This window comes from Paenibacillus marchantiae, from assembly GCF_028771845.1.
Classification (GTDB): Bacteria; Bacillota; Bacilli; order Paenibacillales; family Paenibacillaceae; genus Paenibacillus; species Paenibacillus marchantiae.
The window spans coordinates 6,917,516-6,975,186 of sequence record NZ_CP118270.1 but is presented as its reverse complement, the minus strand read 5'-3'; the positions used below and the strand labels follow the sequence as shown (position 1 = coordinate 6,975,186).

The 57,671-nt window shown below is 47.0% G+C and carries 47 protein-coding genes (2 of these 47 running past the window's edge); 31 read left to right on the top strand and 16 right to left on the bottom strand.

The genetic code is table 11. From position 1 onward, the window contains the following. Nucleotides 1–245, top strand: partial view of a methionine ABC transporter permease gene (locus PTQ21_RS31330; protein ID WP_072735491.1) — the 3' portion only. It extends 415 nt beyond the left edge of the window; the window shows 245 of its 660 coding nt (coding positions 416–660); its start codon lies beyond the left edge, outside the window; the stop codon is at nucleotides 243–245. 79 nt (nucleotides 246–324) lie between these two features. Next, nucleotides 325–1,161, top strand: a complete 837-nt coding sequence (locus PTQ21_RS31325) for a MetQ/NlpA family ABC transporter substrate-binding protein (protein WP_072735490.1) — start codon at nucleotides 325–327, stop codon at nucleotides 1,159–1,161. Between the two features lie 185 nt (nucleotides 1,162–1,346). Here the strand turns inward: PTQ21_RS31325 and PTQ21_RS31320 are convergent, their stop codons facing one another. Continuing rightward, nucleotides 1,347–2,345, bottom strand: a complete 999-nt coding sequence (locus PTQ21_RS31320) for a DUF2167 domain-containing protein (protein WP_274568440.1) — start codon at nucleotides 2,343–2,345, stop codon at nucleotides 1,347–1,349. A gap of 324 nt (nucleotides 2,346–2,669) precedes the next feature. On the opposite strand from PTQ21_RS31320, the gene PTQ21_RS31315 reads away from it, so the two are divergent. After that, nucleotides 2,670–3,449, top strand: a complete 780-nt coding sequence (locus PTQ21_RS31315) for an SDR family oxidoreductase (RefSeq protein WP_269054107.1) — start codon at nucleotides 2,670–2,672, stop codon at nucleotides 3,447–3,449. A 68-nt stretch (nucleotides 3,450–3,517) separates the two neighbouring features. Here the strand turns inward: PTQ21_RS31315 and PTQ21_RS31310 are convergent, their stop codons facing one another. After that, on the bottom strand, nucleotides 3,518–3,763 hold the full coding sequence (locus tag PTQ21_RS31310; RefSeq protein WP_024632664.1) for a NifU family protein: 246 nt from the start codon (nucleotides 3,761–3,763) through the stop codon (nucleotides 3,518–3,520). Between the two features lie 80 nt (nucleotides 3,764–3,843). Here PTQ21_RS31310 and PTQ21_RS31305 point away from each other — a divergent pair, with 80 nt between their 5' ends. Then, nucleotides 3,844–4,098, top strand: a complete 255-nt coding sequence (locus PTQ21_RS31305) for a YuzB family protein (protein ID WP_063566116.1) — start codon at nucleotides 3,844–3,846, stop codon at nucleotides 4,096–4,098. On the opposite strand, the gene PTQ21_RS31300 is transcribed toward PTQ21_RS31305, so the two are convergent. Then, on the bottom strand, nucleotides 4,095–5,156 hold the full coding sequence (locus tag PTQ21_RS31300) for an NAD(P)/FAD-dependent oxidoreductase (protein WP_063566178.1): 1,062 nt from the start codon (nucleotides 5,154–5,156) through the stop codon (nucleotides 4,095–4,097). The genes PTQ21_RS31305 and PTQ21_RS31300 overlap by 4 nt on opposite strands. A gap of 221 nt (nucleotides 5,157–5,377) precedes the next feature. Then, the gene (mqnE, locus tag PTQ21_RS31295) at nucleotides 5,378–6,484 is read right to left on the bottom strand and encodes an aminofutalosine synthase MqnE (RefSeq protein ID WP_072735487.1); all 1,107 of its coding nucleotides are present in this window, start codon (nucleotides 6,482–6,484) and stop codon (nucleotides 5,378–5,380) included. A gap of 628 nt (nucleotides 6,485–7,112) precedes the next feature. Here mqnE and PTQ21_RS31290 point away from each other — a divergent pair. Together PTQ21_RS31290 and PTQ21_RS31285 are read left to right on the top strand one after the other, a co-directional pair. Next, nucleotides 7,113–7,469 carry a HesB/IscA family protein gene (locus PTQ21_RS31290; RefSeq protein WP_063566114.1) on the top strand — a complete coding sequence of 119 codons (357 nt, stop codon included), beginning with the start codon at nucleotides 7,113–7,115 and terminating at the stop codon, nucleotides 7,467–7,469. Between the two features lie 218 nt (nucleotides 7,470–7,687). Next, nucleotides 7,688–8,329, top strand: coding sequence for an NAD(P)-dependent oxidoreductase (locus PTQ21_RS31285; RefSeq protein ID WP_090954683.1), 642 nt, complete (start codon nucleotides 7,688–7,690; stop codon nucleotides 8,327–8,329). 96 nt (nucleotides 8,330–8,425) lie between these two features. Here PTQ21_RS31285 and PTQ21_RS31280 read toward each other — a convergent pair whose 3' ends face one another. The 3 genes from PTQ21_RS31280 to PTQ21_RS31270 all read right to left on the bottom strand — a co-directional run bounded on the left by PTQ21_RS31280 (nucleotide 8,426) and on the right by PTQ21_RS31270 (nucleotide 11,047). Then, nucleotides 8,426–8,935: a hypothetical protein gene (locus PTQ21_RS31280; RefSeq protein WP_064635715.1), complete on the bottom strand. Its 510-nt coding sequence runs from the start codon at nucleotides 8,933–8,935 to the stop codon at nucleotides 8,426–8,428. Nucleotides 8,936–9,422: 487 nt separating this feature from the next. Continuing rightward, nucleotides 9,423–10,403, bottom strand: coding sequence for a glycoside hydrolase family 53 protein (locus tag PTQ21_RS31275; protein ID WP_274570594.1), 981 nt, complete (start codon nucleotides 10,401–10,403; stop codon nucleotides 9,423–9,425). A 416-nt stretch (nucleotides 10,404–10,819) separates the two neighbouring features. Further along, entirely contained in the window at nucleotides 10,820–11,047 is a 228-nt protein-coding gene (locus PTQ21_RS31270; protein ID WP_072735535.1) for a hypothetical protein, read from the bottom strand. 247 nt (nucleotides 11,048–11,294) lie between these two features. Between PTQ21_RS31270 and ppk1 the strand changes: the two genes are divergently transcribed. Continuing rightward, a complete protein-coding gene (ppk1, locus tag PTQ21_RS31265; protein WP_063566111.1) occupies nucleotides 11,295–13,376 on the top strand; it encodes a polyphosphate kinase 1 in 2,082 nt (693 codons plus the stop codon). Here ppk1 and PTQ21_RS31260 read toward each other — a convergent pair. Together PTQ21_RS31260 and PTQ21_RS31255 are read right to left on the bottom strand one after the other, a co-directional pair. Then, nucleotides 13,336–14,862, bottom strand: coding sequence for a Ppx/GppA phosphatase family protein (locus PTQ21_RS31260; protein ID WP_274568436.1), 1,527 nt, complete (start codon nucleotides 14,860–14,862; stop codon nucleotides 13,336–13,338). The two genes, ppk1 and PTQ21_RS31260, sit on opposite strands and share 41 nt — an antisense overlap. 26 nt (nucleotides 14,863–14,888) lie before the next feature. Next, nucleotides 14,889–15,143, bottom strand: coding sequence for a hypothetical protein (locus tag PTQ21_RS31255; protein WP_063566109.1), 255 nt, complete (start codon nucleotides 15,141–15,143; stop codon nucleotides 14,889–14,891). A 236-nt stretch (nucleotides 15,144–15,379) separates the two neighbouring features. Here PTQ21_RS31255 and PTQ21_RS31250 point away from each other — a divergent pair, with 236 nt between their 5' ends. Together PTQ21_RS31250 and sda are read left to right on the top strand one after the other, a co-directional pair. Further along, complete coding sequence (locus tag PTQ21_RS31250; protein WP_063566108.1) at nucleotides 15,380–16,039, top strand: YheC/YheD family protein; 660 nt, start codon at nucleotides 15,380–15,382, stop codon at nucleotides 16,037–16,039. Between the two features lie 355 nt (nucleotides 16,040–16,394). Then, entirely contained in the window at nucleotides 16,395–16,538 is a 144-nt protein-coding gene (gene sda / locus PTQ21_RS31245) for a sporulation histidine kinase inhibitor Sda (RefSeq protein WP_024632651.1), read from the top strand. 21 nt (nucleotides 16,539–16,559) lie between these two features. Here the strand turns inward: sda and PTQ21_RS31240 are convergent, their stop codons facing one another. Next, complete coding sequence (locus PTQ21_RS31240) at nucleotides 16,560–16,811, bottom strand: hypothetical protein (protein ID WP_072735483.1); 252 nt, start codon at nucleotides 16,809–16,811, stop codon at nucleotides 16,560–16,562. An 84-nt stretch (nucleotides 16,812–16,895) separates the two neighbouring features. Then, nucleotides 16,896–17,870, bottom strand: coding sequence for an NAD(P)/FAD-dependent oxidoreductase (locus tag PTQ21_RS31235; RefSeq protein WP_211754064.1), 975 nt, complete (start codon nucleotides 17,868–17,870; stop codon nucleotides 16,896–16,898). A gap of 534 nt (nucleotides 17,871–18,404) precedes the next feature. Between PTQ21_RS31235 and PTQ21_RS31230 the strand changes: the two genes are divergently transcribed. Both PTQ21_RS31230 and PTQ21_RS31225 read left to right on the top strand, forming a co-directional pair. Further along, entirely contained in the window at nucleotides 18,405–19,598 is a 1,194-nt protein-coding gene (locus PTQ21_RS31230; protein ID WP_024632649.1) for an NAD(P)/FAD-dependent oxidoreductase, read from the top strand. Beyond that, the gene (locus tag PTQ21_RS31225; protein ID WP_072735482.1) at nucleotides 19,595–19,849 is read left to right on the top strand and encodes a hypothetical protein; all 255 of its coding nucleotides are present in this window, start codon (nucleotides 19,595–19,597) and stop codon (nucleotides 19,847–19,849) included. The genes PTQ21_RS31230 and PTQ21_RS31225 overlap by 4 nt, the downstream gene beginning before the upstream one ends. Nucleotides 19,850–19,982: 133 nt before the next feature. Here PTQ21_RS31225 and hemQ read toward each other — a convergent pair whose 3' ends face one another. After that, the gene (gene hemQ, locus PTQ21_RS31220) at nucleotides 19,983–20,729 is read right to left on the bottom strand and encodes a hydrogen peroxide-dependent heme synthase (RefSeq protein WP_063566107.1); all 747 of its coding nucleotides are present in this window, start codon (nucleotides 20,727–20,729) and stop codon (nucleotides 19,983–19,985) included. A 229-nt stretch (nucleotides 20,730–20,958) separates the two neighbouring features. On the opposite strand from hemQ, the gene PTQ21_RS31215 reads away from it, so the two are divergent. The 5 genes from PTQ21_RS31215 (at nucleotide 20,959) to PTQ21_RS31195 (ending at nucleotide 25,472) form a co-directional block, all read left to right on the top strand. Continuing rightward, the gene (locus PTQ21_RS31215) at nucleotides 20,959–21,252 is read left to right on the top strand and encodes a YuiB family protein (protein ID WP_053783239.1); all 294 of its coding nucleotides are present in this window, start codon (nucleotides 20,959–20,961) and stop codon (nucleotides 21,250–21,252) included. Between the two features lie 355 nt (nucleotides 21,253–21,607). Then, nucleotides 21,608–23,143: a replication initiation and membrane attachment family protein gene (locus PTQ21_RS31210; protein WP_063566106.1), complete on the top strand. Its 1,536-nt coding sequence runs from the start codon at nucleotides 21,608–21,610 to the stop codon at nucleotides 23,141–23,143. Between the two features lie 86 nt (nucleotides 23,144–23,229). Continuing rightward, nucleotides 23,230–24,201, top strand: a complete 972-nt coding sequence (locus PTQ21_RS31205; RefSeq protein WP_274568433.1) for a helix-turn-helix transcriptional regulator — start codon at nucleotides 23,230–23,232, stop codon at nucleotides 24,199–24,201. Between the two features lie 95 nt (nucleotides 24,202–24,296). Beyond that, a complete protein-coding gene (locus tag PTQ21_RS31200) occupies nucleotides 24,297–24,815 on the top strand; it encodes a DinB family protein (protein ID WP_274568431.1) in 519 nt (172 codons plus the stop codon). Continuing rightward, a complete protein-coding gene (locus PTQ21_RS31195; protein WP_274568430.1) occupies nucleotides 24,816–25,472 on the top strand; it encodes a hypothetical protein in 657 nt (218 codons plus the stop codon). It begins immediately after the preceding gene. Nucleotides 25,473–25,560: 88 nt separating this feature from the next. Here the strand turns inward: PTQ21_RS31195 and PTQ21_RS31190 are convergent, their stop codons facing one another. Further along, nucleotides 25,561–28,317, bottom strand: coding sequence for an endo-beta-N-acetylglucosaminidase (locus PTQ21_RS31190; RefSeq protein ID WP_274568429.1), 2,757 nt, complete (start codon nucleotides 28,315–28,317; stop codon nucleotides 25,561–25,563). Between the two features lie 211 nt (nucleotides 28,318–28,528). Here PTQ21_RS31190 and PTQ21_RS31185 point away from each other — a divergent pair, with 211 nt between their 5' ends. The 11 genes from PTQ21_RS31185 to dnaI all read left to right on the top strand — a co-directional run bounded on the left by PTQ21_RS31185 (nucleotide 28,529) and on the right by dnaI (nucleotide 49,811). After that, entirely contained in the window at nucleotides 28,529–30,358 is a 1,830-nt protein-coding gene (locus PTQ21_RS31185; protein ID WP_063566101.1) for a sensor histidine kinase, read from the top strand. Between the two features lies 1 nt (nucleotide 30,359). Beyond that, a complete protein-coding gene (locus tag PTQ21_RS31180) occupies nucleotides 30,360–31,874 on the top strand; it encodes a response regulator transcription factor (RefSeq protein WP_274568428.1) in 1,515 nt (504 codons plus the stop codon). Between the two features lie 282 nt (nucleotides 31,875–32,156). Further along, entirely contained in the window at nucleotides 32,157–33,629 is a 1,473-nt protein-coding gene (locus PTQ21_RS31175) for an ABC transporter substrate-binding protein (RefSeq protein ID WP_063566099.1), read from the top strand. Between the two features lie 75 nt (nucleotides 33,630–33,704). Beyond that, nucleotides 33,705–34,634 (top strand): ABC transporter permease, encoded by a 930-nt coding sequence (locus PTQ21_RS31170; RefSeq protein ID WP_063566098.1) that lies wholly within the window; start codon nucleotides 33,705–33,707, stop codon nucleotides 34,632–34,634. An 84-nt stretch (nucleotides 34,635–34,718) separates the two neighbouring features. After that, nucleotides 34,719–35,573, top strand: coding sequence for a carbohydrate ABC transporter permease (locus PTQ21_RS31165; protein WP_205525065.1), 855 nt, complete (start codon nucleotides 34,719–34,721; stop codon nucleotides 35,571–35,573). Between the two features lie 33 nt (nucleotides 35,574–35,606). Continuing rightward, complete coding sequence (locus PTQ21_RS31160) at nucleotides 35,607–37,955, top strand: glycoside hydrolase family 3 N-terminal domain-containing protein (RefSeq protein WP_269054099.1); 2,349 nt, start codon at nucleotides 35,607–35,609, stop codon at nucleotides 37,953–37,955. 4 nt (nucleotides 37,956–37,959) lie between these two features. Next, nucleotides 37,960–41,067: an alpha-mannosidase gene (locus PTQ21_RS31155; RefSeq protein ID WP_274568426.1), complete on the top strand. Its 3,108-nt coding sequence runs from the start codon at nucleotides 37,960–37,962 to the stop codon at nucleotides 41,065–41,067. Nucleotides 41,068–41,358: 291 nt separating this feature from the next. After that, a complete protein-coding gene (locus PTQ21_RS31150; protein ID WP_063566095.1) occupies nucleotides 41,359–42,678 on the top strand; it encodes a glycoside hydrolase family 125 protein in 1,320 nt (439 codons plus the stop codon). After that, nucleotides 42,675–45,848, top strand: coding sequence for a beta-galactosidase (locus PTQ21_RS31145; protein WP_063566094.1), 3,174 nt, complete (start codon nucleotides 42,675–42,677; stop codon nucleotides 45,846–45,848). The genes PTQ21_RS31150 and PTQ21_RS31145 overlap by 4 nt, the downstream gene beginning before the upstream one ends. Nucleotides 45,849–45,852: 4 nt before the next feature. Then, entirely contained in the window at nucleotides 45,853–48,630 is a 2,778-nt protein-coding gene (locus tag PTQ21_RS31140; RefSeq protein WP_274568421.1) for an alpha-mannosidase, read from the top strand. Between the two features lie 230 nt (nucleotides 48,631–48,860). Then, the gene (gene dnaI / locus PTQ21_RS31135; RefSeq protein WP_053783224.1) at nucleotides 48,861–49,811 is read left to right on the top strand and encodes a primosomal protein DnaI; all 951 of its coding nucleotides are present in this window, start codon (nucleotides 48,861–48,863) and stop codon (nucleotides 49,809–49,811) included. 116 nt (nucleotides 49,812–49,927) lie between these two features. Here dnaI and PTQ21_RS31130 read toward each other — a convergent pair whose 3' ends face one another. Continuing rightward, nucleotides 49,928–50,083, bottom strand: a complete 156-nt coding sequence (locus tag PTQ21_RS31130; RefSeq protein WP_090810527.1) for a YqzM family protein — start codon at nucleotides 50,081–50,083, stop codon at nucleotides 49,928–49,930. A 263-nt stretch (nucleotides 50,084–50,346) separates the two neighbouring features. Between PTQ21_RS31130 and trxA the strand changes: the two genes are divergently transcribed. Further along, on the top strand, nucleotides 50,347–50,664 hold the full coding sequence (gene trxA / locus PTQ21_RS31125) for a thioredoxin (RefSeq protein ID WP_036605788.1): 318 nt from the start codon (nucleotides 50,347–50,349) through the stop codon (nucleotides 50,662–50,664). A 350-nt stretch (nucleotides 50,665–51,014) separates the two neighbouring features. Further along, a complete protein-coding gene (uvrC, locus tag PTQ21_RS31120; RefSeq protein ID WP_274568418.1) occupies nucleotides 51,015–53,105 on the top strand; it encodes an excinuclease ABC subunit UvrC in 2,091 nt (696 codons plus the stop codon). Here uvrC and PTQ21_RS31115 read toward each other — a convergent pair. Further along, nucleotides 53,074–54,771, bottom strand: coding sequence for a CPBP family intramembrane glutamic endopeptidase (locus PTQ21_RS31115; protein ID WP_274568417.1), 1,698 nt, complete (start codon nucleotides 54,769–54,771; stop codon nucleotides 53,074–53,076). The two genes, uvrC and PTQ21_RS31115, sit on opposite strands and share 32 nt — an antisense overlap. A gap of 475 nt (nucleotides 54,772–55,246) precedes the next feature. Between PTQ21_RS31115 and PTQ21_RS31110 the strand changes: the two genes are divergently transcribed. Both PTQ21_RS31110 and PTQ21_RS31105 read left to right on the top strand, forming a co-directional pair. Further along, a complete protein-coding gene (locus PTQ21_RS31110; protein WP_063566174.1) occupies nucleotides 55,247–56,581 on the top strand; it encodes a TrkH family potassium uptake protein in 1,335 nt (444 codons plus the stop codon). A 17-nt stretch (nucleotides 56,582–56,598) separates the two neighbouring features. Beyond that, nucleotides 56,599–57,270, top strand: coding sequence for a potassium channel family protein (locus PTQ21_RS31105; protein WP_274568415.1), 672 nt, complete (start codon nucleotides 56,599–56,601; stop codon nucleotides 57,268–57,270). Between the two features lie 55 nt (nucleotides 57,271–57,325). On the opposite strand, the gene PTQ21_RS31100 is transcribed toward PTQ21_RS31105, so the two are convergent. Continuing rightward, nucleotides 57,326–57,671, bottom strand: the 3' end of a protein-coding gene (locus PTQ21_RS31100; protein WP_274568413.1) for a LysR family transcriptional regulator. 578 nt of this gene lie beyond the right edge of the window; only the last 346 of its 924 coding nucleotides appear in the window; its start codon lies beyond the right edge, outside the window; the stop codon is at nucleotides 57,326–57,328.

Below are 57,671 nucleotides of genomic sequence, written 5' to 3'. Positions count from 1 at the left end.
TGCTTCTGCCAGAGGCATTGCCGGGTCTGATAGCTGGTATCACCATTACAATCGTTACCTTAGTTTCCTACACGGCGATGGCGGGGATGGTTGGTGGTGGAGGTCTGGGAACATTGGCAATCAACTACGGATACTTCCGTTATCAGAATGAAATTATGATTATATCCGTTGTATTTATGATCATTTTGGTGCAAGTGCTTCAGATGGCTGGCGATCGTTTGGTTAAATGGTTCACCAGGAAATAACACATATATAGCATTTACCTGATTCGGTATCGATTTGGGGCAAAATGCAAAAAAATTTATTGGAGAAGGGGTTTTACACATGAAAAAATGGTCTTTTGCTCTACTTAGTATTATGCTGATTGCGGTTCTAGCGGCTTGCGGAAACAACAAGGATTCCGACAGCGGCGCTGATAATGCTGGAGGCGCACCGCGCACCGTAGAATTGAAAGTGGGAGCATCCCCTACACCACATGCAGAAATTTTGGAAAGCATCAAGCCTGAACTCGAAGCTGAAGGCATTCGCTTGCAAATCGTGACTTTCAATGACTATGTTCAACCGAACCAACAGCTTGAAGATAAACAACTGGATGCGAACTTTTTCCAACACCAACCTTACCTGGATACAGAGAACAAAGAACGTGGTTTCCATCTCGTTGCTGTAACACCTGTGCATGTTGAGCCATTTGCTGGCTATTCCAAAAAAATCAAATCATTGGATGAGTTGAAAGACGGCGCAAAAGTAGCCATTCCTAATGACCCATCCAACGGCGGTCGTGGACTGTTGTTGCTTGCAAAAGAAGGACTTATCACGCTGAAAGACAACACAAATATCACTTCTACGATTCAGGATATTACAGCCAATCCGAAAAATCTGAATATCATCGAGCTGGATGCAGCCATGATGCCTCGTCAACTGGATGAAGCAGATCTGGTATTCATCAACGCCAACTACGCGCTGGAAGCCAATCTGAACCCAGAGAAGGATGCGCTGTTGATCGAGGACCTGCAAGGTAACCCTTATGCAAACATTCTCGTATCCCGTGAAGATAACAAAGATGCAGATGCCATCCAAAAACTGGCTGCAGCCCTGCATTCCGAAGAGGTTAAAACATTCATCAAAGATCGTTATCAAGGTGCTGTAGAACCGGCGTTTTAAGCTGAACGATTAAGCTGAAAATATATTGTATACTCGGCTCCACTTGTTATGGAACTACTAAAGAAAGCCCTGCATTCTCTTTATGGAGAATGCAGGGCTTTCTGTTTTGTACATCATGTTAAAGAGAACGTTTTGAGGTAAGAGCACTTCGATGTAGGAATACTATAAGTGCTTTACTTATAAGCTTAACGTTTATTCGGATCAGTATCTGAATGTCCATCTGTCTGTTGGCTATCAGAGCCTGCGGACTCCTGTCCAGCAGCATGCTGTTGGTAAGCTTCCTCTGCAGGAGATAGCGAATTCTGATCTCCTGGGTCAGCATCTTTTTTGCGGCCGGTCAGCTTGCGACGAATCCATCCGAAAGCACCAACAATAGCGGCCACGATGACAAACCATCCTTTCTTAAGTAAAAGCAATAATCCAACTTTCTTAGCTACAGCTACACCAGCACCACCGAGAATCAGACTGGTCAGGCCAAGTTCTGATTTTTTGTCTACGGATGCATCAAACTCTTCATAGGTATTTCCTTTGATCACGTTGAGCTGGTTAAGCACGGAGCTTTCAAACTGTTTGCGATTTTCTTCAAAATTGGCACTATCCGTAACGAGGATAACACCGATGTATCCTTCGCGGGTGAGTACGTTCACATTATAATTGACGAGTTTTTCCCGCTCTGCATCCTCAAGACCAAGAGAATAGATCAATTGATGTTTGCTGCTGTCATAGGTGGGCTCAATTTCCCATCCGGTGATAAACAGTTGGTTTTCGGGGGTTGTTTTCTCATTTTGATCTTCTGTACCTCTTTTGTAGCTATCGAGCAGTTCATCGGCATCCAGATCGTCTTTCTCACTATCATCGACACGACCGGTATCGTTATATTCAAAGATCACATACCAGTTGGAGTTTTCGCCGGCGCCATAGATACTTCCAATTTCCGTTCCATTGGGGAAGGAGTCCGTGTCTTCCAAAAACCTTTGGGTGTTAGCTGCATCGAGATAGGAGAGATTTTCAGCTACGTTTAATGTTGCTTTGTTATCAAGTACTACGTTTGAAGGCCCATCAATCCATTGATAATCTTCGGTGGAGCTATTGCTTTCACTTTCTGCAGATGCTGTGGTCGAGAATGGAGCTTGAAATGAGGCGATAAGCAAAATTGCGAGTAGAGAGGCTAACCATCTTTTCATTTACGCTGTATTCCTTTCGAAGGTGTCATGCAATGTTGTCATTTACATGAACATATGTATTGTGTCGTTATATTCATAAGAAAATAAGGACTTATCGACATTAACACAGGCATCCAGACCAGACAAGGTAATTCTGGAGATAAAGGGTTAATTTTCCTACAAAAGACCTAATTCATTTTATTTCAGTGGTTTGAAAGATAAGTATTTAGTCCTTAATTTACACTTTTTTGCAAATGGTACAGATTGGTGGGAAACGCGAGTTGTGGGGGGATGATAAATCTTTTATACTGGATGAGTGACTGCTCTTTGAAGAGGGGGATGAACGTGAAGGGAAAGATTGCCCTCATAACGGGAAGTGCCAAAGGTCTTGGTAAAATGACGGCCCTCAGTCTGGCGGATCAGGGTTGCCATATTGCTCTGAATTACGTACATAGCCGTACGGAGGCTGAGGCGTTAAAGACTCAGATTGTAGCCAAGGGTGTGCGGTGTATTGCCGTCCAGGCCGATATTTCCAAGACAGAAGAGATCACTATGCTCGTTGCTCAGGTCGAAGAGAAACTGGGCAGCATTGATATTCTCGTGAACAACGCGGGTCCTTTTGTCCGTGAACGTCGACTGTTTGCCGAGTATTCCGAAGATGAGGTTCAGATGCTTGTGCAAGGAAATCTGCTTGGGCCGATGCTGCTGGATCAGCGTGTATTGCCGGAGATGCGGCGCAAGCAGTGGGGACGAATTATACATTTTGGCTTCAGTCATGCAGGAGAAGCGAGGTCATGGCCTCATCGGGCGGTTTATGCTGCTGCGAAGGTAGGTCTGGTTTCATTTACAAAGACACTTGCTGTGGAGGAAGCTCCCTACGGCATTACGGTTAATATGGTCTGTCCAGGTGATATTCGCGGTGCCAACAAAGAGAAAACGATTGATGAGATGGCAGGTATAACCGACGAGGAAACGCCGAGAGGACGTCCTGGAAGCGGTGAAGATATTGCACGGGTGATTACCTATCTGTGTCTGGATCATTCCGATTTTATAACAGGTAACATTATGGATGTATCTGGAGGACTTGACCCGATTCGTCCTAACATACAGCGTGAGGATGCATAGCACAAAAAAAGAGCCCTCCGCTTCATGTGAAGCGAAAGGCTCTTGAGGTTTATTTCGTGAAGGATTGATTAGAATACTTGTACGACTTCTTCGACACCCTCAACTTCTTCGAGAAGGGCGCGTTCAATCCCGGCTTTTAAGGTAATGGTGGAGCTTGGGCAGCTGCCGCAGGCACCGACCAGTTTCAGCTTAATAATGCCGTCCTCCACGTCGACCAGTTCCACGTCACCGCCATCGCGTTGCAGGAACGGACGAAGTTTGTCAAGCACTTCAGATACCTCATCATACATGGTGCTTTGTGCGTTTTCGCTCATTTTTTTCAACTCCTTTCCTCACTATAGTATATTACAATTGGCCACAAATTAAAATGGTCAAACAAAGCAGGTGAACCTACATGAGACCGATTATTGAATTTTGTGCCAATAATATGCATTTTGGCACAGATGAAGTCATGGATCAACTGGAAGAAAATCCAGACTATGATGTGATAGAATACGGCTGCCTCAGCAACTGCGGCCAATGTTACATGACTCCATTTGCACTGGTGAATGGCGAGCTTGTCATCACCGACAAAGTGGAGGATTTATATAACGCTATATTGGCCAAAATTGCCGAAGCCGATGCCTGGGATGAGCTGGATCTCGATTAACCGAGATGACGCTTGGACATCCAGAGCACGCCGCTTTTTAGAATACGTGGCACACGTCCCATCATGGACGTTTTGCCCATCAGCCCAAATCCAGCCTTCTTGCCGAGTGCACCGAGTGTGCCACGAAGCTTGAGTGGCTGCGGATTGGGCTTTTCGCCTTTCCAGAGGGCATGCTGAATATGGGCGATTTGTTCACCCTGTACTTCGGCAGCCTGACCGCTTGGTGCATAAGGCACGCTGGCACAGTCACCTACTACATAAACATCGGTATATTCTGGAATTTGATAATATTCGTTCAGTACGACACGACCTTGTGGATCCTTGGTCACATCGAGATCCTGTACGACTTTTACGGGCTGAATGCCGGCAGTCCAGACTACCGCATCCGTCAGAATTTCTTCATCCCGGTTGAAAATGGCGTTCGGTTCAAGTCGAGAAATGGCAATATGCCCACGTGTCTCGACCTGATGCTCACCAAACCATTCATGAACATAAGCGGACAAGCGCTGCGGAAAAGCGGATAATACACGTTCACCACGGTCCAGGATGCTGATGTTCAGATCCGGTCTGCTCTCACGAAGCTCGGCAGCGATTTCGACGCCGCTCAATCCACCGCCGACGATATGCACGTTACCATAAGCTTTGACTTCGTTAAGACGAAGGTAGGTTTCCCGTGTTTTGCTAAAGCTTTGAATCGTACAGCTATATTCCTCGGCTCCCGGCGTATTGTGGAATCGGTCTGTACATCCAAGTCCAATCACGAGCTTGTCATACTCCAAAGGGTCCTGTCCTTCAAATTCAATCTGACGCTGTTCCAAGTCAATCGAAGTTACTTCTCCGTAACGATAAGTGACTTTGTCGCTGACTGGAAATTGGATACGCAGGTCATAATCGGATACGGTCCCTGCTGCGAGTGCGTAATATTCAGTTTTTAATCCTTGGAAGGGACTGCGGTCCACCAACACGATTTGTGTATCTGACGGGATCTTGCCTTCCAGAAGTTCCTTGATAATCGTGAGGCCACCGTAGCCGCCTCCGAGAATGACGAAATTTTTCATGACTCGGCTTCCTTTCTGCATCAGTCCCGTGTGAACGGGGCTGTAACCTGTGGAGCAGCTATGCAATAACATAGCTGCTCCTGTTTTTTTAATCTGGATTTGAAATGATTGAAAATGGGAATTTAAAATTACAGATATGTTTCAGTAATCCGCACCACTCCATGCCAAACGCTCCCGAGTTGAATGAAAGTCGCTTATGGGAATGATGCTCATACTACATGCTATTCGTACACTTGAATTTCATTGTAGAACGTATCACGTTCAACCGGAATGCGTCCAGCACCCTTAATTAACCATATAAGCTCTTTGCGGGTGAGGCCTTCAGGCGTTAGTGCGCCTGCTGCATGACTAATCCGTTCGCGAACGATAGTTCCGTGTGCATCCGAAGCACCGAATCCAAGGGCGACTTGAGTCAGCTGTGGACCGATGTTGATGAAGTATGCTTTGATATGATCGATGTTATCCAGCATCAGACGGCTGATCGCAATCGTTTTGAGATCTTCGTATGCGGAGTTACGACGCATGATGCTGGCGTTTTTGCTTTTCGGCTGCATGGAGAGCGGGATAAATACCATGAATCCGTTGGTCTCATCTTGCAGTTCACGAATTTGTACCATATGGTTCACGCGATCCTCATAAGACTCAATGGATCCATAAAGCATCGTTGTATGGGTACGCATGCCCAAATGATGAGCAGTACGGTGCACTTCCAGATAACGGTCAACGTTCGCTTTGTCTACACGCATTTTTTTGCGGTATTCATCGGACAGAATCTCAGCGCCGCCACCAGTCAGTGATTTCAGACCTGCTTTTTGCAGTTCTTGTAGTACTTCCTTGATGCTCAGTCCGCTGATGCGAGTGAAGAAATCAATCTCGGCAGCCGTGTAGGCTTTCAGCGTAACATCCGGATATTTCTCGTTTAAAGCACGCAAGGAATCGACATAATATTGAAAAGGAACATGGTTGTTATGTCCGCCTACAATATGGAACTCGCGTACACCTGGGTGAATATGCTGTTCTACGTAATCGATCATTTCTTGACCGGACAACGTGTAAGAGCCATCTTCGCCCTGATCTTTGCGGAAGTTACAGAAAGCACAGTGGGCTTCGCATACGTTGGTAAAATAAAGGCTCATGTTTTCAATAAAATAAACTTTCTTGCCATTCTTACGCAGGTTGGCCTCATTGGCCAGTTGGCCCAAAGTCAGCAGATCATCCGTTTCATACAGATAAACGCCGTCTTCTACGGTCAGCCTTACGCCGTTCTGCACTTTCTCAACGATTTCAGCCATTCTTTTGTCTGTGAACGGTGTTACCAATGTAGACATTTTGTATCCTCCTATTCTTAACCGGAATCGAGTTGTGTGTAGGACTTACTTACAGAACTACATAGAAAAGATGCGGTCATCTGCCGCTTCTTATATGGACTAACTCTTATTTACCCGGTGCAGCCTATGCTGCGTACGTAAAGCTGATTTTTCATCAAAATGAGTCTTGTGACTCTATATGCATTGGGGACTGCGTACAGTCTCGAAATGTGAAAAAAATTACAACTCTATATATGACCATCGCCTGAATAAGTCATGACAAAATATCGACATTTCAAAGCGATCACCTACTCATTATAAACCTCGTGTCCCGGGGGTTCAATACACTGGGAAGAAAAAGGAGTTAAGGGGGAACGCGGAAACAGGCAAAGATGACTTGAGCCCCTTGACGGGGTGGAGTATAATTTAAAGAAGAGTTAACGAAAGGTTGTTCAAAAAGTACGCTTTTGATTACGAAGGATGCCTAGCGGCATCTCAGCGTCGAATATGGGATTCAGCCGAAATGTCCGTTGCTCACGTAGTTTTGCCTACGCTCCGCTACTCCATTTCTATCTTCATCCCATCTTCTTGGTACTGAAAAGCGCCCTTTTTGAACATGATTTTATATGAAAAAGGAGAGTGACCTGGCATGATTAGCATCAGCGAAACGGCTGCAGACAGATTGAAAGAAATGCTTGAGCAGCAAGAGACACCTGGTATGTTCTTGCGTCTTGGCGTAGCACCGGGCGGTTGTACCGGATTTTCGTACGCCATGGGCTTTGACGATAAAGAGTCCGATGAGGACCTCTATATGGATATTCAGAACATGAAGGTTGTTGTAGAGAAGGAAAACCTGAAATATTTGAATGGACTGGAAATTGATTTTGAAGAATCCGGCATGTCCGGTGGTTTCACCATTCACAACCCGAACGCAGTGGCAACATGCGGCTGTGGCTCATCCTTCCGGACGAGAGAAGAAGCAGGCGTACCGGATAAAGATTGTTAATATTTGTGAATTGCGGCCTCTATAGCGGATTAGTCTTGTACTAATCACGTTATGGAGGTCTTTTTTTTGCGTGGTGGCTTGGTATGTATTTTGGTTGTTCATATTAAGAGGGCACCTGGACGCTTTTTTATAGAGAGGTGAAGTTGACAAGTTATGTTGTAACTAATATAGTTACATTATGAAATTTAACAGAGCCTAATCACAAAGGAGAGATTATGATGAAGATTGGAATCATTGGCGCGACAGGCAAAGCAGGGAATTTGATTTTGAAAGAAGCGTTGGATAGAGGGCATGAAGTGACAGCGATCGTTCGTAATGCATCCAAAGTGGAAGATAAAAGTCTGAACGTACTTGAAAAAGATGTATTCGACCTCACGGCAGAGGATGCCAAATCATTCGACGTGATCGTCAATGCATTCGGTGCGCCAGCCGGGAAAGAGAATCTGCATGTGGAAGCAGGACAAGCCCTGATTAACGTTCTGAAAGAGGCGCCGAATACTCGTCTGATCGTTGTTGGTGGTGCAGGCAGTCTGTTCACAGATGAAACTCAAACCTTGCGTGTTGTAGACTCCCCTGGATTCCCTGATGCATACAAAGCAACAGCGACCAACCAGGGTAAAAACTTGCAGGATCTGCAAGCTTCTTCAGGTATCCAATGGACGTTCCTGAGCCCGGCGGGATTCTTTAATCCAGAGGGTGTACGAACAGGCAAGTACGAGTCTGGTAAAGATCTGATTCTGGTGAACAGCGAAGGAAACAGTTACATCAGCTATGCTGATTATGCCATCGCTTTGGTCGATGAGATCGAAAACCCGCAGCATAAGAACGAACGCTTTACGGTTGTAGGCGAAGCGAAGTAATTGAATTGAAGTTGAAGATGAAAAATGGACGCCAATCATTATACTGATTAGCGTCCATTTTTTTCGTATGAAGTTGAAGCTCTAAAATCCTCGATGCTAGGAAGGTGTAACGTCATCTGTATTTGGATTTTCTATCAATTCTACGGACTCTGCCGACTCCATACTTTCAACACCATCTACAACCTCAACGAGTCCTACAGCCAATGTAGTGACTGCCGCAGCGGCAATTAGATTCTTAGCCCCGAGCTTGACTCTCTCCATGTCCTCGTCTTTCATGCCGACAACAACATCTTTGCCACCGTTATACACATACTTAGCTGATACCACTACACCTTTAGCTGTATTGGAAACAGCTCCTCCAATATCGGCAAGTCCGGCGTCTAACGTTGTGTTGTCTTTTCTGATCACACCACTCGCCATATCATATGTACCGCTGGCAAGTTGTCCTACGGTTTTCCCTGTATTAATCGTAGCTTTTTCTACGCCATTACCAATTTCTTTAATGAATGGACTGCCTGTAAGTTCTCCAGCCACTCGGACAGTGCCGCCGAGTACTTTTCCGGTAACTTCTCCAGCAAACTGACCCAGTTCTTTTAAAAATCCCATATATTCCCCACCTTTGAAATAAGGTTGCACATGTGCTGTCTGAATTCTATATCTTATATTATATAAGTATATGAGCGATAAGACTATTTACGTTCAGATTCATCAAGCGTTCCTAATTAACATGAAACCAATTCAACGAATTCGATCTAACTGAGTTGAAGAAGCAAACCACCTAGCCTAGCTTAAAGCATCCAACCCAAACAACTCACTACAACTCTCAAAAAAAGGCGCTACTCCCCAACGGAAGCAGCGCCTTTTCTTTTTACTACCCCAAATTCCTACTAAACACATTTTAGAAGTGTCTCATAAGCAGCGAGCGTAGTGGAGGGACGGAATCGATTCTGAAGAAGCGGTAGCGTTCGCCTTTATCCCCGGATTTTGTCCTATGAAATAGGACATTCAAAAAAATCCGGGGATAACAGCGATCAGAAGAACGATCCGTACCCGTAACGGCCACCTACTGCTCACCAGTCACTTATTCCCGTGTTTAGTCGATAAATCCTTCCAACATTACGGTCGGCAAGCCGTTAGACTGCCATGCACCTTTGCTGTAACCACCGTTGTAGCCCGGCGTTGCTTCAGGCTCCCAATAGAATACGCCTTTACCTTTGCTGTTTGGCAGGTTGCGGAATTGCGTTTTCATCGCTGCGACAAAACTTTTACCGGCTGCTGGTTGCGTATTATCCATCCCGATTTCCGATACGATAATCTCCTTACCATACCGGTTGATCAGATCCTTGGCATTGTTCACAGCATTGGTAACAGCCGTGTTCCAGCCGGAAGCGGAAGGATAGAGGGACATGGCAATCATGTCAAAGTTGGCACCATTATCGATCAGACCACCGATATTCCATACATAGAGGGCATTATCATCTCCGCTCGCCAAATGAACAATTGTTTTGGTGCTGGTGCTGATGGATTTTACGGCATTATGGCCCGTATTCACCAGCCACGCATAATTTTTCATGTTGGTGGATGCTTTTCCATCTTCCCATAACATACCGTTGCTTGTTTCGTTACCGATTTGTACCCAGTCCGGGGTTACGCCTTTGCTCTGCATGGCCGTCATAACTTCACGCGTGTGATTCCATACAGCATCCATCAGCTGCTGGAACGTGTAGTTTTTCCAGGCTGCAGGTTTCGTTTGTTGACCCGGATCAGCCCAGGAATCACTGTAATGCAGCGTCAGCATGACACTCATGCCTGCATTTTTGGCACGCAGGGCCAGCGCAGCTGCACGATCTTTGTTCATGTAACCGTTACCATAATCGTTCGAAGGATTAACAAAGACACGAATACGAACGGAGTTGATCTGGTAATCATTTTTCAAAATATCAATAATATCACGCTGTACGCCGTTTTTGTCTTTCCATTTGTAGCCTTGCGCTTCCATCCCGGGCACCCAACTGATGTCGGCTCCTTTGGCGAAGCTCGGTGCTGCACTGGCATGCTGGCCTGCGGGCAGCATAATGGAGGTGAATAACAAAACAAAGACCAGAGCGATGGATGTTTTGAAACCCCTTACATTTTTGAACATTACAATATGCCTCCTCGAATATGGGTTGAGTTGCAACCTAATTATAGCGAGCATTGTTTACTCAGCTACAGGGTCCATTTCCAATATTTTGGTTGTTTTTTCAACCTCTCCCCAAAAAAGACAAAACAAAAAGCCGTCCGAAGACGGCTTTTCTACCCGTGGCGCTTTTTGAAACCTTGATCCGTATCCCGCGCCTCCACCAGAATCAGTTAATTTGAGCTAGTGGATTGGGTAAGGGACACGTTCAACATGTGATTAGATATGTTGACGCACCTCCTTTCCTTGTGCCAAGAGTATACATCACTCTTTTACGGAAAGCTAGTCTTTTTTTCATATTTACGAAAAATTTATTTTTCGGTTTGGAACATCGTGATATCCCGATCATAATGACTCTTTGTACCGTTATCGTTGCGAATTCTCACGCTGTCTTCGCTGATCTGCTCTACGATGCCGCGACCTACTTCACAATATACGCCAGCTGGATCTTCCTGCCATGCGGTTACCGTGCATTGGGATAGTGCAGCCGTGAAAAACTCTATATTTTTTTGTAACGTTCTAGGTTTATTCGATTTCATTATATACTCCTTTAACAAAAACAATTTTAGAATGTGGACAGCAACCGGACATTTTACACTGTAAATCACTTTACTCTGTCTCCTGCTCTTTGTAAAGGGATGGAAAAAGTTATCGTCATGAGGTATCATTTACATAAATTTTACATAGCGTTTACACTACGCTGACGCTTGTAGCCAATCACGAATAGTACAATTAGTTCATAACATCTAACCAAGAATAGATATGTAACAAATTCGGAGGCCATACATGCATAGAGATGTCAAAACAGGTAACTACGTTAACCGTGATTTAAGTTGGGTAGAATTCAATCGCCGTGTGCTCCAGGAGGCACAAGATCCAACAACACCTCTGCTGGAACGCATGAGGTTTCTTGGTATTGTCGCCAGTAATCTGGACGAGTTCGTAAGTGTAAGGGTAGCGGAGACGAAAGAGAAGATCAAGGCTGGATTTACGCAAAAGGATTTTACGGGCTACACCCCTGCCGGATTGTACCGTAGATTGATTAAACGAACGGGGACCATGGTCGCCGAGCAATATAAAACCTATCGGGAGCTCATTCGTCTTCTCGCCAAGAAAGGCGTGAATTTCCAGGAATATACCGATCTGAATATGACCCAACAGCGAGCAATGGACCAGTATTTTCATGAGATCATTTTCCCGGTTTTAACACCGATGGCTATCGATTCGAGCCGGCCATTCCCACTGGTACACAATAAATCTGTATATCTGTCCGTGATGCTGCAGAAGGAAGAAGAGCAGGAGGGCGAGCCATTTTTGGCTATCGTTCAGGTGCCTTCCAATCTGCCGCGCGTAGTTCAGGCGCCTTTAAGGGCGAATAGTAAAAAGAAAACGTTCATTCTGATTGAAGATCTCATCAAACATCATATTCATACCTTATTCAGCGGATATGTGCCGCTGGCTGTACAGGAATTCAGAGTGACCCGCAATGCGGATCTTTCTATTAATGAAGAAGAAGCTGAGGATTTGCTTGAGGCGATTGAGAAGGAGCTGCGACGCAGACGCCGGGGAGCACCGGTAAGACTGGAAATTTGTAAGGATTTTCGCCCGGATGCGTTGCTAGAGTTGCAGGAAGAGTTCGATATTCAAGACCCTATGTATGAGATCGATGGACCATTGGATTTGAGCTTTCTGGCCGGGTTTGTAGATAGTCTGGAAGGCTTCTCTCATTTGAAATATAGTCCGGTGCAGCCTGTGTATCCTCTGGAGTTCCTTCCTCGGGAAAGTCACTTTGAACTGCTGCGTAAACGGGACGTGCTCGTGCATCATCCATACGAATCGTTTGAACCGGTAACGGACTTTATTGTGGAAGCTTCGGAAGATCCGCGTGTGATGGCGATCAAAATGACGTTATATCGGGTGAATGGGGATTCCCGTCTCATCCCCGCACTGGCTCATGCAGCCGAGAGCGGCAAACAGGTGACGGTTGTTGTTGAATTAAAAGCCAGATTTGATGAAGAACGGAATATTGCATGGGCCCGCACGCTGGAGAAGTCAGGTTGTCATGTCGTATATGGATTGGTCGGATTAAAGACTCATGCCAAGATTATTCTCGTCGTACGCAGGGAACAGAGTGGTCTGAGAAGGTACGTGCATGTTGGAACAGGTAACTATAATGAAAGTACGGCCAAAATATACACCGATGTAGGACTGTTTACCTCCAATCCCATCATTGGTGAGGATGCATCGGAATTGTTTAATGAGATTACCGGATATTCAGGACCCAAAGCGTTGCAAGCATTCCGCGTCGCCCCTGACGGCATGAAGGATGAACTGTTCGCGCTCATTCGTCGGGAAAGGGAGCATGCCTTCAAGGGAAGACCATCCAGGATTATTGCCAAAATCAATTCCTTATCCCATCAGGATATCATTGATGAATTGTATCTGGCATCTCAAGCTGGAGTACAGATCGATCTAATCGTGCGCGGTGTATGCTGCTTGCGTCCCGGGGTAGAAGGACTTAGCGAGAATATTCGGGTAATCAGCATCGTGGACCGGTTTCTGGAACACTCCAGACTGTTTTATTTTGAAAATAGCGGGAACCCGGATGTGTATCTATCCAGCGCAGACTGGATGACCCGTAATTTGAAGCGGAGAATAGAACTGATGTGTCCCGTGTTTGATCCGGAGTTGAAGAAGATGCTGGTCGATATATTGAATCTGTCGCTCATGGATAATGTGAAGGCAAGAGAGCTTATGCCTGGCGGCAATTATGTTTTTGTACAAAATGAAAAGCCCCCGCTGAGAAGTCAGACGGAGGCGATGGGCATTATTCCCTGGAAGCCTGCTGAATGGAGTGCGTTAACGTAACTCCCCAAGCTTCCTGTAAATCCTTGACGGCATCGTCAAGGCCACTGAGTTCCAGTAACGGCTCTGCTGTACAGATGAATTGCATCTGCAGGGAGTCGTTTTCTTTTGCCGCCTTTATGGCGGTTATACTTTCAGATCGATTAATCGCTTCAGTCACGCGCAGCAGAGAGCCCAAACGATGGGCATGCCGTTCGTCCGAATCCTTGAGAATGTCCTTGTGCTTATGCAGCAGCTGGGGCGTTCTTTTTTTGGGATGATAATCGGCTGCAACAGCACTCAGGATGGTCTCCCGGTGAGATAGTCCGTAGATGCTTGCATTCATGATCCAATAAGCCGAGTGCTGGGGATACCGGAAGTAGTTAATCTGTTTTCCAGCCATGTGCAGCATGGAGACCGTATACAGAATTCGGGCATCCGCTGGATCGGGAGCATTACCTTGTAGGGCAGTATACAGAGTAAGCGCATCATGGTGAATCCGATTCAGACGTTTCTCCGGAATGGGTGGACCAAAATGAATGAAGTTGCGAATGCTGTCCCGCAGCGCATCTGGCACGACTGACTTACCTTCAGCAAGGAGATCCCTTAGCAAACCATCGCGTAATCCCGCTCCGCTCACGACATAACGATCCCCTTGGATGATTCGGAAGACCGTCCGCAATATGAGTACACCTGGAACAATAATGTCGGCACGATCCTTGGCAAGTCCGGGTACTTTCTTGCGTTGTGCCGAGGTTAGATGTGGCAAAGAACGAGCGATATTTTCCATCTCTTCTGCACCGATTTCATAATGATGCGTAACCGGTAGTGAGTATTGTGTTCTCTTCTGCTCGATTTTGGCCAGTGTACGCATGGTGCCACCAAGTCCAATAAGAGGTAGTCCGGGATGTTGTCTGATCCAATCCTGACCGCTCAATGCCTGTATAACTTCATTACATAGCGCAGCTGCATTTTCCTCAGTCCACTGATCTTCTCCACCATAACGGGCATGTGAGTTAACCGCACCAATAGGCAGAGAGATGCTGTGCAGTCTTTTTCGATCACGGAATACAGTGATCTCGGTACTGCCACCGCCAATATCCACGACATAACCATCTGCCAGATCAATCGATTGAGTGACTCCAAGGAAACCGTAATAGGCTTCCTGATCGCCGGATACACATTCGATGGTAAGTCCCGTCTCGGCTTCCAACCAACCTATAATTTCTGGGGCATTGCCTGCATTTCGAATCGCAGCCGTGGCTGCAGCGCGGATAAGCTTGGTTTGATATGCTTCGCAAGTAGCCCTGAATTGTCGCAAAATCGTAATGGCCTTGTCCAGTGAATGTCGCAGGATGGTTCCGTCTTGTTCAACTACATTGCTTAGACGAGCGGCATATTTGTCTTCATGAATGATGCGATAGGCTCCATCCTGGTCGAGTTCATAAATAACCAGACGAATGGAATTGGAGCCGATATCGATGATTCCGAGTATTTGATTATGTGTCATAAGCATCTCCTTCTACAGAGGTTAATCTACCCGACTTTCAGCAAGGCAGCCATGGCTTCCGGTGAACCCGGAGGCGTCGAGGAGAAGGGCGTGGTCAGCATGACCACAATGATGAAGACGATAAAGCAGGCAAACAGAATACAACTTACAGCAAAACCGCGATTGCTTTTCTTCATAAACAGTCGAATACCTGTAACGAATAGAAGTACCGTAATGGCTACCAGAACGATAGAAATTGCAAAATAGGCTACGCCATACAGTGATTTAAAAAATGATTCCATGTCTTCTGAACGCTCCTTAGATCCTCATATTTAAGCCTCTCCAAACCATTCCTTAGTAGCATACGATAGATTGATGCGTTTGAAAAGCAAACCAGGCGCCTGTTCCGGCCTTGAACCAAGCTGATGGACTATATCAACGGAAAAGGGGCCCCAGCCTTGGACAGACATCCAAGAAAGCACGGCTTCTGTTGAGTATGTATAAGGAAGGACTATTGTTCACGAAAGGAGATCAACCCATGTCGAGACAGCTTGCAAGCAAATGGCTGAAGACAGCGGCGCTGTTAAAATATCCGGTAGCTGCTGTCCACATTCCACAGACGAAGGCGTTCAACTCGGGGAATCTGCTAAACATGCTTAGTCATTATGGAATGGTGTATATCAAACCTGTTGTCGGTGGTGGAGGTTACGGTGTCATTAGAGTATCAGGAAGCGGAGGAGCCTATCGTTACACTCATATGAAGATAACCCGTTCATTTACTCAGTTTGATCAGATGTACCGCTCCCTAATCCGTGTAAAAGCCAGACGGAGATACCTTATTCAACAAGGCATTCATCTCGCAACCATTCAAGGCAGACCAATCGATTACAGAGTCAAAGTTGTCAAGACGGAAAGAGGCTGGGTATTCCGTTCTATGGTGGGACGGCTCGCTCGTCCGGGACTTGTCGTGACCAATCTTAGCAAAGGAGGGACGATGCTGTCCGGTAGGAGAGCGCTCGCTCTGTCCTTACCTCATATTTCCGGTAAACATAAACGTCGCGAGATGCGTTCACTGACACTCACCTGTACACATATCATGGAAAGTCAGTTCCCAGGTGTGGGGCAGCTCGGCTTCGATTATGGACTGGATCATTCAGGCAAGATATGGATTTTGGAAGTGAACACCAGACCGCAATGAAAATGGTTAAAAAAGCTAAAAAAATCCAAAGAAAATCCGATAGTAATATAGTAGGAAACTAGATGGAAAACGTTTGAAATTTAACAATTAAGGGTAATTTACTCGCATCAACTCTTGAAACTATGAATTTATTCTAAAAAAAATGCTCTGATAATCGTTCTGTTCGGTAAGCTACGATCCTGTGTATAAATACTGTCCACACTATCCACGTTGATCAATCAACATTTTTACCATTTATCAACAAACTATACACAGGATTTCCACATAACGTTGTGGATAACAAGAACGCTTGTTCTCTTTATAAATCTCTGATATGATAGTTTTGAGGAAAAAAAAGGAAAGGTTGTGGCGGGAAATGGCTATGTTATCCGATGAGATGTTGTTGGATTCCTACCATAAGGCGATTGAGTTGGATCTCGAACGAGATTTCATCGCACTGCTGTTGGCAGAAATCCATAAGCGCAAACTGGGTACCGACGTATCTGCCATTCTTCACTAGAGATCCTCATTGCAGGCAATGCTACAGGTTTCCGGACATGTCCCATAGATTGACAGGCCATAGCGTGCTTGTCTGACAATGGTGACAGTACATCATATGATTGCAAACGTTTTCGGCTTCGTCTGCCGTGTCAGAGGAAGTGTGAATGACGTAGGGGCTGTATGGTCCGGTGTAATCGTCCAATTTGCCGCATTCTGACAGTCCCTGAAGGCAGTGGGGACAAGCCTGCTCCGGTACAACCAGACCGTTACACAGCGGGCATATATAAGACAAGGGTATCCCTCCTGATGTTCAATTCATTCAGGAGTAAGATACCCTTTTTTGTGTCTTTTATGTTCTATATGATTCCATAAGGAATTAGCGCTTCATGTTACTGCTGTGTCCCGGGGACAACTTAGCGTCTGGGTCGAAGTAAACCTTGGCATTGTTCACTGCGGTTGGTGCTTCACCGAATCCGACAGCAATCAGCTTCAGCTTGCCTGGATAAGTTGTAATATCTCCGGCAGCATAGATACCCGGAATCGAAGTTTCCATGCGGGAATCGACCACGATGGAATTGCTATCAATTTCGATGCCCCATTCTGCAATAGGTCCCAGGGAAGAGACAAAGCCAAAATTGACGATTACATCATCGACTTCAATTTCCTGTGTTTCCTTGGTTTTAACGTGAGCCAAAGTAACTTTGGTAATGCTGTCCTCACCATGAAGCTCCGTAATTTCGGTAGGTGTAACGATGTTCACCTTGGAATTCATCAGGTTTTCGACACTGTGCTCATGCGCGCGGAATTTGTCGCGGCGATGAATCAGGGTTACTTGCTCAGCGATTGGCTCAAGCATAAGCGCCCAGTCTACAGCGGAGTCACCGCCACCGCTGATCAGTACTTTTTTGCCTGCAAAGGCATTCAGGTCACTGATAAAGTAGTGCAGATTGGTTTTTTCGAATTTGGCCGCACCCTCAAGCTCCAGACGACGGGGTTCGAATGCACCCACACCAGCAGTGATAATTACGGCTTTGGCGTGATATTCATTCACATCGGTTTTTACGACGAAGTGACGTTCTTCTAATTTCTCTACGGATACAACCTTTTCCTCAAGACGGATGTTCGGGTTAAAATGGCTCATTTGCTCCACCAGATTATTCACGAGTTCCTGAGCGGTAACTTTCGGGAACCCGGCTACATCATAGATGAATTTTTCGGGATAGAGGGCGGCAAGTTGTCCACCAAGTTGTGGCATACTTTCAACCAGAGTAACAGATGCCTGACGCATCCCTCCGTAAAACGCGGCGAACAGACCCGCAGGGCCGCCACCAATAATAAGTAAATCGGTCATGTCATGACCGGCAGTTTGTGCAGTCAAGAATCAACAACACCTTTCTTATTTTAATAGGTAGTTAACAGAAATAATAAAGCCGGGTACGTATGGTAACCAGCGTTTGTTGCTGAACTGTCTTTCTCATTATAAACGGTGTAAACTGGGTTGCAAAGTTGGCAGTTTGATGAATCTGGGAACAATAGATGAAGATCAGGTGAGAATAGGATGAAATTGGAAATGAAAGGTTATGAAAAATAACAAAAAAAACCTTGATCTTTGCCAGAAATACAGATATCCTTGACCTGTACTATGTGTTTTTTTGTCTAATTTAGCCCCAATTTGTAATGTGAAGACAATACCCGCGTTTTGTTGAATCTTGTGTATAATTTCACAATTTTAATCGATAACTTGCATGCAAAAAGTTCAAATAAATTCGCGAAGTTAACATTTGTCGTCATAATGGATAAGACCTCATCAATATGGGTAAGTAAGAGCCTTTTTACAACAAAACAATCGAATGGCTGATGCAACGAAACCGGAAGGGGTATAGACATGAGCAGTATTCCCAAAATCGTCATCCTCGGCGCGGGCTATGGCGGGATTCTGACAGCCCAGCGGCTGCAGAAGGAATTGAACTATAACGAGGCCGATGTCACATTGGTGAACCGGCATGATTATCATTATATCACTACACATCTACATATGCCGGCAGCCGGCACAGATACCATTGAACATGCAAGGGTCCCGATTTCGAAGCTGATTGACGAGTTCAAGATTGATCTGGTCAAATCCTCGGTGAAAGAGATCCGCCTGCAGGATCGGAAGATTATTCTGGAGGATGGCACGTTATCCTATGATTATCTGATTATTGGATTGGGTGGGGAACCGGAGACCTTCGGTATTCCAGGCATGCTCGATCATGCCATGACAATTCGCAGCATTAACTCGGTCAGAATGATTCGCGAGCATATCGAATATCAGTTTGCTATGTACAAAAACGATAATAAACGTAACCGCATTCGTTTTGTTGTGGGTGGGGCTGGCTTCAGTGGTGTCGAATTCGTGGCTGAACTTGCGGATCGCATTCCTCAGCTTTGCAAGGAGTTCGACGTGAATCCCAAAAATGTGCACATCTATAATGTGGAAGCAGCGCCTTCAGCTCTGCCGGGCTTTGATCCAGAATTGGTTGAGCATGCAATGAACGTGTTGAAGAAAAAAGGTGTTACTTTTAAAATCGGTGTTCCGATCAAACAATGTCTGCCAGACGGAGTCATTGTGGGTGAAGGAGAAAAACTCGATGCAGCAACGGTCGTATGGACCGGCGGTATTCGTGGGAATGCTCTGCTTGAGCAGGCAGGTCTTGAAGTGATGCGCGGACGGGTGAAGGTCGATGAATTCCTTCGTGCCCCAGGGCATGAGCACGTCTATGTCATCGGTGACAATTCCCTCGTGTTCAACAACGAAGGGCGCCCATATCCACCAACAGCTCAGATTGCGATGCAGCAAGGTGTTAACTGTGCCAAAAACGTTGTCGCTGCCATCCGCAAAAAGCAGCCTCAACCTTTTGTGTTTACAAGTAAAGGTACGGTTGCGTCACTGGGGAAAGGTGAAGCTATCGCCGTCGTAGGCGGTAAGAAATACAAGGGATGGAAGGCGGCTCAGCTGAAAAAGCTGGTGGATCTCCGGTACTTGTTTATCATCGGTGGCATTCCTTTGGTTCTGAAGAAAGGGCGGTTTTTTGGATGAGACATTGCAGTGTTCAGGTCAGAGGATTACTCACACGCGAAGAACTGGATCGTTACAACGCCCTGATGCAGGTTGGCGGTTATCTGGAGGAACAGGATCAGTATGATCTAGCTTATATCGTTCAGAAGGAAGTTGATATTCTCATTTTGCCTGCCATTGAGCGGCTTAAGGAGAAGGGACGTGACCGTGACCGGGCAACGGCTGAGTTTTTGGAATCTCTGAAAGCGATTGATGAAGAGGATCAGGATTAAGCATTCACGTTATCCCAAAGATCATGAGTCATCCATTTATTATTGAACATTTCATATTCATTTGAAAAAGTAAAAGCACCGCTGATCCTATCCTTAATGGAGGTGTCGCGGTGCTTTTTGTAATTTATCCGATTTACAGCTTGAGCATCTCTTCCAATGTTCCTTCGTTCAGCAGGCTTCCTACATAGAAAGAGCCGAATTCGCCATAACGGGCACTGACTTCATCAAAACGCATCTCGTAAACGAGCTTCTTGAACTGAAGTGCATCATCCGCAAACAAGGTAACGCCCCATTCCCAGTCGTCGAAACCAACGGAACCGGTAATGATTTGTTTCACTTTGCCAGCGTAACTGCGACCAATCATGCCGTGGCTGCGCATCATCGTACGACGCTCGTCCATCGACAGCATGTACCAGTTGTCGTTCAGCTCGCGTTTTTTGTTCATCGGGTAGAAGCAGATGTATTGCCGCTGTGGCAGGACCGGTTTGAGACGGGCGATAATTTCCGGGTTCTGCATAGGGTCTTCGCCCTCTTTGCCAAGATAATTGCTCAGTTCCACTACACTGACATAAGAATATGATTTGGTGGTGTACTGGGCAAACATCGTTTTGTTAAACGCGTTCTCAACGGCTTTCAAATCTTCGAGCGTTTCACGCAAGTGCATCATGACAAGGTCAGCCTTCTGTCCTACAACGGTATAAACGACAGTGCTTCCTTTGGATGAATCCTCTACTGCTTTCCATTCCTTCCAGAATGCCTGAAGCTCGTCCAGTGCTACGGCGCGTTCCTCATCATCGGCTGCTTTCCAGGCGGCCCAGTTAATCGAGCGGAAGTCGTGCAGGGCGTACCAGCCCTCCAGTGTTGATGCGGCTTCGTTCATTGAATTGATTCCTCCTGCAGGTTATATTTCCAAATCCCGGTAGGGACGGTTGAGTACTTTATCGTCTTCATTGTATCCCAACAGGAAGCAGAAGGGCAAATGAAGAGAAGGTGAATATAGGGAAATTTGTCCAGAAAGTTCGTTGCTTCGCCACATTTTTTGCGGTACACTATCTACTATCCGTAGTAAGAGAAACCGAGTCAGTGAAAGAAGAGGTGAACGTCACCCGATGCAGTTTATACCTGTGCTGGTATTAATGGTGTTATTTTTCGTTATGATGTTTGGTATCGGTTTCATTCTGAATATGCTGATGAAGACAACCTGGTTTCCTTCCTATCTGTTCATTATTGTCATTCTGCCTGTCGTCGTGTATTCCTTATGGGATCATACGGCATCGTTGATGTCGCATTTGGGTTCTTTCCATATTGTAGACTATATGACGGGCGTAGCTGGACTTGCTGGAGCGGTCATCAGTGGCTGGGCCATTCGCAAACTTCGTCTGGGTGGGTACAAAATGTTTTAATCGGCTAGCCAATTTGGCAGCAAACGCTGGACTGCATTTTCCGTAAAGGTCTTGCCTTTGTCGTAAACGCTTACGAGTGCAAAGGGAAGGCTTTTTGGCATGCATCAAAAAATTGTGCATGATAATGCGGACATGTCTCATATATATCTGGATAACATTTCTCCATATGTTTACTTGTGTTCTAAGGCTGTAGCTTTTATAGTAATCTAGCAACTCTGCGAAAACGTGAATGCTGTCGACCTAGGACGAAACGGAGCGAGAACAGGTCCGTTTTTTACCTGTTTTTGAGCATTTGAGGATCGGACATTTATGATAGAATAGATAAACATACTTTTGGGGAGAAGGAGATCAAGCTATGCGCATGAAGAATTTGCACCATTATACTGAACATCATCGCTACTGCGTATACAGGGAGTTTGGACTTAGTGCCCTGGATGACCGCATGCTCACCGGAGCGTATCAGCCAATGGTAGGTGCCTTTGCGATAGGCTTGTATCGACTGCTATTTCAGCATCTTCCCGGTGAACAGGTCGGTTACTCGCCGCTTGAACAGCAACGGAGGCTGTTCATGACGTTGGGACTCGAGCCCAGCGAGAAAGGGCGCAAGTATTTGGTGGAGCAGGCATCCAAGCTTGAAGCCGTTGGTTTGCTTCAGACTTCTCGGCTGTATATTCCGGAAAATGACGACTACATTTATGAATATGAGCTGCAACCTCCGCTCTCTCCGGCAGAATTTTTCCGTACACAGCATTTGACACTGTTGCTTCGTGACAAAATCGGCAAGTTCGCCGTACTCTCACTACGTTCCGGTTTTTCGGCGATAGAGAGCGGTGACGCGCCTTACCCAGCAGCGAATAAAGAGAATATTTCCGTTCCTTTTTACGATATATTTGAATTGAATACCCATGTCATTGATTATGAACTGGAACAAGCGTTGTCGGAAGTTTCGACTTCGGCCCAGCGCAGCGGGATAAGTGGTGCGGCCGAAGAGAACAGCCTGAATTATGCCGACATTATATTGCGTTTTCCGCGTGAGTCGGTCAATCGCCGTCATGTGGAGCAATTGCGGTTCGATCACGAACAGCTCGGCATTGTGAATTATGTGGTGAACAAGTTCAATCTCAGCGTACAGGATGTATGTCGTTTGTTGGATGAAGATGATATCTTTAACCCACAGGGGCAGCTGGTGCTGGATGATCTTCAACACAAGGCAAGCCTGCAGTTCAGACAGACCAAGAAGCGACATGAGCAGCAGACGGTGCAGGCAGCGAAGGTTGTTGCTCTCAGACAGCATATGGAGGAGCCTGAGCATAAAGAGGATTCCGGTGAACCGCCTGTCGAACATGTGGTACAGATGGAATACTACGTCGAAGTGCCTCCGCAATTTTCGACCAAGTGTGATATTCATCAATACAATATGATGCTGCGTAATGAGCCTTACACACGATTGCTTCAGACGTTCTTCCCTGGTGCCGTACCGGACAACCTGGTGGACATTTTTGAGAAGATCGACCTCAGTTACAAGTTGCCTGGTGAAGTGATCAATGTGCTGATTCATTATTTGATGGCATTGCTTGTATCCGGCGGTGAGCAAAGAATTAACCGTAACTTTGTTGAGGCTATTGCCTCCAACATGCTGCTCAAGCAGGTGAATTCCTATGAGAAGGCGGTACAATACATTCGTGACCAAGCTAAGGTCAAAGGCAAACAGGCTGCTGGTGCAGCTGGAACCCGTTCCCGTACATACGGCAAAGGAACCAAAGCCAAACCCGAAATTCCGATTGTACAAGACATAGGCGCCGACGGCGATGCCGTATCCGAAGAAGAGTTCGAAGAGATGATGAGGTTTGCCCAGCAGATGCAGGCAAGCAAACAAAAGGGAACTTCATAATTTTCATAATATACATCCAAAAGGCGAGTCACCTAAATTAAAGGAGACTCGCCTTTTATTCTTTCAAGAAAAGAGGGGGACTCCCGATGGCGAAATGGGATAACATGCTGTCCATGCTTTGGATGCTGCGATCCGGAAGAAAGTTCACCGCCGCTCAGATCGCAGACAATTTGGAGATTAGCGTCCGCACCGTGTACCGATATATCGACGCATTATGCGCAAGTGGCGTGCCGGTCGTTGCGGAATCGGGCCATGATGGCGGTGTTCATATTCTGGAGAGTTTTAAGGAAACGCCATTGTTCTTCAACTCTGTAGAGTTGAAGGCACTTGTGGATGCGTTTAAATTTGCCCAAGGTGCTGGTTATCCGTATGTGCAGGAGCTGGAGTATGCGTTGAAGAAGGTGGAGAACGGACTGCACGAGGAGCAGCGCCACGATCTGTCTCGCCAGCAGAGCAGCTTGGACGTCGTTTCTTCAGCGCGTGCACCTTCTGTAGTTCCGTTGTTGCGGGACTTGGAACAAGCGACGAAAGACGGGCGAACGGTCCGTATGGTCTATCGCAAAGCGAATGCGGAGCAGGCTGACGAACGTGAAGTCGATCCATATGGGCTAGCGTATGACCGAAATGAATGGTACATTGTCGCGTTCTGCCATCGGTCGCAGGCGATGCGGACGTTTCGCGTCGAACGAATCGAACAGCTGGAGTCAACCGAAGCGAGGTTTGACAAGCTGGAGTCTTTCTCTGCGTCCGCGTTTTTCTGTGAGCAGTCCAACCAGAGACGGGAGGCAGATGGGCCGTTAACCGTTATCCGTATCGAGGGACAGCCTGACACGCTTAATGCGGTTTGCAACCACTGGCATCTGCGCCACTATTTGACGGAGCGAACCGATCGGGAGGCACGGTTTCTGATCGATGCTCCGACGATGAACAAGTACCTTCCGACATATCTCCTGACGTTCGGCACGGCCATTCGCATCCGCGAACCACTGGAGTTGAAGCGGCGGATTCAAGAAAAGGCATACGGTATCGCCAAACATTATGAAAACGATCCGAATTGAAGTTTGCTGACAACATTTGTCAGCGAACTTGTTATATGATAAAGACACAGCAGCGGCAGCCAAACCATGCGAAGAAGGGAAAGGTGAATTTATCGATGCTTCAACAACCATACCAACAGTATGACTATCATGTTTGGGCAAACGATCGATTGTTTGCACACCTGGAGCAACTCCCAGAGGAGGTATTCCATGCGGAAGTGACGAGCGTGTTCCCATCTGTATCACAAACATGTGCGCACATGTATTTGTTCGAACAGCTCTATATGCTCGTGCTCGCGGAAGTTCCGAACGAGGAGATCTTCCCGAAAATCTCGGGCTGGACTGAGGAAGCGCAGGGTAAAACTGTGAATGAGATGCAGGAGCTGTTTGGCAGCGTTGCTGAACGTTTCCGCGATTTACTGCGGAATACGCCTGAACCGGACAAGAAGATGACGATCGAGCATCCAAAATACGGTAAAATGGAAACACGTTTTTCCGACATCCTGCAGCATGTTGTCAACCACGGGACGTATCATCGGGGCAATGTGACGGCGATGTTGAGACAGCAGGGTTATAGCGGTGTGCCAACCGATTATATATTTTATTTGTTGGAACAGCAGAAAGTTCAAGGGTAAATGAATCAGATTAGAGTGAAGAGCGAATCAACCACAAAACAAAAAGTTGTATCGATAGGGTATGCCATGCTGATCGGAGTTATCATTGGGGTGGCAGCCAAACTTGTTGATGTTCCGGGGGTAAACCCTATATTTGACAGTATAGGTGGTCGTCTGGGTGTATGGGTATTTGTTGCAGCGCTTATAGCGGTTTTTAGCTATTCTCCAAAATTGGCGGCAGTAAAAATATTCATCTTTTTTGGGTCAATGCTGACCGTGTATTATGTTTACACCGTGTTATTTCTACATTTTTCTCCAGAGAAGGCTATGTTTTTTTGGGGGATATGTGCGGTGGTATCTCCGATCTGTGCTTATATTATGTGGTATGCACGTGGGAATGGGCTGTTATCTAATGTTGTTGCAGCTCTCCCCATTACATTATTACTGTCAGAAGGGTTTCAATTACGTCACGCTTACTTACCCATTCACACTCATTACTATTTAATTCCAGTCCTTATGATAATATATTTAATCATGATTGTTGTGTTGTTGCTGATCATACCGATAAATAAAAAACAATTTTTACCCATTCTATCGATAGCAGTTATATTGTCATTTATTATGATCTATTTTAATGTTTTAGGTCGGATATTTGGTGGGATGAACGGCGTATTGTAGGGTTAAATTAAAAGTGCCAAACATAAATTAGGCCCTTTCGACTTCCTTTAGGGAAGCGAAAGGGCTGGATTGATTTCTTGTGAATCTTTTATCGCAGAATCGTCGTTGCTTTATTGCCAGCATAATCTTCGATAACGAGCTTCAGGGAGCTGGTGCTGGATGCGGGAGTGAATGTCAGCTCGCTCAGCTTCGTTCTGCCCCGAATGATATAAGGGAATTTTTGCGAAACGTAAGTTACTCCGAATTCGCGTGGTACCTCATTTTCATAGATATAGATTTTGTACCAATCCTCCAAATCAGGCAATGCGAGGGTATACTTTCCATCCTTTACCGTAACCTTTTCCTTGGCATATGGTGTAATCTGAGTATCTGCCAGTTGTCCGGTCGTAGTGACTGGATTCTGTTTGCCAATGGCAATATCCAGGACGTAATGTTCGCCATTGGTCGGAAGACCTGTCAGAATGGCAGACTGTTTTTCTTTTTTGACCTGAAGTGTCTTGGTGAAAGGTTCCTTCGTATACTCCGTTTGGAGTGTAAGCTGGATCGGCTCTTTACCTGGGTTCTTCTTCGGGTTTTTCCAACTGACAATAGCATCGCCATTGTTCTTGAATTTCACATCAATGTCCTGAACAGCTGCATTCAGATCATAGGACAGGACGGTTGCTTCACTTTCGATACCATCTGCGCCTACAGCACGAATGGACAATTCGCCAGCGGGATGTTTGAGCGTTTTAATATAAAATGTGGAGTCATACACGCCACCGACATAAGCGCCGTTCTCATACAGATTATATTGCTTAACCTTTGAATAGTCCTCGATATCCCATTCGACAACCAACTCATCGGTGTTGGTCAGTGCTTTGGTAATATGGAATCCGGTTGGAGCATTCGGTTTGGCGGCAGAACCGTCGGATATACGAATTTCACCAATGTTCATCTGATATTTTTCAATCGTAGTACCATTAGGGTCGAAGGATAGACCAAAAGCTGCGACGGTCTTCCCTTGGTATGCACTTAGATCGAGTGAAGTAGTCTTCCAGCCTGCCGTGTGCTGACCTGAATCTGGCACTTTGACTTTGACTACTTTGGTTGGTTCATCCTCAAATATCAGTCCGACATACATGGAGGAAGCGTCGTTGACAGACGGTTTATTATAGGTGAGTTCCAGTTTGGATTGGGCGTTGATCGACAGATCCGTCTTGTACAGACGCAGGAAATTGTCCGCATTTAGACTTCCGTTCACCACAAGAGAACTGCCGCCAGTGAACGCACCAACGGAATCATACGTATAACGAGCACCTTTTTCATAGGTTGGACCATAGTCAAAATCAACAGTGAGTTTGTCACCTTGACTATCCATCCACCACTGCCAGGTGACTGGGATATCCTGAATATTAATATTGGACCATTCGGTTGCATTGGAGACGGTTCCCCCCTCATAATATTTCAGACCGTGGCCTGTATTGAAATTGGTCACAAAATTGGAGCCGTGAATAACGGAGCGTTCGGTGAGATAAGCGGCGATGCCGTCCCACTTTGCACCCGAAGCATACACATCGGACAGATCGACGGATGCCGTACGGCGTGCGTTGGTTGGGTCCTGATTTGGACCTGACCACCAAGCGCGGTCACGAACAAAGGTCATCCATTGGTACTCATCATCGGCTCTATGATTCGTGCTGCCATCGCCCATTTCTTCATCGAGGGCATTATGGGTAAAGTCAGCACCAAGTGTTGCAATACTGTTCATCGGTTGACCGTTCTCGTCCAGATTGTTACGCAGATCGTAGAGCTGCTTCCAACGGCCAAACTGGTCATTCCCACCTTCGACACCGGCAAATACCGTTTCCAGTGGGTCAAGTCCCAAACCAATGGCATGATCGCGTGAATCACGCAGCATGTCATGGTTCCACACGTAATTCAGGAAGATCGAATCCGAGACTCTGCCTAAAGCAGAATCTTGCACAAAAGGACTGTTGAGTCCGTTAAACTGGTTCTGGTATTGAATTTTGCCCGTTGTATTGATGGTGGAGTCATACCACTGAACATATAGTCCTTCGTTTTTTAAATATTTCATGAATTTCTTGTAGGAAGCGATGTCTTCAGGCGCAACGCCTTTGGCAACCTCTTCCTGATTGAAGAAGTATCCGTCGTAATTATAATACTTTGCCATCTCGACCAGCTTTGCAGCAACAGGGAAGTTCCCTTTTTCATCCTGCACAAGCATCTGCTTGTAGGTTTGTGGTCCACGATCATTGTCTGAGAAGAAGATGTTGGCGATGGAACGGACACCGTTTTTGTGTGCAGCATTGGTGTAGGCCGGATTCGGAATGTTCAAAATGCCAAACTCAAAGTACTTTTCCGTCCATTCCTTATTGGGGTCATACAATTCCTCAGGCACGCCAGCAGAAGCCATACCATGCCAATAGCTATAATAGTCTGTGTACTGCCAATAATTAAAGAGGTACTCGCTGAAATCATTCGTGTAAGGGGTGCTATCGAAGAATGAATTGCCATAATCGCCACTCATCGTAAACAGCTGGGTGTCCGGGCTGAGTTCGGGATAAGCCTGCGTGGCCGCAAAGGAATAGTTACGTGGTTGCAAAGGTACATGAGCACGAAGCAGTTCACCATGGATATCACTTTCGGGTGTCCAATTCAGAATCTGGGCAGCGGTGTAGCCATGCTGATAAGGCTGATTTACTCCCTTGGCGCTGTCACCTGTGTAAGGAAGCGTGTCTCCGGCATAAACGGATGAGGCAATGACTTGTCCAAGCAGAGCCGAAGTGAGAACCATTGCGGTTACTTTGGGGATAAGGCCTTTGGGTTTGTGTTTGCGTGTCATGTTGTTCCTCCTTCAAGTCGAATGAATGTAAGGTATTCTTTTACACAAAAATAAACTTATGGTTAACGATAGGGCATGAAAGCATTTTCAAATAGGGAGAAATTAAAGAAAGGAAGGTATAAACTAAAGAAAAGTTCGAGGTGACAAGTTAATGTTAGAAGGCAAATGATATACTTTAGACAGGAAAACAGCATCGGGGGGAACATGTGACTTGAAAATTGTTAGCGTTTACAAAAATTTCTTTAAAAATAATATGTTTATGAAGATGCTGTTCATCTTCTCCATGATCTCAATTGTAACGATTATTACCTTATCCTATATCATTTTCTTGTCGGTGTCCGATGCCACAATTCGCCGAGAACTGGCGATCCAGAAAGCGGCCATGGAGAGTGTTGACCGATATATTCATCAGCAGTATGAATCGGTGCAAAACATGGTGAGGGACATGCATCAGAATGAGGCCTTATCAGCCAATATCACCTATCTGATGAACCACACGTACGCCGAGTATGTACAGCATCTGACGAATGGCTATTATGCGAATCAGGATGATTATTCAGCTGATGTACTGAAACATTTTCAAAATATCATGGATCGCAATTCGGATATCAATCAAGTGATGTTATATAGTGCCGAGCGGCAGGATCTGTCCTCCTTCAATCAACATAAGCAGTTCAGAAAGCTGAACACCAATGTGGCTCATTCCTATATTCCTGACGTGATGGCGATGGAGACACCGAATATCAGCGCACCAAACTATTGGATTCGTAAAGAAATTGATCAATGGGACCCGGCGCTGTATGCGATTCGGGTGCCTATCAACGATACACAGACCCTTCGAAATTTGGGTCAGTTCCTTGTTTTCTTTGACTCAGCAGGTATTGGCAACGCTTTGGATAGTTACGAAAGTAATCTCAAGGGAGAAATTGTGGTGCTGTCAGCCAAAGGTACAGTATTGTTCGATTCCAACAGTAACTATTACGGCAAGAAGTACCCCTATATCAATGTGGCCGATTCCCTGTTTGATCAGACGGATATGGACTCGATGAAAAAGGAGCGAAATATGTATGTGAACAAGTTTGTCTCGGCGGATCAGGGCTATGTGGTCGTTGGCACGGTTCCTGTGGATGAGATGGCTGAGGCCTATGCGGGTACACGCAACACAATCGTTTCGATTAGCATCATATGTATCCTGTTTGCAGTGTTGGTTCCGGCGTTTTTCATTATTAATTTTGCCAAACGCACCCGCAGAATCATTCGTTTCACCCAAAGGGTGAAATATGGCAACCTGACAGCACGCATCGATGATGCCCGTGATGATGAGCTTGGACAGATCTCGCACAGTTTCAACGATATGCTGGATGAACTTAATCAATATATTGAACGCGTCTACAAAGCCGAGATCAAACAAAAGGAGACAGAACTGGTCGCTCTCCAGGCACGGATTAATCCTCACTTTCTCTATAACACGTTGGAGGTCATCCGAATGAGGGCAATTTCGCAGGGGGCGAAAGATGTCGGGGAGATGATCTACAGTTTATCCGTGTTATTCAAGAGCCTTGTTCAACAGAAGAAAAATTATACGCTCAAGGATGAGATGGAAGCTTGCCGTCTGTATCTGGAATTGTTCCGAATCCGGTATAAGGATATTTTCATGTACACGATTCAGTTGGACCCTGTGCATAACCAGCATCCGGTGGTTAAGCTGTCCCTGCAGCCGATTATTGAGAACTATGTGGTGCACGGCATTCAGACAGAACGTTCGGATAATCAATTAGCGATCGTTGTTGAAGAACTGGGCGACGCTTTGCAGGTAGAGGTTAGAGATAACGGTAAAGGCATTGATCCTGAGCGCCTGACTGAAATTTTAGAAGAACTGGAACGTCCGGAAGAGTCGGGTAAAATGTTCGGACTGCGCAGCGTACACACCCGTTTGCGTTTCCTGTATGGACCGGAATTCGGCATCACGATAGAAAGTACACTCGGAGAAGGAACCCTGATCAGGGTTCGTTATCCTCATACAGAAGGGACAGGTTTTTAATATGTATAAGGTATTTATTGTGGATGATGAACCGTTCATCATTGAAGGATTGTACGATATTTTGGATTGGTCGTCGTTTGATATGGAAATTGTAAGTCATGCCGGCAATGGACAAGCCGCATTAAACGCCTTGTCTGCGCAGCCTGTGGACATTCTGATCACGGATATATCGATGCCATTCATGAATGGTCTGGATCTGATTCGGGAAGCAAGGCAGTTGCAGCCTGAGATCAAGGTGATTATTTTAAGTGGTTTTAATGAGTTTGAATATTTGAAAGAGGGCATGCAGCTAGGCATCGAAAATTACCTGCTCAAACCGATCAATGTGGAAGAGCTGGAATCGACGCTTCGTAATACGGCTTCCAAGCTGGACCATGCATTGTCTCCTCAAACGGATGATGCTTATGGTGTTCAGATTCTGAAAGACAACATTCTTCATCGATGGCTGACGAGACAGATTGCCGCCACGGAATTCGAGGAACGGGCACAGTTCTTGAACCTTTCGCTGGATGCACCTGATGTTGCAGTAGCTATCCTGCGGACAAAAGGGGAAGTATCCGGCATGTTCGAGCGAGTGGAGGACATGCTGAAGGATAAGTCCTATGTGAATATATTTCATGACATCGATGGAGACATCGTCATAGTTGCCAATTTGCATGCAGGCGAGGACGAAAAAGAGAAGTTTATGGAGTGCCTTCAGGCATTATCCGCTGCGCTATGTGAGACACATCCTGCTGTTCTGATTGGGGTAGGAAGTCTGATACGTGGACTTCACCATGCGCCGACAAGCTATCAGGAGGCGAAAAAGGCGCTCCAGTATGTGATGATCTATCCCGATCTCAAAGTGATCGATCATGCCATATTGGAGAAGGGGGGAAGCTCTGCTTCTTCCTTTTCGATCGATTGGAAGGAGTACGCGAAGCTCATTCTATCCCGTAATGCAGAGCTGCTTGCGGAGCGAATTCGGGTCGATTTTGAACAGCACCGCGACGGGGTTACTCCGGCTGAGTTGCAGAACATCGCACTGGAAGTGGTCATTCGTTTCAAGATGGAATTGGAGGGCATCAAACATTCGGATGAATCGGCTATTTACCAACGCGGACTTCGTCTTGTATTGGACAGCGGAACCTTTGATGAACTCGTGCAGGCGTTGCAGCAGGTTGGTTCGGAGACGATTCAGTCTTTGCTTCAGGATTTAAAGAATCCAATCGTCAACCAGGTGCTTCAACATATTGACAAACATTACGCAGAAGAGCTTTCCCTGAAGCTGCTGGGTGCTCACTATCATCTTCATCCAGTATATTTGGGACAACTGTTCCACAAGGAGACCGGGGAGACTTTTGCCGAATATATCAATAAATACCGGATTGAACGTGCCAAGGAACAGCTGCGCAATTCAAATCTGAAAGTACATGAGATCGCAAGGAATGTCGGGTACTGGGAGACCGGATATTTCTATAAACAGTTCCGCAAGTATGTGGGAATTTCACCAACTGATTTTAAGGTTTTTGGATAATGTTCAGCGGATCACCGATTGGACCAGTGGACTGAAATGAATGAGACATTCTGGGGACAGGAGGGCATGCTATGGAGTTGATGCCAAATGTTACTCAGCATGTCTTTTTGATGTAAGCGATTTATTCAAATAGGTACAAATTAATGAATCAGTACAGATTTCTCTTTAATTTGTACCTCGAAATATTAAGTTTATCTTCTTTTTGAAAATGCTTTCATTCGATAAGGTTAAAGCAGTTAGTTTGTAGAGCTAAAGGGAACACGAAAAGGGAGGATCAAGGAAATGAGTAAACAAAGAAAAAGTTTTTCTCTCGTACTTGCATTATTGATGGCGGTTACACTCGTTCTTAGCGCCTGTGGAGGAAGCAAGGATGCTTCAGAATCAGGGGAAGCAGGAGAGGCTCCTGTCGAGCTGATCTGGTACACCATTGGTACCCCTCAGAAAGATGTTAATAAAGTGATGGAAGAAGTCAGCAAGTACACGAAAGAAAAAATTAATGCCACAGTAACGATGAAAATGGTTGACTGGGGTGACTATCCGCAAAAAATGCAAGTTAACGTAGCATCCGGCGAGCCAATGGACATCCTGTTCACCTCTTCCGGCGGATTCGATTATGTTCAAAATGCCAGAAAGGGTGCATTCCTGGAACTGGATGACTTGCTCCCTAAATATGGTCAGGACCTTATTAAAACGATTGATCCTGCATTCCTGAGTGGTTCGAAAGTAGACGGACACAATTACGGAATTCCGGCCAACAAAGAGCTGCCTCAACAAGAGGTATGGCGTTTCAACAAAACGCTGCTTGATAAATACAAAATGGACATCTCCAATATCCGTACGTTGGACAGTCTGGAGCCTTTGCTCAAAACAATCAAGGAAAATGAGCCAAGCGTGACTCCATTTGGAATGGATAAAAACTTCGTTCCTTATGTTCCTTATGACTATGTCATTCAGAATTTGCCAATGGCGATCAAACTGGATACAACGGATTACAAGATCGTGAACATTCTGGATACTCCGGAAATGAAAGCAGCACTCAAAACGATGAGCAAATACTATAAAGCTGGTTATGTATCTGCAGAGGCAGCAACAACAGGCTCTACCAATGACCTGACTACATCAGGCAACTGGTTCCTGGATCGTGCACAAACTCAACCGCTTGCAGACAACCAATGGTCGGCAAGTTACGGATATCCGGTAGTTTCCACACCAGCTAGTGATGCGATCATCACTAACACGTCTGTACAAGGTTCGATCATGGCCATCTCGGCTAACTCCGAATATCCGGAGAAAGCAATGGAGTTCCTGAACCTGTTGAATACAGATCCAGTCCTGCGCAATATGGTTGATTCCGGTATTGAAGGCGTCCACTACAAAAAAGTGGATGACACGCACATGGAAAATCTCGCTGAATCCAAGAACTACGATATGCCTTCTTACTCCCTCGGTAACAACATGTTGTTGTATCTGAACAACAATGACCCGGATAACAAATGGGATGAGTTTAAGAAGTTTAATGCAGAGGGTGTAAATTCCCCAATTCTGAGCTTTAACTTTGACTCAAGTAAGGTGTCGTCGGAACTGACAGCTGTGCAGAATGTCAAAGAGCAATACTGGGCCGCATTGATGACAGGTACGCTGGACCCAGAGAACAATTTGGAGCAAGTGATTGAGAAGTTCAATCAAGCCGGACTTGAAAAAGTGATGGCTGAAGCCCAAACCCAGCTTGATGCCTGGAGAGCGGCAAATAAGTAAGGGTAAATTCCGGGATCGGGCCGCTGCTTGTTGCGCCCGATCCTTTTTCATTCAAGCCTGAAGGAGGATCTCCATATGACCGCATTTTTGAAAAATCTGATTAGAAACCGAGTCATGCTGTTCATGGTGCTACCAGGCGCCATCTGGTTCTTCTTCTTCTCCTACTTGCCACTGGTTGGTACAGTAGCAGCATTCAAACAATATCGTTTCAGCCGCGAAGGCTTCTGGGCCAGTCTGATGAAGAGCGAATGGGTGGGTTGGGATAACTTTAAATTCCTGTTCAGCACTAACGATGCTTGGCTCATTACTCGAAACACGCTTTTTTATAACCTTGCCATTATTATTCTGGGGCTGGTATTCGCTGTAGGTTTGGCAATTCTGCTCTCGGAGCTGGTCAATAAACGATTAGCCAAATTGTATCAAACAGGTATGTTCCTGCCGTATTTCCTATCCTGGGTTATTGTCGGTTATTTCGCGTTCAGCTTCCTGAGCATGGATCGGGGGATGTTGAACCAGATTATTGGGTGGTTCGGTGTGGAACCGATTCAGTGGTATTCGGAAGCGAAGTATTGGCCGTATATCCTGGTGTTTGTAGCTTTGTGGAAAACGATCGGGTACAACAGCATTGTCTATCTCGCTTCCATTCTGGGGATTGATCGGTCGCTGTATGAGGCAGCGATGATCGATGGCGCCAATAAATGGCAGCAGATCCGCAACATTACGATTCCTTTGCTCTCACCTATCATTATTATTATGACGTTGCTGGCTGTGGGTCGCATCTTCTATGCCGACTTTGGTCTCTTCTATCAGGTTCCAAGGGATTCGGGTACGCTGTATGCCGTTACCAATGTTATTGATACCTATGTGTATCGTGGCTTGAAAACAAGTGGTGAGATTGGCATGAGTACCGCTGCCGGATTGTATCAATCCGTTGTAGGCTTCGTGCTTGTTATCATTTCCAACTATGTTGTACGCAAAATCGATAAAGATAGCAGCCTATTCTAGGACAAGGGAAAGGAGTGAACCACTGTGGCTCAAATCGTAAAAAAACGCGACTTCCATCATGTATCCAATGGCTGGAACGTCATTATGAATATTTTGGCCGGACTATTCGCTTTAATCTGTGTATTTCCTTTCGTGTTTGTAGTGATCATCTCGTTCACGGACGAGAAAGCACTGGCCCGTGACGGGTATCGACTGATTCCGAAGGAATGGAGTCTCGCAGCCTATCAGTTTGTGTGGCAGAGTGGAGACACGCTGCTGCGTGCTTATGGGGTAACCATTTTGGTGACGGTGCTGGGTACCATCATAAGTCTGATTCTAATGTCGCTGTATGCTTATGCAATTTCCCGCAAGAGTTTCCGTTATCGGAGATTTTTCTCCATATTTGCCATTCTGACCATGTTGTTCAACGGCGGGATGATTCCGACCTATATGGTCGTATCCCAACTTCTTCATTTAAAAGATAGCATATGGGCACTGGTTCTGCCGCTTGCAATGAATGCCTTCTATATCATGATCCTGCGTACGTTCTATTCAACCAGTGTGCCGGATGCAGTCATTGAATCCGCGAAAATTGATGGAGCCGGAGAATTCTATACGTTTATGAAAATTGTCATTCCATTATCACTGCCAGGGCTGGCGACAATCGGATTGTTCAGTACGCTCGGTTACTGGAACGATTGGTTCAATGCGCTGTTATATATCGATAACCCCAACCTCGTACCGCTGCAATCGATGCTGATGCGGATCGAGTCCAGCATCCAGTTCATCCAGCAGAACTCGGCGAACAGCTCGATGAGTCTGGCGGCGATGCAATCCATCCCGCAGGATACTTCACGGATGGCCATGGTGGTTCTCGCCACGTTGCCGATTATTTTCGCATATCCGTTCTTCCAGCGTTACTTTGTACAAGGTCTGACGGTCGGAGCTGTCAAAGAGTAACGAATCACTTCTATAGGGTGGAGGCGTCGAAGGATGATGATATATAAGGATAAAAGCAAATCCGTGGAAGAGCGAGTAGAACATCTGCTGAGCTTAATGACGACGGAAGAAAAGGCGGGTCAACTCATCCAGCCTTTTGGTTGGCAGACATATACGAATGATCAAGGGAACATCACGCTGAATGAATCCTTTAAGCAGCAGGTGGAAAACGGGGGCATAGGCTCCCTGTACGGTGCACTTCGTGCAGATCCATGGACGGGTGTTACGCTTGAAAATGGACTGTCTGCCAGAGAAGGGGCAGAAGCAGTAAACCTCATTCAGCGCCATGCTGTAGAGCATTCCAGACTGGGGATTCCCATTCTGATCGGAGAGGAATGCTCTCACGGACATATGGCGATTGACGGTACGGTCTATCCGGTTCCTCTGCTCTTAGGAAGTACTTGGAATGTGGATCTGTACCGAGACATGTGTCGGGCAGTCGCTCGCGAGACGCGTGCTCAAGGCGGTGCGGTAACGTATTCTCCGGTGTTGGATGTTGTACGTGATCCACGCTGGGGGCGTACCGAGGAATGCTTTGGTGAAGACCCGTATCTCATTGGTGAGCTAGCTGTTGCTTCCGTGCAAGGACTTCAGGGCGAGCGTTTGGACCAAGAGGATGCGGTAGCGGCTACACTGAAACACTTTGTCGGTTATGGCAGCTCGGAAGGTGGACGCAATGCGGGACCTGTGCATATGGGCTGGCGTGAGCTGCTGGAAGTAGATCTGTATCCGTTCCGCAAAGCTGTTGAAGCAGGTGCTCAATCCATTATGCCGGCTTATAACGAAATCGACGGTATCCCGTGTACGGTTAATACGGAACTGCTGGATGACGTTCTGCGAAAAGACTGGGGCTTTGACGGTCTGGTGATTACGGACTGCGGTGCCATCAACATGCTCGCAAGTGGGCATGATGTGGCGGCAGATGGATTGGAAGCATCCGTACAGGCCATTCAGGCTGGTATTGATATGGAAATGTCCGGTGAGATGTTTGGACAATATCTGGTGCAAGCGATCTCGGAAGGCAAACTTGAAATGCATGTACTGGATCAAGCTGTCCGCCGTGTGCTGGCACTGAAATTCAAGCTAGGATTATTTGAGCAGCCTTATGTGGATGCCGATCGAGCTGCAGAAGTCATTGGCAGTGAAGAGCATATTCAACTGGCACGCCAATTGGCTGCAGAAGGTGTGGTCTTGCTCAAAAATGAAGCTGCAACGTTACCTCTGTCGACGCCAACAGCGGGCCGAATTGCTGTCATTGGTCCTAATGCGGACCAAGCCTACAACCAGTTGGGCGATTATACTTCCCCCCAACCGAAGTCCAAAGTGGCTACGGTGCTGGATGGCATCCGCAGTAAGCTTGCTGTAAGTGAGAGTGGGCACGCAGGGGAAGGCTCAGCTGAACATTCAAATAGTGAAAATCAGGTGCTCTATGCACCGGGATGTCGCATCAAGGGTGATTCGAGAGAAGGGTTCGAGCACGCAATAGAAACTGCACGTCAGGCCGATACGGTCATCATGGTCGTTGGCGGCTCGAGTGCCCGTGATTTTGGTGAAGGAACAATCGATCTGAAGACAGGTGCTTCCAATGTGTCCGATAACTCATGGAATGACATGGAGTGTGGGGAAGGCATTGACCGCATGACGCTTGGACTCGCCGGAGTCCAGCTGGAGCTGATTCAGGAGATCCACAAGCTTGGCAAAACACTTGTCATTGTTTATATCAACGGTCGCCCGATCACCGAGCCTTGGGTGGATGAACATGCCGATGCCATTCTGGAAGCATGGTACCCAGGTCAAGAGGGTGGGCATGCCATTGCGGACATCTTGTTCGGCGAAGTGAATCCGTCCGGCAAACTGACGGTATCCATTCCGAAGCATGTAGGTCAATTACCGATTTACTATAATGGCAAACGTTCACGCGGCAAGCGTTATTTGGAAGAGGATCTGGAGCCTCGTTATCCATTCGGATATGGGCTTAGCTATACTACTTTTGATTACAGTGAGCCGAAGCTAAGTACAGAATCGATGACGGCCAACGAGACAGTCACCGTATCAGTGGAAGTCACCAATACAGGGTCTTGCAGAGGTGCAGAAGTCATTCAGATGTATGTATCCGACGTGGTTAGCCGGGTGGCACGTCCAGCTAAAGAGCTGAAGGGGTTTGAAAAAGTGAATTTGGAACCTGGAGAGACGAAGACGGTAGCCTTCCATATTGGAGCGGAGCAGCTGCAATATATCGGTCGTGATCTCACGCCTGTCGTTGAACCAGGACAATTCCATATTCATATCGGAAGACATGTGAAAGATACGCAGTTCGCCGAGCTGACGGTAGAGGAGGCGTAAGGAATTGGAACGCATCAGACGATTTATTCGCGAGTTGTCCGAACGTCAGTGGTTGGAGCAAATGGAGCTGCGCAGCTGGGACATCACCCGCGCTTATTATAAAGTGCCAGGACAATATGAAGATCAGAAGGCTTATCCAGAAGGCGAGGGGTTGAATCGTTTCCCGAGTGATCAGGGAACGACCTATTTCTTCCGGACACGGTTGGATGTACCTGCCTCCTGGCAGAAAGAACCTTACGGACTTGTATTTGAATCCGGTGGGGAAGGCTTGCTTCGGGTGAATGGACATTCCTATCAGGGGCTGGATCGTAATCATACGTATGTAACACTCGACCCTTCCCGAGTAGGGGCTCAGCCTGAACTTGAGATTGAGTTATTCGATCCGGTACCCGAGCCTGTAGATCCACTGAACCAACAAGCGGTTATTCAGCCGCCGATTACATCAATTAGCAGTTTGTTGGTGCGACCGAATGAACCTGTCCGCAGCCTGATGTACACGGTCACGATTGTGCGTGATTCCGCAGTGCTGCTGCCGGAAAGTGATTTTCGCCGTGTGCGACTGTTGGAAGCGATCTATCGGGCGATGGATCAATTCGTAGGTCTGACAGAAGACGCTGTCAAGCAGGGGAATGGCATCCACAGTATCGAAGAAGGATTGATCCATGAAGTGCGAGAGATTGGTGGAAACGCCGAAGGCTTGGAGCATATGGTGGGGCAATCGCACATTGACATTGCCTGGCTGTGGCCTGTACGTGAGACGGTGCGCAAGACCAGTCGTACATTCTCCACGGTGGATGCACTCATGAATGAATACCCGGAGTATGTTTATTCCCAGAGCCAGCCTTTGTTGTACGCTTTTCTGAAGGAACATGATCCCGAGCTATATGAACGGGTGAAGAAGCGCATTGCCGAAGGACGCTGGGAACTGGTTGGCGGGATGTGGGTTGAGCCGGATCTGAACATTCCGAGTGGGGAATCCCTGATTCGTCAGATGTTATATGGTCAACGCTTCTATATGGAGGAGTTCGGCAAAACATCACAGATTGAATGGCTGCCAGATACATTTGGTTATTGTGCTTCCCTGCCTCAGATTTTGAAGCATGGCAATGTGGAGTACTTCATGACGACCAAGCTCGGATGGAATGATACGAACGTATTTCCATATGACCTTTTCCACTGGGTAGGTATTGATGGCATGTCCATCCTGTCTTATCTCAATCATGGTGTTAACGAGCATACGCTGCCGAAGGACATTCATGATCATTGGCAGTCTTACCGCGAGAAGGCGGCGCATCCTGAGCATATGCTTCTGTACGGGCATGGCGATGGTGGCGGCGGCGTGACGCGAGAGATGTTGGAGTACGTGGATCGTTCTGAGTTGATGGTGGGCCAACCGAAGAATGGTTATAGTACCGCCGGTGCCTTTTTTGACGGAATCGAGAAGGCGCAGCCTGATCTTCCGAAGTGGCATGGCGACTTGTATTTGGAGCTTCACCGGGGTACCTATACGACCCATGGTCGCAATAAGCGCAACAACCGGAAGGCTGAGGTGCTTTATCGCGAAGCGGAGCTCTGGAACACACTTGCCTTACCGGATATGGAGCCGCAGCAGGATGCTGAAGTGCGTTTGGCGTTGCATGATGGATGGAAGCTGATTTTACTGAATCAATTCCATGATATTATCCCTGGTTCGGCCATAACGGAATCCTATGTAACGTCGGATGAGGAGTATATTCGGGTATTCGAATTGGGTAGAGCAGGACTGAATCAAGGTGTTGCTGCATTAACGAGGGGGATTAACACGCAGGGGCCAGAGGGTTCTGTTCCTTATGTTGTGTTCAACAGCCTTGGTTGGAATCGAAGTGAAGTCGTTCAACTTCAAATGCAAGATGGATTGGATCGTTACGTTATAGATGAAGAAGGTCAGCGTTTGCGCATGGATCAGGAAGATGGCCAAATTTCGGTTCTGGTGACGGATATTCCAGCGTTTGGTCATAAGACGATTTGGCTCGTACCGGAAAATGCAAGGGAAACGAATGTACGGGAAATGGCGAGCATTGCCGGGCAAAAGAACTTTACAGATACATGGGAAACCGCGTATTACCATGTTCAGTTCAGCGAGCGTGGCGAGATATCCCGCTTGTGGGACAAGACAGCAGAACGCGAGATTCTGAAGCCAGGTGAGCGCGGCAATCAATTTCACTTTTTCCATGACCGTCCGACGCTCTGGGATGCCTGGGATATCGACAGTCGTTATGAGGCTCAGATTGCTGGAGAAGTGGAACTCTTGGAGAAAAAACTGGTTCTGGCAGGTACTACGAAGGATGTACTTCGTTTTCAGTGGAAGCTTCACCAGTCTGTGATAACACAGGATATGGTGTTCTATCATGACAATCGACGGATCGATTTCAAGACCCATGTAAGCTGGAATGAAGATCATAAATTGCTCAAAGTGGGCTTCCCAATCGATGTAGTGAGTTCCAAAGCGACCTATGAAATTCCATTCGGTGCATTGGAGCGTCCAACTCATCGTAACACGAGTTGGGAGCAAGCTCAGTATGAAGTGTGCGGACACCGCTTCGCAGATGTCGCCGAGCACGGATATGGCGTCAGTCTGCTCAATGATTGCAAATATGGATACGACGTACAGGGAAGCACGATTCGCCTTTCCTTGTTGCGTGCACCGAGATGGCCTGACCGGACTGCGGATATTGGAGAACATGACTTCACCTATTCCCTGTATCCACATGAAGGCGACTGGAGAAGTGCACATACGGTACGTCAGGCAGCCGAATTAAACCATGAAGTGCCTGTGCATCAGGTGGACCAGAACGCAGGCGTACGCCCGGCAACTGGATCATGGATTGAATTCGATAGCAACCATGTCATCTTGGATACGGTCAAACCGGCAGAGGCAGGAAACGGTACAGTACTCCGTTTCTATGAGTCTTCGGGCACACGTGAACGAGTGACGCTGCAATGGCCGCATGCATTTGAGCAAGCTTATCTCTCCAATGCTTTGGAAGAAGCAGGCGAGCCTTTGGATACCACCAATGGTCAGATTACATTATCTTTTAAACCTTACGAAATAAAAACCGTGCTATTACGGTAAACCTTTTTGAAATATATTGAGCTATGTAAGATGAACTAAAACATGTACACGACAACGGAGAGTGCAGAACCAGATGGAGAAACGAAGTGTTCGCCTAAAAGCTTTCTGAAAGAAAGCTACATCGGAAGCATACGCTATCCCCGGATTTTCCCATTGGAGAAGGGAATCAAAAAAATCTGGGGATAACAGCGATCGGAAGATGGTACTGCAATCGTAGTGTCCAGTGTACAGTTAATGAGTTTATCTTGCTACGGCTACACCATTCAATTTGTTTAAGGAGTGCACTCATTCATGGAACAATTCAGACTACCCAAAATACCGATGCCACCTGTTGCATTGCCACAAGCTGTACAGGCTGTAATGAAAGAAGCAGAGCAGAAGCTGTCACATCGACCGAAGCTGCTTCAACTATTTAAGAACTGTTTCCCGAATACGATTGAAACAACAACTAAATTAATGGACGACGGCACAACATTTGTCATCACTGGCGATATTCCAGCTTCATGGCTAAGGGATTCTGTGGAGCAAGTGGTGCATTACATTCCATTTGCCAAGGAAGATCAAGACCTGCAACGCATTATTGGTGGTCTGATTAAGCGCCACATCCAGTACGTTCATATTGATCCGTATGCCAACGCCTTCAACGAGACAGCCAATGATTGGCACTGGAACACCACCGACGTGACCGAGATGTCACCTTGGGTGTGGGAGCGCAAATTCGAGATTGATTCCTTGTGCTTTGTTGTGCGTCTCGCTTATTTATATTGGAAAGAAACCGAACTGACCGATATTTTCGATTCCAGCTTCAAAGCCGCCATGCGCAAAATCGTGGATTTGTTCCGGGTGGAGCAGCATCACATGGAGAAGTCACCATACAGCTTTACCCGCAATAACGGCATTGCTACGGATTCAATTCGCAATAACGGACGAGGTATGCCCGTCAATTACACAGGCATGATCTGGTCCGGTTTCCGTTCCAGTGATGATGCGTGTGATTTCCACTACAACATTCCAGGCAATATGTTTGCCGTGGTTGCCCTGCGTCAGATGCAGGAGTTCGCGGAGTGGGTATTCCGGGATATGGAGTTCCTACAGGAGCTTAAGGATCTGGAAGCCGAAGTAGATCATGGTATTCAGCTGTACGGTATTTACCGTCATCCCGAGTTTGGCCCGATCTATGCCTATGAGACGGATGGTTTCGGCAACTACTGCCTGATGGATGATGCGGGTACACCGGGACTGATGTCCATTCCTTATCTTGGCTACGTCACAGCGGATGATCCGATCTATCAGAATACGAGACGTTTTGCGCTCAGCAAAGAGAATCCGTTCTATTATGAAGGCAAAGTTGCCAAAGGAATCGGCAGCCCGCATACACCGCCGGATTACATCTGGCATATGGGTCTGTCCATGCAAGGATTGACGGCCCAGTCTGCTGAAGAGAAGCTCGAAATCATTCGGATGCTGGAAGCAACGGATGCGGATACAGGATATATGCATGAAGGTTTCCATGCCGATGATCCGACGATTTTTACGAGAAAATGGTTTGCTTGGTCCAACAGCCTGTTCTCCCAGTTGGTCTATAAATCCATGAAGGATGGTTTGCTATGAGTAGCGCACAGGTGAAGAGAACCAAGTTGATTATTTTCTCTGATCCAACGTTTCCAGTGGAGGGTACTTTGCCAACGCAAGGTGCTCTTGATTCATGGAAAGCATCGGAAGAGATCATCGTTGTGGGCGCGGATGAATTGGCTTCGGCTTTGAGCACAGCGGCAGGTGAAGGGTGTTTCGTGAACCTGCATGCGCCTTATTTTCCTAAATCCGCTTGGACCGAAATCGCAGCTTTTCTTCATCAGGGGGGAAGTCTGATCAGCATTGGTGGCGCACCATTCAAACGTCCTGTTCGTCAGGAGAATGGGGCATGGATTTCCGAGTCGGAACAAACGGCGTATCACCAGGAACTTTACATTCATGAGGCGTTAAAGGTATCCGCAGCCAAAGTGGATTCACTAACTTCCTCAGAAGATATTCCACTCCTTGCAGGCAAAGAGAGACTGTTCGAGAATGCGGATACGTGGAATCTGGTACCTCATACAACCAAAACAAGCGATTTGCCACATCAGATGGGTTCCTCAGGTCCGATGAGCACGCAGATTTCTCCGCTGCTCCGCGGCCGCAGCAAGGATGGTCGCAACATCGCTGCCCCAATCGTATTATGGGAAAACTCCCGCAGTACGTTTGCCGGTTCGCGCTGGCTGTTTGTGCATCTGCCTTTGACGGCTACCTTCTGGGATCAGAACGGAGCAGCCGAAATCGTGAACTGGGCGCAGTATTGCGCCAAAGGTGTGACCGAGCTATCTCTGAAGCCGAACTATGCTTCGTATGAATTGGGTGAACGAGCTTCACTGATCCTCCAAACTCAAATTCTACAGCGTGCGGGAAGCAGACGAAGTGAGCCGGAGCTGTGGACGTTTGATTTAACCGTTGAACGGGAAGATCGCACAAACAGCACGGTAGAGAAGGTATGGAATCATCAACTGGAGCTGGAACTTTCCGGCGAACAGCGTTTTGAACGCATTCTTCTTCCGGTTTCAATCGAGAGCGGGCTGTACCGAATCGTGGGTCGTGTTCAGGCACCGGATGGCGAAGTTCGCATACTGCGGCAAGGCTTCTGGGGTCAGGACGCAGCTTTGTTGGCAGAAGGGGAAGTCATTACACGCAGCAGAGATTATTTTATCAAAGACGGTCGTCCATTGCCTGTGGTTGGTATGACCTACATGACCTCTGATGTGGCACGGAAATTCCTGTTCCTTCCTAATGCGGATGTATGGGATCGGGATATGGCACAGATGGCGAAGGCCGGCATTAACTGGATTCGGACCGGAATCTGGACTGCCTATCGCAACATGATGCAGGTGGATGGTCATATGTCTGAGGATGTACTGCGTGCTATTGATGCGTTCCTGTTAACGGCAAAACGGCACGGCCTTCAAGTGACGTTCACCTTTTTCTCCTTTACACCCGAGACGTGGGAAGGAACAAATCCATATTTGGACCCGCAGAGCGTAGATGCACAGAAACGCTTCATTCGCAGCATTGTTAGTCGTCACAGACATTCCACACATGTGGACTGGGACTTGATTAATGAACCGTCGATGTTTGATCCTGTGCGCATATTCTCCGATGGGCCACGTTCGGCAAGAGATTCGTATGAGCAGCAGGCGTTTATCGAGTGGCTTCAGCAGCGGCATCAGACGATTGAAGCGTTGCAGGAGGCATGGAACATGTCACCTAAACAGCTCCCTGACTTCACCGCAGCAGTCATTCCTGAACCGGAAGAGATCAATTTCGATGTACAGGACATGCACAAGGCTAAAAAAGGAACACGCTGGCTTGATTACTGTCTCTTCTCGATGGAGATGCATAATGTTTGGGCGAGAGAGCTTGTAGGCACGATCAAGGATCTTGTTCCCCATCATTTGGTTACCGTAGGGCAGGATGAAGCTCTCGGAGCACAGCGCCCTTCACCGTTCTTCTACGAGCGTGAAGTGGATTATACAACCGTGCATTCCTGGTGGCTCAACGATGACCTGATCTGGGATGGCATTTTCGCCAAAACACCACATAAACCCAATCTCATTCAGGAGACAGGCATCATGTATGTGGAAACCCCGGATGGCCGGGCCAAACGTACAGAGGAAGAGCTTCACAGCATTCTGGAGCGCAAATACGCCTATGCCTTTTCAACAGGCGGTGCAGGAGCAGTGCAATGGATCTGGAATACGAACTTCTATATGGATAATGCCAATGAATCTCATATTGGAGCGCTGAGAGCGGATGGTACGGAAAAACCTGAAGCTGATGTGTCTTACGATTTTGGTCGATTCATGGAGCAGATTCGGGACTTGTTTACCGATCGCGAGCTGGAGGAGATTGCGGTGGTCTTCCCGTATTCCAACGATTTCTCGAACCGTTCCCTGGCCTACGATGCAACCACAAAATTGACCCGTGTAATGGCTTATGAGCTGAAGCAGCCATTCCGGGCTGTATCCGAGTATCATCTGGAAGCATTGAAGCAGCAACCTCCGAAGCTGATCATGGTTCCGAGTCCGCACAACATGGACAGCGATGCCTTAAGCGAGCTATTGAACTTCGCGGAGAATGAAGGAGCTACGCTGCTTATTACGGGCCCGCTCGGGTTGGATGCTTATTGGAAAACAAGTGATCGGGCAGATCATCTTGTCGGTCAACGCAGTCTGGGCAACGTACAGCGAGAAGAAATGCTGAATATTAACGGGGTGAATCACCGCGTCACGTATGGTCGTCGCCGGATTGCCGAGGTGGCGAAGGAAACGTTACTTCATGCGGAGAATCATACACCTGATGAATTAGCAGTACTGCCATTAGGCAAAGGCAAGTTGATCTGGAGCCCACTGCCGCTGGAGCTGAACGGCCGGGATGAGCCGCTGGCTGACCTGTATCGATATGCGTCAGAAGTGGCTGGTATTGAAAATGAACTGGAATGGATATCTGGCGGTGATCTGGCAGGGATTTATGGCCGGAAGCTGAGCTTCCCGAAAGGCAATCTGTACGTATTTGTATCGGAGTTCGCTTTGAATCATGAGGTGAAAGTCAGAGATACACGTACGGGAGTCATATATACGTTCCTGTTGGAGAAAAATCGCTCGGTGCTGTTTGCCACAGATGCTGCCGGACAGCTGCAAGCCGTATATCGTCCGGATGAAGTAGAGATTGTACAACAAGAGGTAGAGGGGGAATAATACAATGACCAAACCAACAAGCAAATCGAAAAAAGCGCATATTATCTCTCACACGCACTGGGATCGGGAATGGTATTTGCCGTATGAGAAGCATCATATGCGATTAGTGCAACTGGTGGATGCCTTGCTGGATCAGCTCGATCAGGGGCCGGATTTTAAAAGCTTTTACCTGGACGGCCAGACGATCATCATCGATGACTATCTTCAGGTTAGACCTGAGCAGAAGGAACGGCTGGAGAAGCATATTCGTGATGGCCGGATTGTCATTGGGCCTTGGTATATTTTGCAGGATGCCTTCCTGACCAGTGGTGAAGCAAACGTTCGTAATATGCAGGTTGGACATCGGGATGCCAAACGTTACGGAACACCTTCAAAGATCGGATACTTCCCAGATACGTTCGGACTTGTAGGACAGACACCGCAGCTTATGCTGCAATCGGGCATTGATAATGTCTTTTTTGGGCGAGGCGTGAAGCCAACGGGCTTCAACAACATGGTGTCTGACGATGGATACGAATCCAGTTTCTCAGAGCTAATGTGGGAAGGTCCGGATGGATCTAAAGTGCTCGGTGTTTTATTTGCCAACTGGTACTCTAACGGGAATGAGGTTCCGGTGGACGAAGCTTCAGCTCGGAAGTTCTGGGAAACCAAGCTGGCTGACGCGGAGAAATATGCTTCGACCAATGAATTGCTGTACATGAATGGATGTGATCACCAGCCGATCCAGAAGGATCTGCCTGAAGCCATCCGTATGGCTGAACAATTGTATCCCGATATCGAGTTTGTTCACTCCAACTTCCCGGATTATCTGTCAGCGTTGAAAGCATCTGCGGTTCAGGAGTTGTCTGTTGTAAAAGGAGAGCTGCGCAGCCAGCGTACTGATGGCTGGGGCACTCTGGTCAACACGGCTTCCGCACGCGTTTATCTGAAACAGATGAACCAACTGGGCCAAGCCATGTTGGAAAAAGTGGCTGAGCCACTGGCTTCGTTCGCGCATTTGCTGGGTCATTCATATCCGCATGATCAGTTTACCTATGCCTGGAAAACGTTGATGCAGAATCATCCGCATGACAGCATCTGTGGCTGTAGCGTAGACGAGGTACATCGCGAGATGGTCACACGGTTTGATAAGAGCCGTCATGTCGCTGAGGCCCTGATTGAGGATAGCACCAGCCAAATCGCCGCAGCTGTGGATACTTCAACCTTTGAACGATATGGTGAAGAAGCGCGGCCTGTGGTTGTGTTTAACACTTCGGGATGGAAGCGCAGCGGTGTGGTTCAGATTGAATTGGATGCGGCCCGTCTGTACTTCCGCGGCGGTTTCTCATTGGAAGATATGGCAGCCAAAATGAACGCCATCGACCTGTCAGGTCGTATATTGGTGGATGAAGAAGGAAAACCAGTTCCGTGTACGGTAGAGGATCTGGGTCTGCAATTCGGCTATGATCTGCCGGATGATCGATTCCGTCAGCCATATAGCTGCCGTCGGGTCAGTATTACATTTGAAGCAGAGAACGTGCCTGCACTTGGCCTGAAGACGTATGCTTTGGTTCGCATGGACAGCAATGCTGCGAATTCAGATACACTGCTGCGTGGTCAACGTGGCATGGAAAATGAATATTTTATCGTAAATATTGCAGACAATGGATCTTTTGCACTTACGGATAAACGGACAGGCCGAACGTATAAAGATCTTGGCGTGTATGAAAATGTCGGTGATATCGGCAATGAGTACATGTTCAAGCAACCGGAGAACGAAGTAGCACTGACTACGAAGGATCTTCGGGCAGAAATTCGAGTTATCGAAGATGCGCCTTACAGAGCTTCGTACGAAATTGTTCATCATTGGGAGATTCCTGAATCCGCCGACGAAACGCTTGATCGTGAGCAGCGGGAACTTATCTATTATCCGCATCGTAAAGCTCAACGTTCCAAACAAATGGTTACGCTCAAGATCCGAACCATTGTGTCGTTAAGCCGCAGTGGAAAAGGCATCAAGCTCGAAACAACCTTCAACAATCAGGCGAAGGATCATCGGGTGCGGGCACTCTTCCCGACGGATCTGACAGCTGCTGTTCATCACGTTGACTCGATGTTCGAAATTGCTACTCGCGATAATACGCCTGCACCGGAATGGCAAAATCCGAGCAACACCCAGCATCAGCAAAGTTTTGTTGATGTGAGCGAGGATCAGGCTGGGTTGGTTGTAGCCAATCTCGGTCTGAATGAATATGAGGTTCTTGAGGATGGACGGAATACGATTGCGGTGACATTGCTTCGTGCCGTGGGAGAGCTTGGAGACTGGGGATTGTTCCCGACACCGGAAGCTCAGTGTCTCGGCGAGCACTCCTTCCAACTGGAGATTATCCCTCATGACGGGAACGGAGCAACATCCGGCGCGTACATTGAAGCTTATCAGTTCCAGATTCCATGGACTGTGGCTCAGACGAACGTACACCCGGGATTCCTAACGCCAAGCAACACACCTTTTGAGTGGCAAGGGGACGGTCTTGCGTTTTCTTCACTGAAGGTGAACGAAGATTCGGGTGATCTGATGTTGCGTTGGTATAATATGGGGTCGAATACGACTGAGTTGAAGTTTGCTGCTTCTGAGTCCATCCCGCAAGCATTGGAAGATGCATATCAGAGCAACATTCTGGAAGAAGAGACAGGTAAACTGAATGCTTCGATGATACATGGATCTTCCACTGCCTTAATCAGCAAAGAATGGGCTCTTCAAGCGGGACCTTGTGAGATTGTTACGGTGGGGTTACGTCGTTAATATTCCAAGCGTGATCGGATATATTTTTTGTGTAGTGTCTAACCGAAGTTCTGCGCACTGTCATGGAATGGATAATGCTTTTTCCAGCTGAAAATGTTGAGTTATTCCTCAAGTTTATATAGAATGAACAGTAGAATTACAAGCGATCGAAGGTTACCCTGCCATCATGATGGTCATCGTAAAATTCAATTGTTCATTCTATATTGAAACTATTAAGGGGGCTTGAAGCCATGGAATCCTTGGGAGGACTGCTTCAGCAGCTGAATCCTTCCTTTCGTGAACAGTCGCGGCGGATTGCGGCGGAATTGATGGAAGATCCGTACGTACGCGAATTCCGCGCAGGTCATCCTGAACTGAAAGATGCACAGCTTATTACCGATCTGAGCAAGCTGTATCAGTATGCCAAAGATTCGAAGAACTGTGCGAACTGTCCGGGGCTCGACAACTGTCCTAACGATTTCCAGGGTCACTTTTGCAAACTGGAAGTAGAGCATTTTAACGGTAAACCCGAAATTATAGATAAAAAAGCACCTTGTTCCAAACATATCGCCCGGCAGAATGAGCATGTTATCAAGCAAAGAATCCGCAGTTTCTATGTGGACGAGCGTGCGCTCAATGCAGGATATAACGATGTGGAAATTATGGGCAAGGATCGGATGCGTGCTCCGGCGGTGAACCAGGTTCTGCGTTATATTAACGACACCAAGGAGAATGGATTGTCTCCGCAAGGACTGTTTTTGGAAGGATCATTTGGAACGGGCAAGACGTTTCTGATGTGTTATCTGCTGCATGAACTCGCGGTTGTGGGCCACACAGGTGTTATTATCTATATGCCTGATTTTGTGGAGGATCTGAAATCCATGATTAGTGAAGGAAACAAGCTGAAGGAAACGACGGATATTCTGAAAAGCTGTGATCTGCTCATCTTTGATGATATTGGGGCAGAGAATCTGAACCCATGGGTTCGAGATCATGTGATGGGTTCCATTCTGAATTACCGTATGAATCGCAAACCTACATTTTACACGTCTAACTACAACTTGGATGGGCTGGAGAAACATCTTAGCTTCACAAGCAGGGACGGCGAGGAAATGAACAAAGGCCAGCGTTTGATGGACCGGATTCGTCCGTTTGTTGATGTCATCTCGGTTCGAGGTGAGAATCAACGGGGTAAACGTTAATTTCTATTTATGTTACCGATCTGATCTATTTTTTACTCATATAGTCCCAAAAAAAGCCTGGCTTTCGCATTGTCGCGAAAACCGGGCTTTTCTGGCCTGCGTGCAGCCTGAAGATCCTATTCGGTGATAAATTTGAAAATCACCATTCCGAAAAAGATAACCGTCATCAGGCCGGCCATGCCAGCAACACCCGCAATCAGATCAAACAGATCGTTACGGGGTTCCTCGTTCACATGTTCACGCGGGTCGTTGATCCGCACATTTGCATCCATGGTATTGCCTCCTTATGGGGATAACAGCTTGCCCTTACAGGGAACTGAAGCCCGGAGTAATTTTAGTATACTTGGAAAAGAAAGCGTTTGTAAAGATTTTGCAGTGAACCCGCTAGTTCCCCAATTGTGAAGATTTGATGTTGGGAAGATGAACATTGATGCGTTCATTTCACAACATTAGAGTTGCTGTGTTATACTGGAAGTGTCGTTCGCGACGTTACAGGTTAAAATAAACCGTAAGTATATATAAGGAGGACAATTTCATGGCTATTGTTAACGTATCCGATCAATCCTTCAACGCTGAAGTCGAAGGCGAAGGAACGGTTCTTGTTGATTTCTGGGCGCCTTGGTGTGGTCCTTGTAAAATGCTCGCTCCAATCTTGGAAGAGCTGTCCACCGAAGTTGGCGATGCAGTGAAAATTGCTAAAGTCAATGTGGACGAAAATCCGGAATCCGCTTCCCGCTTCGGCGTAATGAGCATTCCAACATTGATCTTCTTCAAAGATGGTCAACCGGTTGATAAAGTGGTTGGTCTGAACTCAAAAGATGCTCTCAAAGGAATTATCGAAAAACACCAATAATTAACCAAGATTTCACATACGCCTCCGGTTATGCGCCGGGGGCGTTTTGCGTCGAATACTTTCATATAGGACAATATAAGATATACTATTTATTATAAGGTGAAACTGAAATTTACATGAACAACGGAGAGGGCAGAAATGACTTGTAGAAACGAAGTGGTTGCCTAAAAGCTTTCTGAAAGAAAGCTACTTCGGAAGCATGCCCTATCCCCGGATTTATACGTTATAAGAAAAGAATCAAAGAAATCTGGGGATAATAGCGATCGAAAGGTCATTCTGTCATCGGAGTGCCTCATGTAAGGTGAAGCTATCAGCTTTCTCAGTAATCGGGAAGGAGGACCCACCGAATTATGGATGAATTCATTACAAACGTGCAGGAGCAGGAGAAGGCACTAGAGCAGATTCGCCACAAGCTGGCTTTGCTGCCTGACATGTCCGGCTGTTACCTGATGAAAAATAGTGAAGGTACTATTATCTATGTAGGTAAAGCCAAAGTGCTGAAGAATCGCGTAAGATCATATTTTATCGGCAGTCATAATGGGAAGACACAGCGCCTGGTGTCCGAAATCCGTGATTTCGAATATATCGTTACCGGCAGCAATATGGAAGCACTCATTCTGGAGTGTAACCTGATCAAGAAACATATGCCGCGGTATAACGTGTTGCTCAAGGATGATAAGACGTTTCCTTACCTTAAAATTACGAATGAAAAACATCCCCGACTCGAAGTGACCCGGCGGGTGCTCAAAGATAAAGCCAAATACTTCGGACCTTATCCGAATTCATATGCGGCACACCAAACGAAAAAACTGCTTGACCGGATGTATCCGTTACGCAAATGCGGCGTAATGCCGAAGGAAGTATGCCTGTATTATCATATGGGACAGTGCCTCGCTCCCTGTGTGCAAGAAGTGGGCAAGGAGCAGTATGATGAGATCTCCCAGGAGATCAGTTCATTTTTGAGTGGCGGGCATGAGGAGATCAAAAAGGATTTACAGCGCAAAATGCAGGAAGCGGCTGAGGATCTATATTTTGAACGTGCCAAGGAACTTCGGGATCAGGTCATTGCCATTGATGCGATGATGGAAAAACAGAAAATTACGATGGCGGATGCCAGAGACCGCGATGTGTTTGGTTTTGCCATTGATAAAGGCTGGATGTGTGTCCAGATTCTATATATGCGTCAGGGGAAAATGATTGAACGACACGTGTCGACGTTCCCGTTTTACGGTGAGGCATACAGTGACTTTATGTCTTACGTGACCCAGTATTACAGTGATAATCCAGCGTTGCCACAGGAGATTTTACTGCCGGAAATGCCAAAAGATATGGCAACTGATGACGCTGGTGCGGATGATATATCCGATGGTGATGGAGCGGTACCTGCGGCGGTGACAGCCGAGTCAGAAGAGACAACGCGATTGGCGCAAGATTCTGTGGTTGAGCTACGTGTTGCCGAGGCCCGTGCATCTTATGGTGATAGCCAACCCGAAGCAGAAGCGGAAGAAGCTACGATGGTTATCCTTGAAGACGCTGTTGCTCAGGAAGATGTATCGGCTGATAAACAGCCCCCAGGTCTTGAAGATCCTTCTCAAGTCGCAGCAGCATTGCAGGAATGGCTGGAAATCAAAGTCCACATTCCGCAGCGTGGATTGAAACGGCAGATGATCACCATGGCCGTGGATAACGCACGTGTGGCACTGGAAGAGAAGTTCCGCCTAATTGAGCGGAATGAAGAACGGACATCGAAAGCTGCTGAAGGACTGGGACGTTTTATTGGACTGGATCAGCTTCACCGTATTGAAGCGTTTGATAACTCGAACATCCAGGGTACCAACCCGGTATCTGCCATGATCGTATTTACCGATGGTAAACCGGATAAGAAGGAATATCGGAAGTACAAGGTCCGTTCGGTTGAAGGACCGGATGATTATGAAACGATGCGAGAAGTTATCCGTCGCCGTTACGAGCGGGTGTTGAAGGAAAACTTAACCCAGCCTGACCTGATCGTGGTTGATGGAGGCAAAGGGCAGATCTCAGCAGCCGTGGATATTTTGGAAAATGAGCTGGGGCTGTTTATTCCGGTATGCGGTCTGGTGAAGGATGCGAAGCATAAGACTTCACAGTTGATGATCGGCAACCCACCGGAAGTCATCTCCTTGCCTCGGGATAGTCAGGAGTTCTACCTGTTGCAGCGGATTCAGGAAGAGGTCCACCGTTTTGCGATTTCGTTCCACCGCGAGCAGCGTGGTAAATCGATGGTGACTTCCCGTCTGGATGCCATTCCGGGGATCGGAGAAAAGCGGCGCAAGCTGCTGCTGAAGCATTTTGGCTCTTTACGCAAAATAAAAGAGGCCAGCGTCGAAGACTTCCGGCCTCTATCTATTGGTGACAAGCTTGCGAATCAGATTATTGCAGCACTTCGTGATGAGGAGTCGTGACATACGGCTTCTCTTTTTGTTTTGGATTCATCTTATAGATGACATAACCAACGATGGCCGGAAGCACAATCCAGAAGAGTCCTGCGGAAATGTTCAGTGCATCACCCATGAAGATCAGGCTTAGCCCCATCAACAGGCTGTCAAAGATAACATGCGCGAATACAACGGCGATGAAGCCGTGGCGCAGCATGATCAGACTGAACAAAAGTCCGATGACAGTAAGCTCTATTGGACGTGTGATCACCGGATAGATCGGGTACAGGGTGTGTCCCAGAGCCCAGACCAATGTTGGGATAAGGCAGGCGATGAACGTATTTCGTACCACCTTCTGCATCATGCGAATCCCGAACAGGCGATAGACCGTTTCCTCACCGATCCCGGCCATCCAAGCCATAATCGGGAAGATCCAGGCATAACTCATGTTGTATGTGGACTGGTCAGCCGATGTTGTTGACCAGCTTCCAATACTGCGCTCCAGAATAAAGAACAGTACGGATTGCACACCCAGTAGAATCAACGCCCATAAGTAGCCTGTATACATACTGTGCAGTACATATTTGCCGTATCCGGGTTCTTTGGCCCGAGGCCAAGGATTCAGACCGATTTTGCGCCACATGCCGTCACCGGCAACGAGCGACAGATAGATGGTTGCACTCATAACCAGCGTTATCCCAGCTTGCATCACCATCAGGAAGGTCAGCATAAAATTAGATAGCCCCTGCGCCTGAAAGAGCGGGATCATGTTCAGTGTGCCAATCACGGAAGCCGCAAAGTATACCAAGGACAGAACGATTCCGCGTTTGAACGACGTGTTTGCCCTCGTCAGAATACTGTAGATGATCGCGAGCACGCCAAGCACAAAGGTCAGGAAAGCATAACCGCCGTAAGTCATCCAGTTGGCTTGCCGAGTCTGATTTTCTACATAGTCAGTATGGGAGTCAGGGACTGAGAAGACCGATTCGAAGGAGCGAACGGCTCCGTTTTCAAACGTAAAATTCAGTTCCAGCTTGGAATCTCCAATTTGCTTTTCATTATCTGTGTATTGCAGCCCCGCTTCTTCTTCACGGGTGTCCAGTTGAAGTTTCGGTACAGTATACCCGAATTCGCCAAGGACGCTAGCGGCAAGCTGCTCTTTTTCATTTAGAGAAAGGTTATCTTCAGCTAAACGTTGGGCAGCATTCACTTTGCTTTTGTCCTGCTCAGCCTCAATGGATGCATACAGGGAAGAAGGCAGTTCGCGCTTGAAACCGACAACTTTTCCTGTTCTCATATGTACGTCAACATTCAAATAACCGCCTTTGTCCTGATCGGGCAAACGAACGCGGTACACATCGTAAGGATAGGTTGTTTCCCATTTCTTGTTATAGGTTTCTAACTGTTTGGTTTTGGCCATATACCCATAAATATCGGAATGGGTTTGGTACGTCACCATCTCGTTTCCGGTATCCGTCGGAAGGGTATAATCAGGTAGAGAAGCTGCAAAAGATCGTGCCGACTCCGCCGCTTTCTCCTTGCTTATGAAGGAAGTAGACTGGATATCAGTCGTTTGCGATGAGGTGGCAGGAAAGATTTGAAAAACGAAAAACAGAATCAGACCAATCGCCGCAAGCAACCCTAAACGCTTGAAGTTAGCTTTGAGTACCAAAGGCTGCCCTAAGGGATTCATTTAATATTGTTCCTCCTTTATTAATGTGGATATTAAAGTAAAGATAGCACAGCCCAAGCCCCGAATGCCAATGGCGAAACGAGAAGTGGTGCAAATGCATGAAAACGAATGAAAATGATCGAAACAATCTGATCTATCCGTCGCCATATCTGAGTTTTTCCCTTTTTGACGGAATTCGATGCTATTTACACAAAAATCGTTTTGTGTACAAACGTCGCAGCGCTTATAATTTTGAATCAAATGTCCAATATTCCGCATGTCTTTAGGCTAACAAGGGAACGAATAGAAGGTATAAAAGGCATTCCAACCTAATGTATATGTATTACAGCGAAAATCATACATGTTTACGCTCCGAAATAGGGCTTTCAAAGGGCTTGGCTATTCCGTCAAGTGATATGGAAAAGCACTTCGGAGAAAGGCTCCACGTCGTGGGGTCATTTTCTTTTTGGCAGAGGTGGATGATACTCAAGTGAAAATGAATGTTCAATGGATGCGTCTATCGCCACCCCGAATTCTGGTCCTAGGGTTCGCGGGTATTATATTGCTCGGGACACTTCTGTTGATGCTCCCGACATCCAGTCGAAGCGGAGTCAGCCTTCCTTTTATTGATGCACTCTTCACTGCGACTTCTGCAGTCTGTGTAACGGGGCTGGTTGTGGTGGATACAGGTACTCATTTTTCGACGTTGGGTCAGATTATAATTGCAATCCTGATTCAAATTGGCGGTCTTGGCTTTATGACGATGTCGACACTGGTGGCGATTGCATTCAAACGGCGGATCTCTCTGCGTGAGCGGTTGATTTTGCAGGAAGCGATGAACCAGAGTACGATGGAGGGGATTGTCCGTCTTATTCGCAAAGTTGTGATCTACTCGCTCATATTGGAAGGCATATGTGGCACGTTGTTCGCCATTCGGTGGTCGTTTGATATGCCAATGGGGCAGGCCATCTATTATGGATATTGGCATGCCATCTCCATGTTTAACAATGCTGGGTTTGATATGTTCGGGGAATTCCGCAGCTTAACCGGGTATGTGTATGATCCGCTCGTGAATTTTACTGCCATGTTCCTGATTATTGCAGGCGGTATCGGTTTTGTTGTTCTATCTGATCTGGTGGAGTATCGGAGGACGAAGAAGCTTTCGCTGCATTCCAAAGTGGTATTGCTGACGACAGGTTTGTTAATCGTATTTGGCGCACTGGTTATTTTTGTTTTTGAATTCAGCAATCCCCGGACACTGGGTGGTTTGAACTGGGGTGGTAAAATTCTCGGTTCGTTCTTTCAGTCGGTTTCCCCAAGAACAGCAGGGGCGAATACGGTAGACATTGCTGGCCTGAGACAGGCAACGCAATTTTTCATCATTATATTAATGTTTATTGGTGCTTCCCCCGGTTCTACTGGAGGCGGCATTAAAACAACCACATTCATGATTATGGCCGGAGCTGTCTATGCCATGATGCGTGGACGGGAAGATATCGTCTTTTTCAGATATCGGCTCCTACAGGAACGGATTTTCAAAGCACTGACGATTACACTGCTTGCCCTGTTGCTCATTATTGCCGTTACGATGGTGCTTAGTACGACGGAAGACAGCAGTTTTTTGATGATATTATTTGAGACGACATCCGCCTTCGGTACCGTTGGTTTATCTATGGGGCTTACACTGAAGCTGACCACGATCGGCAAGCTTTTGATCTGTTTCACCATGTTTGCAGGACGTCTTGGACCAATTACGCTCGCGTATGCACTCGGACAGAAAAAGGGTAAAGAGTTGTACAGGTATCCGGAAGGCAAAATGATTATTGGATAAGGGGTTCGTGAAGAACAATGAAAACACAGCAGTTTGCGGTAATTGGGCTAGGGCGCTTTGGCTCCAGTGTGGCACAGGAATTAATGGAGCTTGGTTATGAAGTGCTGGGTATCGATAAAAATGAAGAAGTCGTCGAAGACATGAGTGAATTGGTCACCCATGCCGTCGTCGCGGATTCAACTGATGAGGAAGTGCTGCGCTCCCTGGGCATCCGTAATTTTGACTGCTGTGTTGTTGCCATTGGGGCTGATATCCAGACCAGTATTCTCACTGCTATTTTACTGAAGGAACTCGGTGTAAAAACAGTTGTGGCCAAAGCCATTTCAGTTCTTCATGGACGGGCACTGGACAAGCTGGGGATCGATCGTGTCGTTTATCCTGAGCGTGATATGGGAATTCGGGTTGCCCATCAGCTCGTCACCCCGAATCTGCTGGATTATATCGAATTGTCCGATGATTACAGTATTGTGGAGATGAAGGTTCCAGCCTGTCTGCATAATAAAACGCTGTCCACTCTGAATGCTCGAGTACGCTTTGGTTGCAGCATTGTAGCTCTGCAAAAGGAAGCCGGGGTTATCATTGCCCCGACTGCACTGGACTCGCTTCAGATGGGTGATATCATGGTGATTATCGGCATGAATGATGACATTGACCGTTTTGAGGAAGAAGTGATCAGCCAAGAGAGCTAGAGCTGAGTCTATTAAATGAAAGCAGAGCGTTGAGCTCGGCTGATTAATATGAATGCTAAGGCGTCGTAGTCCTCCGTGAGGGCAGCGGCGCCTTTGCTGTAAAGAGAGCAGCCGTTTCCCTGACCCACTGTCTGGAGGTTTGGCTGAGGTCTTCCTTTTCCCCATAGATCATGCAGGTTGTGCGCCGGGTCTGTTGCAGTTGCGGCAGATATACCGAGACAAGATCATTGTCCGCAAGCAATTGAGGCCGGAGATACGACTTGGGCAGCAGGGCTGCGGCTTTGCAGGTAGGCAGAAGACGGACAATCGCTTCAAAGGAATCAATCTCCATGCGAATATCCGGCATCACGGCGCAGCGCTGGAACAGATCGTCGGTCAATTTGCGATACCAGGTTCCTTTG

Excerpts from the sequence above, each read along its gene's own strand:
- PTQ21_RS31285 (WP_090954683.1), top strand. The coding sequence starts at position 7,688 with ATGAAGATTGGAATCATTGGCGCGACAGGCAAAGCAGGGAATTTGATT.
- PTQ21_RS31250 (WP_063566108.1), top strand. The coding sequence starts at position 15,380 with ATGTCGAGACAGCTTGCAAGCAAATGGCTGAAGACAGCGGCGCTGTTA.
- PTQ21_RS31235 (WP_211754064.1), bottom strand. The coding sequence starts at position 17,870 with ATGACCGATTTACTTATTATTGGTGGCGGCCCTGCGGGTCTGTTCGCC.
- hemQ (WP_063566107.1), bottom strand. The coding sequence starts at position 20,729 with ATGAACGAAGCCGCATCAACACTGGAGGGCTGGTACGCCCTGCACGAC.
- uvrC (WP_274568418.1), top strand. The coding sequence starts at position 51,015 with ATGGATGAATTCATTACAAACGTGCAGGAGCAGGAGAAGGCACTAGAG.
- PTQ21_RS31170 (WP_063566098.1), top strand. The coding sequence starts at position 33,705 with ATGACCGCATTTTTGAAAAATCTGATTAGAAACCGAGTCATGCTGTTC.
- PTQ21_RS31140 (WP_274568421.1), top strand. The coding sequence starts at position 45,853 with ATGACCAAACCAACAAGCAAATCGAAAAAAGCGCATATTATCTCTCAC.
- PTQ21_RS31180 (WP_274568428.1), top strand. The coding sequence starts at position 30,360 with ATGTATAAGGTATTTATTGTGGATGATGAACCGTTCATCATTGAAGGA.
- PTQ21_RS31115 (WP_274568417.1), bottom strand. The coding sequence starts at position 54,771 with ATGAATCCCTTAGGGCAGCCTTTGGTACTCAAAGCTAACTTCAAGCGT.
- PTQ21_RS31300 (WP_063566178.1), bottom strand. The coding sequence starts at position 5,156 with ATGAAAAATTTCGTCATTCTCGGAGGCGGCTACGGTGGCCTCACGATT.
- PTQ21_RS31160 (WP_269054099.1), top strand. The coding sequence starts at position 35,607 with ATGATGATATATAAGGATAAAAGCAAATCCGTGGAAGAGCGAGTAGAA.
- PTQ21_RS31325 (WP_072735490.1), top strand. The coding sequence starts at position 325 with ATGAAAAAATGGTCTTTTGCTCTACTTAGTATTATGCTGATTGCGGTT.
- PTQ21_RS31150 (WP_063566095.1), top strand. The coding sequence starts at position 41,359 with ATGGAACAATTCAGACTACCCAAAATACCGATGCCACCTGTTGCATTG.
- PTQ21_RS31190 (WP_274568429.1), bottom strand. The coding sequence starts at position 28,317 with ATGACACGCAAACACAAACCCAAAGGCCTTATCCCCAAAGTAACCGCA.
- PTQ21_RS31195 (WP_274568430.1), top strand. The coding sequence starts at position 24,816 with ATGAATCAGATTAGAGTGAAGAGCGAATCAACCACAAAACAAAAAGTT.
- PTQ21_RS31165 (WP_205525065.1), top strand. The coding sequence starts at position 34,719 with ATGAATATTTTGGCCGGACTATTCGCTTTAATCTGTGTATTTCCTTTC.
- ppk1 (WP_063566111.1), top strand. The coding sequence starts at position 11,295 with ATGCATAGAGATGTCAAAACAGGTAACTACGTTAACCGTGATTTAAGT.
- PTQ21_RS31275 (WP_274570594.1), bottom strand. The coding sequence starts at position 10,403 with ATGCTGCCCGCAGGCCAGCATGCCAGTGCAGCACCGAGCTTCGCCAAA.
- PTQ21_RS31215 (WP_053783239.1), top strand. The coding sequence starts at position 20,959 with ATGCAGTTTATACCTGTGCTGGTATTAATGGTGTTATTTTTCGTTATG.
- sda (WP_024632651.1), top strand. The coding sequence starts at position 16,395 with ATGGCTATGTTATCCGATGAGATGTTGTTGGATTCCTACCATAAGGCG.
- PTQ21_RS31210 (WP_063566106.1), top strand. The coding sequence starts at position 21,608 with ATGCGCATGAAGAATTTGCACCATTATACTGAACATCATCGCTACTGC.
- PTQ21_RS31205 (WP_274568433.1), top strand. The coding sequence starts at position 23,230 with ATGGCGAAATGGGATAACATGCTGTCCATGCTTTGGATGCTGCGATCC.
- PTQ21_RS31175 (WP_063566099.1), top strand. The coding sequence starts at position 32,157 with ATGAGTAAACAAAGAAAAAGTTTTTCTCTCGTACTTGCATTATTGATG.
- PTQ21_RS31260 (WP_274568436.1), bottom strand. The coding sequence starts at position 14,862 with ATGACACATAATCAAATACTCGGAATCATCGATATCGGCTCCAATTCC.
- PTQ21_RS31320 (WP_274568440.1), bottom strand. The coding sequence starts at position 2,345 with ATGAAAAGATGGTTAGCCTCTCTACTCGCAATTTTGCTTATCGCCTCA.
- PTQ21_RS31280 (WP_064635715.1), bottom strand. The coding sequence starts at position 8,935 with ATGGGATTTTTAAAAGAACTGGGTCAGTTTGCTGGAGAAGTTACCGGA.
- trxA (WP_036605788.1), top strand. The coding sequence starts at position 50,347 with ATGGCTATTGTTAACGTATCCGATCAATCCTTCAACGCTGAAGTCGAA.
- PTQ21_RS31200 (WP_274568431.1), top strand. The coding sequence starts at position 24,297 with ATGCTTCAACAACCATACCAACAGTATGACTATCATGTTTGGGCAAAC.
- PTQ21_RS31290 (WP_063566114.1), top strand. The coding sequence starts at position 7,113 with ATGATTAGCATCAGCGAAACGGCTGCAGACAGATTGAAAGAAATGCTT.
- PTQ21_RS31130 (WP_090810527.1), bottom strand. The coding sequence starts at position 50,083 with ATGGATGCAAATGTGCGGATCAACGACCCGCGTGAACATGTGAACGAG.
- PTQ21_RS31225 (WP_072735482.1), top strand. The coding sequence starts at position 19,595 with ATGAGACATTGCAGTGTTCAGGTCAGAGGATTACTCACACGCGAAGAA.
- PTQ21_RS31110 (WP_063566174.1), top strand. The coding sequence starts at position 55,247 with ATGAATGTTCAATGGATGCGTCTATCGCCACCCCGAATTCTGGTCCTA.
- PTQ21_RS31255 (WP_063566109.1), bottom strand. The coding sequence starts at position 15,143 with ATGGAATCATTTTTTAAATCACTGTATGGCGTAGCCTATTTTGCAATT.
- PTQ21_RS31105 (WP_274568415.1), top strand. The coding sequence starts at position 56,599 with ATGAAAACACAGCAGTTTGCGGTAATTGGGCTAGGGCGCTTTGGCTCC.
- PTQ21_RS31145 (WP_063566094.1), top strand. The coding sequence starts at position 42,675 with ATGAGTAGCGCACAGGTGAAGAGAACCAAGTTGATTATTTTCTCTGAT.
- dnaI (WP_053783224.1), top strand. The coding sequence starts at position 48,861 with ATGGAATCCTTGGGAGGACTGCTTCAGCAGCTGAATCCTTCCTTTCGT.
- PTQ21_RS31230 (WP_024632649.1), top strand. The coding sequence starts at position 18,405 with ATGAGCAGTATTCCCAAAATCGTCATCCTCGGCGCGGGCTATGGCGGG.
- PTQ21_RS31310 (WP_024632664.1), bottom strand. The coding sequence starts at position 3,763 with ATGAGCGAAAACGCACAAAGCACCATGTATGATGAGGTATCTGAAGTG.
- PTQ21_RS31270 (WP_072735535.1), bottom strand. The coding sequence starts at position 11,047 with ATGAAATCGAATAAACCTAGAACGTTACAAAAAAATATAGAGTTTTTC.
- mqnE (WP_072735487.1), bottom strand. The coding sequence starts at position 6,484 with ATGTCTACATTGGTAACACCGTTCACAGACAAAAGAATGGCTGAAATC.
- PTQ21_RS31305 (WP_063566116.1), top strand. The coding sequence starts at position 3,844 with ATGAGACCGATTATTGAATTTTGTGCCAATAATATGCATTTTGGCACA.